The sequence below is a fragment of the Psychroflexus gondwanensis ACAM 44 genome, assembly GCF_000355905.1.
GTDB lineage: Bacteria > Bacteroidota > Bacteroidia > Flavobacteriales > Flavobacteriaceae > Psychroflexus > Psychroflexus gondwanensis.
Genome location: NZ_APLF01000007.1, coordinates 57,364 through 115,034, shown reverse-complemented (window position 1 = coordinate 115,034; position 57,671 = coordinate 57,364). Strand labels below are relative to the sequence as shown.

The window sequence follows — 57,671 nt, the reverse complement described above, 5'->3', positions numbered from 1 at the left end:
GATTGATATTTATTCTCATAAAAATCACACATTTCAGGGTAACTTTCTATTAACCCCTGTTTTCTTAAATATGGTGGATTACCAATTACCACATCAAAGCCACCTTTAGCAAACACTTGCGAAAATTCTCTTTCCCAGTTAAAAGCCTTATCTCCTGCTACTTCGGGATCATCTATTAAGGAGTTACCGCATTTAATGTTATTGCTTAAGTCGTTAAGCTTACGATTGGGTTGTGCTGTGCGTAACCATAAGGACAATTTGGCAATTTCAACCGATTCATTATTAATGTCTACCCCAAACAAATTATTTTCTAAAATACTGTTCTCCACATTGGGAAAGACTAAACCACCGCCCATCAGTTTAGTTTCCAATTCATCTAAGTACTGGTGTTCAGCTATCAGATAATTCAAAGCTTCATTAAGAAATGCCCCAGACCCACAAGCAGGGTCTACAACGGTAAGTTGTAATAACCACTCTCGGTAAGTGTTTAGTTTCTTTAATAAGTCTTTTTTAGTTTTAGTCTGTCTATTGATATTATAATCTTCTTCTACAAGATTAACTTCGGTTTTCTTTTCTTCACAAAGCTTTCCAATGGTATTTTCAACAATGTATTTCGTGATGTATTTTGGAGTGTAAAACACACCGTCTTTTTTCCGTTTAGATAGTTTTACCTCAGTTGGATTTTCTTCCAACTGGGTTTGAATTTCTTCAATCTCATTCAAGGAATTTTCAAAAATATGTCCTAGAATATTGACGTCAACTTCACTAGCAAAATCATATTCAGAAAGTTTAAGCGTGTACTTGTATAAAAGTTCATCATCAATCTTTACATGATCTAGAACTTCATCTGGTTTAAATAATCCCCCGTTGTAAGGATAAACGTCATATTTTTTGCCTTTGTGTCCAGTATTAAGATACCCGAAATATTTCTTGAATCTTTTATAAAGTGGAGCATAAGCATCCATTTCCTGAAGCTGTTTCCATTGCTTTAATATCATTCTCACCGAATTGGGTGGTAGTAAGTGCCTGTCTTCAGCAAAGAATAAAAACAAGAATCGATCAAGTAGTTTTTGAGATTTTTTGAATAGGAGTAGGGGTTCAAAATTTGGATTAAGCTCTACTAAATTATTAAAAAGCTCTCTCTTGAAGAGACTATAGTCTTTATAAAGCTGTTTAGTTGTAATTTCCTCCTGGTTATGAGAGTCATTCTTAATCTTTTTAGGAAGGTCACGGTTTATATTGTCATAAGCCAAACACAGATAAAGCAAGCTAAATTCAGTTTCACTAAGCTCAAACAAATTAAAGGCTTGATGCTCTATAGCATTGTCTATATAGAATCTAAGTTTTTCAAAATTGGAGGTAATAACATACGTACAACCTGATTGATTGTTTTTATAACCAAAAGCTTGCGTTTCAACTTTACTTAGATCGGTGGTATTTGTGCCTTTAAGTTCAATGACACCCACTACTTTGTCCTTTACAACAATTCCGCCGTCTGCCTTTTTGCTGTCTTTAACGTTTTTAAGCTCTGTAGTTAAGTTATAGTCGTTGGCAGGGTTAAGTGTATAACCCAGAATTTTGACGAACAAATCCCTTAGGAAGCCCTCTTGATATTGCTCCTCTTTAGCATTTCTTATATTCTCTTGAATGTTGGGGTCATGGAAGTGTACCTTATAAGCTTCCCACTTCTCTTTAAGAACCTTTTGATCTTGAGCATTAATATATTTTTCAATAACAGTGCTTTGGAATAACGCCATTGGATATTTAGTATTTCATTATAGATTTAACCCCTAAATTACTAAACTTATTGAGTAGTAGAGTGAAAATTATCAACACAGTTCATCGTATTACATATCTGTAATACATCAAAATAAAACTATCATGTAATTTATACAGTATGTTACAAGGGTTTTAAGCTCAAATACTCATGTATTTTACTATCCGTATTACATTTCAACGGTGATTACAGTATGTAATACAGCATTTGTAATACATTTTGGAGTGTTTTAATCATCTTGTATTACAATTATTTAAGTCTTGTAATACATTTTGGAGTGTTTTAATCATCTTGTATTACAATTATTTAAGTCTTGTATTACATTATTCGATCGATTGTATTACAAAAGTGAAGCTTGCCTTTTTTGGATACCATTTGAAAAATCTCTTTGCAACAGAATGAAACTGGAAACTTGAAACTAAATGTTTTTTAGATATATATTGCTGATATACAGAATATTATAGCCTATTTACAAATAGTTTCAAGTTTCCAGTTTCTTATGCTTTGTTCCAAAGTTTAGAAACCTGCCCTTTCGAAAGACCTAGGACATGCCCAACAGACTTTTGAGGAGCTTCATTCTTCTTGGCAAGATTGATAATATCATTTTTATCAACTCCAGTAGTGTCATGATTCGAAATTAGCATCTTGAAATTAAGAAGATAAAATTCAACCATGTCAACCGCTAATAGAACTGTTTCCTTATCTATTTTTGATTTGAACGTTCTCTCTTCAGTGTGTTTCATTAAAAAACAAATTATAATGAGTTTGTGTAAGTAGATTATCAATTTAGAATAGTACTCTGTTAAAGGTGATTCTGCATTAATCTTTTCATCTTCAAATTTTTGAGTGTAATCAAATAATAAGTCTTCAGCATCTTGAGTATAGTAGATCCTATGCTCCCTCACTTCTTCTTCGGGGTCTTCACTTTGCTTTTTATATTCCAGTAGGTTTCGGATTGTAGCATTATAACGCTCAAAAACACAATCATCAATCTTTTTTCTAGAGACGGTAGAGTTGCTTGTTATTTTATTTGTAAATAATAATCGGTCAATTAATCCAGAGCCAACTAATCCTTTACTAAAAAGGTCAGGGATGAACTGATGTTGGATACCACCAAGCATAGTTAAATAGGTTTTAGTAATTCTAAAAGTATCAGTCGTTTTTCTGCTTACATCTAAAATGCCGTTTGTAAAAGCTTCCAAAAGGAGTACTTCCCAATCGTGACCATCTCTACTGTTTGGATTATTCATTTTTTGTACTATGGCTCTTATTTCATCGTAAAATAAGCCTACACCGCCCAGATTATGATAATGGGTAAGTTGGGCCTTTTCAATGGTAGCATTTTGAATTAGTATCTGCTTTCTAGGTACTTTATTGTTTTCAGTATTATCTCCTCTTGAGTCATTAAATACTTCATAAGACTCGTTGTCAAAATCAATAATAGGCTTATTTGCTATTTTCAAAGCTTCAGTTTTCGCATCACCTCTACTGCCAACAATAATAAAATAGCAATTAGGATAATTTATATAATTAAGCTCCTTGGTGTAAAATGTTTTACCCACTGCTGAACTTATTGCGTATAGTATTGAGGTAAGCAAATACTCTTTTGGAACACGCTTATGTTCATAGCTTTCTTCAATTAAGTCTCTAAAAACATCAGGTACTTTGTCTATTAACTTTTCCAATTTTTCTTTAAGACTTTCAGAAGGGTTTTGAGACCCTTCTGAAATATTGTCTTTATTATTTTTATATGACATAATAGATCGTTTTAAAATGGAATTAATTGATCATTCTCAGAATTGAATCGAATCATATGAATGTTCTTACATAACTCTTCGTAATCAAATCCATCCTCATCAGGAAAATTAAATTTATAGATAGATTTATCATTCAGAATAAGCTCAAGCTCTCTTTTAACCTTTACTAGTTCACTTAGAAAATCCTGAAAAAAAAGCTCACTTTGCATAATTCTATCAATGGTCTTAAGTTGCTGTTTGTAAAACACATCATGTTCATCCGTTCTAGGCTCTCTCTTTTTATCAAGTAACCAAAATATTAGTTCTAAAAATTCTAAACTGTTTGTCAATTCATGATCTGAGATAGTATTGTAAAACCTTCCCTCTCCAAGGTCGATGGTCTCTGGTTCAATAGTTTTTTCTTCAATCAATGGTCGTATGATTTGTGAATTTGTAAGACCAGTTTCTTCGCTGATCTTTTCAAGCTTTTGTTTTAGTTCCGTTGATATTCTTATTGATATGGTTTCCGTTTTCATAATTTTATTTTTTGGTTTTAAACTTTCATTAAAGCTCAAATGATTTGTACTGTTTTTTTTGTCTTTCATGATTTTAGCTTAAATAAAAATTCATGATTGAACATTTTTCGACTTTAGAATCGGTGTTTTTAAAAACCTTAAGGATTACCCCATCACCATCGGGGTTTTCTAAAAGTGCTTTATTAAGTTGATCTGCAAGATTCTGAGTTGATGGCCTTGGTTCTCTCATTAGCTTCTTATTTAAGCTAATGAGTGTATTTGACATTTCACTTACGCAGATCCTTGTCTTACTATCAAGTTTATAAAAATGTTGAAGCTTTAGTAGACTTCTTTCTAAGTGCTCTACATCGGATAAGATATAGTTCTCCTTATCGTGAATTAAATTCTCCATGATCAAGATTTTAATTCAATAAGAGATTTTAGTAGTTCACTTTTTTTGTAGTACCGCCTGGAACCAATTCCGTAGAACTTGATTTTACCTTCTCTTGTCCATCTCCAAAGTGTAGAAGAGTCTATTTGGAGAAACTTACAAGTTTCATCTCTTGTCAGAAGGCCTTCGTCTTTAGTTTCTTTAGGTTTTAAACCTTCAAGTTTGTTGTCAATTTTTTGTAATAAAAGTTGACAAGTTCTGGAAGCTATTAGCTCCACAAAGTCTGCATTTTTTTCACCCATTTTTTTTGCTTTTAATTAAGCTTCAATAAAGCAATAGAAATAGGGGAGTAAGTAGGGGAGTTTATAGCAAATTATAGGGGAGTAAGTAGGGGAGTGAGCGTTTTAAGCTCTAAATTTTAAAATATCTAGGAAAAATCATTACTTTCAGAAAGTATGTTATTAAAATCATTTTTGTCCGTATCTCTTATTTTTCCATCTACTTTTTTACTAGAATCTAGATTGTAATTACTTTTTAATAAACTTTTATATTCATCGTAATTAACATCAAATAGGACAGCTTGCTTTTGTTTTTTAAAATTGTGTTTTATAAAATGATAAACTTTATTTAGGTAAGTTTTAGTGCCATTTTTATTATTATCCGAATCTCTTACTAATATGTGTAAAGCAATTTTTGCTGTTCTGTCTAGCTTAGAATGATTTTTTAAGTCTAAAGGAATTTCATTCAAAATATCAGTTTTATGAAAAATATCACTATTAATACTATTGAGTAGCTCAATACTTTTTTCAAGATATGGGTAATAGTTTGTTCTCTTAAAGTCGTTATTATAGGTAACCTTTAAATTTTTTAGAAATTCATCGATGACTAAGAGAAAGAAATTTCTAGTGTTGTCCCATTTTTTCTTATCGGTTTCATCTAATTTGGAAGATAATTCTATACATAATGTTTCAATTTGCTTCAATTTATAAAAGATGTCGTCAGAATAATTTTTAAAATCAATTTTAAAGTTTTCAAATCGATTCTGATTTAATTTGGGTAATAATAAATTTACTCTAATGTAGTTGTTGTAGATATTTCCAATATGTTCAATTTCACTCTCTAAAACATTACTAATCATAGAACTTTTTATGTTATGATTTTTAAGATGGCTAACTAATTTTCGTTTCCAATTTTTTGATGTTTTTAAATCCCATTCAATGACATTATATATTCTGTTGTTTACATCTGAATTTAAATCAGCTTGCATAATCTTATCAAGATCAAAAGTTCTTTTTTTATTTATAGTTTTTATATTTTCTATAAGCTCAGTTAGAACAACTTTATATTTTGAGTGGTTTTGAAGTGATGAACAATTTCCGAGGTAATCAATTAGATCAAATTTAAACTCAACACTGCTATCATAATCCAAGTAGCGTATTACATTGTGAGCTTCAGTTTTAATGGGTTTAATTTCTTCTAAAAAATTATCCCAAAGATCTTTTTCAATTGGTGTTTTATCGTTGATGATTTTACAAAATGAAAACTTTCCAGTTGTTTTATACTCTTTGTAAATTATTTTGGAATCCATAGAAGATTATTTTTAAACAAATTAGATTTGATAGTATTTGGTATAAACGTTTGGCAATGATATTATTAAGGCTAAATTCTCAATTAAATAAAGCTTTATATGTCAAACTTAAAAAATCATGACTACAATGCTATGTATAAATGTAATTAAGTCATTCAATCGTACAAAAATCGTACATTTCTAAAAATAAAAAACCCTTAATCATTGATTTACAATGGGTTAAGGGTTTTAAAAGTGGTCCCACTTGGACTCGAACCAAGGGCCACCTGATTATGAGTCAGGTGCTCTAACCAGCTGAGCTATGGGACCAAGGCTGATTATTATTCAGGAGGGCAAAAATAAGTATAAGTTTACTACCAGCCAAAATAATTCTTGAATTAAATCAAGCTCGATCTTCACAAAGTTCTATGAGCACGCCATGGTTGCCTTTGGGGTGTAAAAACACAATAGATTTATCGTCTGCACCAGGTTTGGGCGACTCACTTAAGAGCTGAAAACCTTCTTGCTGTAACCTAGACATTTCAGCAGCGAGGTCATCTACAAAAAAGGCGATGTGGTGAATGCCTTCCCGTTGCTTGCTGAGGTATTTGCCAATTGGGCTATCGTCTCGCGTGGCTCCCAGTAGCTCGATTTTGCTTTCTCCACATTCAAAAAAAACAGTTTTCACGCCTTCCCGTTCTACGGTTTCCGTTTTGTAAGGAGAGGCTTTAAATAAAGTTTCATAGGTTTTGGTGGCCGCCTCTAGGTCGTTGACAGCGATACCAATATGTTCTATTTTTTTGATCATAGGAGGTGAATTTTTAAATTTAAATGTGCTAAAGTTTACATCATTCACAAAACTAGCATTTATATAATTATTCTACCTTTGCAACATGGAATCAAATAGACAAAAGAAAATCGCAGGAATACTTCAAAAAGATTTGGCTGAAGTGATTCAACTTGAGCTCAAAGCGGCTGGCACTCAAAACTTAATTATTTCGGTGACCAAGGTGAAGGTGACTCCAGATTTACTGCAAGCCAAAGCGCATCTAAGCATTTTTCCTTCTGAAAAGTCTGAGCAAATTGTGGAAGAAATCCGAACGATGAAATCCAAAATAAAGCATCAAGTCGCCACGAGAACCAAAAACCAGTTGCGACGTATGCCAGAACTAGAATTCTTTAACGACGATTCTATAGAATATATCAACGATTTAGAACAAGCTTTTAAGGGGAAAAACGACCCAATCAAAAATCCTGACTTATTGAACAAGCGTAAGAAAAATTGAATGTTTCCTTTTACATCGCTAAGCGCTATTTCTTTTCCAAGAGTTCCAACTCGGCTATAAACGTCATCACTTGGATTGCCTCTATAGGCGTTATCGCTGGTGCTTTGGCTTTGTTTATCGTTTTATCTGCCTTTTCTGGACTTAAGGAGTTCAGCTTATCTTTTACCAATAAATTTGACCCAGACCTCAAGGTGTTTTCCAAAGTAGGGAAGACCTTTACATTAGAGTCTAGTCAACGCTCTGCTTTATCGAATAATCCAGATATCGTTCTCTATTCTGAAGTGATTGAAGAACGCGTTCTGCTGAGTTTCAAATCTAAAAACACGCCAGGCTTTATCAAGGGTGTAGATACCACCTTTAAAACCATCAATGCTATAAAATCGAGTATCTTTTTGGGACAGTGGATAGAAAAAGACGCTTACCAAGTGGTGTTAGGAAACGATCTCTCTAGGAAACTTTCTGTAGGGGTTAGAGACTATTCAGGTCTTTTAAAGTTTTACGTCCCCAAACCAGGCAAGGGACAAATTCTGGATGTAAAAGACGCTTTTAGAACGGCTAACGCTACGGTGACAGGAATTTACTCTATCAACGAAGAGTTGGATAAAAAATATGCTTTTACAGATCTAAATTTTGCCAGACAGTTGCTACAGTTGAAGCCAAATGAAGTGACTTCTCTCGAACTGCAAATTGCCAAGTCAGCCGATATGGCTTCAGTCAAAAAAGAAGTGGAGGACATTTTCGATAATCAGGTGCTGGTAAAAGATAGAATTCAGCTGAATGATAGTCTTTATAAAATGTTGAATACAGAAAATCTGGCGGTTTATCTTATTTTTACCTTAGTGATTATTATTGCCCTTTTTAATGTGATAGGATCTATCATCATGGCCGTGTTAGAAAAGCGGCAAAATTCTAAAACTCTTCTGAATTTGGGCTTAACCGAGATCGAGATACAGCGAATCTTCTTCTTTCAGGGTAGCTTAATGAGTATCGCTGGGGGCATCATTGGTCTTGTTCTTGCGATTATAGTGGTGGTAACCCAACTTCAGTTCCAATGGATTATGATTACTCCAAATTTAGCTTATCCCGTTAGATTGGAGTTGGTAAATATCGTCATTGTGTTTGTAACCATATCCAGTTTAGGTTTACTAGCGTCCTATATTTCTTCTCAAACGGTGAAACGCTCTCTTCAATAAGTTTTGTCCATATTATCTTTAAGTTGCTTTTATAGAGCCCTTTAAGAGTAAATTTCGAACTAATTCTACAAGAAATTGAGAATAAGCAATGTATTTTTGTTTAAAATCTATTCTTATGAAAAAATTTACTTTTGTAATTTTCATACTACCATTTATTTTAGTATCTCCATTCATTTTTGCACAAAATGGACCAGGAGGAGTTGGAAGTCCAAGCAATTTAAATCTTTGGCTTAAAACTGATAATCTAAACTTAAGTGAAGGAGATCTGGTTGAATTTTGGTATGATTCATCAGATAATAACAATACAGCATCTCAACTTACACAGCAGAATCGACCTATCTTTCGAGCTACTTCTAGTTTAAATAACCTTCCTGTTATAGACTTTTCTGGTGGAGACGATTCATCTACATCAGATTTTATGACAATTCCAGGTGATGCATCAAATTTTGGAGGAATTAATCAGATGAGTTTATTTAGTGTAGCTAGGCCAAGTAATCTTGGTTCACCAGCTGCGCAAGCTATCATTTCAAAACGAGATAATCAATCTTCTACTGTTTATTCATTTACAATGTTTTTCTTTGAAGGAAATAAGACATACACAGATGTAAATAATAGAGGTAATGGAAGATTAGATGGTGGACCTAATAGTGAAGTATCGAATAATAGTAATTTTATTATAAGTGCTTCATTTAATGGTTTACAGGCAGCAGGCAATAGACAAAAACTATATAAAGATTCAGAATTGGTTGCAACAAGTTCTACAATCTCTTCAACTCAAATCAATTCAAGCACAAGTCAAGTTACCATAGGTAAATTAAATGTATCAGATGAACGACACTTTGCAGGACAGATACCTGAAATAATTTTTTACAATACGGCTGTAAATCAAACTCAAAGAAAAATTATAGATAACTATCTTTCTTCAAAGTTCGATATAAGTATTGCAAATAATATCTACACGCTTGATAATCCAGCAAATGGAAATTTCGACTTTAATGTTATAGGTATTGGTAGAGAATCTTCATCAGATTCACATAGAAACTCCAAGGGTTCTGGAATTATAAGAGTCAATAATCCTAGTAATTTGAACAATGGTGAGTACTTATTTATTGGAAGTGATATATTAAATGATTCAAGTTTAGATTTTACTTCTATAGATTGTCTTAGCGTTGCTCCAGATGACATACTTACTGAGGCGACATGGAGGATTGGTAAATACAATGGTGATGTTGGTGATGTTGATATATCTTTTGATACTTCTTCAATCGGTTTAGATCCTAATGTTGCAGAACTTCTTGTCAGTAGCTCTCCTAACTTTGTTAATCCCACGATTATTTCTTCATCATCTGTTTCTGGAAACGATGTTGTTTTTTCTGGAGTAAATTTTGCAAACGGAGACTATATTAAATTAAGATTCAAAACGATTGTGCCTATTCTTTGGGATGGAACTTCTTTCTCAAATGGCTCTGGTTTAGCAAATGCTCCAAACACCTCAGACTTTGGTAGAAAGCTTATTATTGATGGTGCAAATGCTGAATTAAATGAAGATGCTAATTGCTTCTGTGCAACTATTACAAATAATTCTGATTTATCATTGAATAACAACATTCTAGATATCAAAAAGCAATTTGTAAACAACGGTGTCTTTGATGGTTCGGAAGGGACATTGGAATTTTCTGGAGATTTGAATAAATTTATATCTGGAAAAAGTTTTGAAGTTGCAAACTTTATTACTCATGCAAATACTAGTATCAATCTAGATACCACTCTCGATATTAATAATCTCTTGGATGTTAGAGGTGGAACACTTATTACAGGAGACGATATTAATCTCATTTGCAATTTTGGAACACCAGGAAAAACGGCTCAGGTGGGTCCTGTTGGAGGAACAATTGTGGGAGATGTTACTGTAGAACAGTGCTATCCCGCTCGACGAGCTTTTAGGCTTATATCTCCATCGGTAACAACTTCAACGTCTATACGAGAAAATTGGCAAGAAAACCCGGCTGGATATCAGGATGATCCAAGACCTGGATATGGAACGCATATCACAGGAGTATCACCAGGTTCTGCTAATGCTAGTGTAGGCCAAGATGGCAATAATGGCTTTGATTATAGCCCATCGGGGAACGCATCTATGTTTACCTTTAATAATGCAACACCAAGCTGGGATAGGTTAACAAATACGAATGGTGGTTTAACCGCTGGAGAAGCTTATCGCTTATTTTTGAGGGGCGATAGAAGTATCAACATTACACTTAATGGGTCACCTCCAACAAATACACGTTTATCAGCGACAGGAGTTTTGGCTGCAGGAACACAAACTGAAATAAACTTATCGAATACGGCAGATGCCTTTAACTTTATAGGTAACCCTTATCAAGCCCAAGTGGATATGAATGCTCTTGTTACGGGTTCATCCAATATAAGTGGACTAGAATACTATGTTTGGGATCCCACTCTTGGCGGCATACCCGCCCCGGGTTCGCCTGGAGGTAGAGGCGCTTATGTTGCGGTTGACTTAGGTACTGGAAATAATACATCAAGCTCATCAGCCAATGAATTCCTACAACCAATGCAGGCATTCTTTGTAAGGACAGGTACAGATGCTACAGCATCAGTGACTTTCCAAGAAGCTATGAAAGCGGTTAATCAGACCCAGACGGTTGTTAAATCTAATAGTGTTCAAGAGTATATCAATATTCAATTGTTCAACGCAGAGGCCTTTTCACAAGGCAGCACACCATCGGATGGATTGAGAATTAACTTTGATAAATCCTTTAGTATCTCAACGGAAGACGATTCACCAAAACTTGGTAATCTAGATGAAAACTTAGCTAGAGTAGAAGGCAATGCTTTCTCAGCGATTGAGCGTAGACCACTTCCAGAGGCTACACAAGAATTGCCTTTGTTTATCAATCAATATAGACGGGAGAGTTATGTGATGAAGTTTGATGTGACCGATAACTTAAACACGCAAATTTTTGTCAAAGACAACTATTTAGACGCACTTACTGAAATCACATCTTCAGACAACATCTATAGTTTTGCAATAGAGTCTTCTATTCCAGAATCAGTGGCATCAGATCGTTTTAGCTTGGTGTTTGAACCGGTGAGCTTATCGACACCAGAGCAAAGCTTAGTAAACCTAAGTTTGTACCCTAACCCAACCAAGGGCAACTTTAGCATAAGTGGAATAGACTCAGGTCAAGATACAGAAGTAAAAATTTATAACCTGATAGGACAACAAGTGTACACTGCAAAATCAAGTGGCCAATCTACACTAGAGATCGCAGATTTCAATGGAACCACAGGGGTATACCTTGTGAAGCTAAAAACTAATCAAGGCGAAAAAACCTTCAAACTTATAAAAGACTAAGATCATGAAAATAAACAAATCACAGTATATGACGTTAGCCTTAGTTCTTGCCTTCATTATTATCTCAACGGCTAGTTCTTATGCACAAATTCCAATTTTTGATGATGATGTTAATGATGAGCCAGTGGCCTCTATCAGTGGTCTTATCGCTTTAGGTCTAGCAGTAGGAGGTTACTTAGGGATAAGGCAGACGAGAAAACAAGACTAGAGAAAATCAGTCATAATAACATAAAAGAGAAAAACCATCTGAGCAATCAGATGGTTTTTCTCTTTTCTCATTTAATTAAAAAGTCAAACTTGAAACTATTATTTAATAGAATCAATTGATTTCGAACTTATTCTACAAGAAATTGAGAACAGGAAATTTATTTTCGCTTAAAACTAATCTTAAATGAATAAAATTACTTCCTTACTAACTACTTTATTGTTGTTAGTATCTTTAGTGGTCTTTTCCCAAACGGGACCCGGTGGTGTTGGAAACTCTTCAACCAACCAAATGTGGTTAAGTGGCGATTTTGGCACATTTTCAGATAACGGCACAACTCCAGCTAATTTAGATGGGAATAGAGTTAGACAATGGAACGACAGATCTGGTAATAACAGAAATGCAATAGCTACTAACGCTAGCAGACCTATATTTGAGGATGATGCTGCTAATGGAAAGCCAGGTTTAAGATTTACAGGAAATCTTTTTATCGATGGTCCAGCCCAAGGTATTTCAGGTAATAGTAGTTATACTTATTTGATTGCCTTCAGAGACACACTTTCACAATCAGGTGGTACTAATGATGGTTCTGGTCATTTTATATTGGATAGACCCACAGCTACCGATGAACTTGTTTCTTTAAAGCCTGTTAATAATTCTGGAACTGGAAATAAATACTTTTATCAAAAAAGAAATAACTCTGGAGGCGGATTAGGGGGTGTTCCAAGTACTACATTAATTAATACATCGACTAAACTTATTCAGTTAAGGAGAGATTATAACACCGATTATCAAATCTTTTATAACAATCAGAATCAGGGCACGCAAAACGATAACAACGGTCCCACAACTCCTCCCGTCCCAAGAATTGGAAGGCACGCTACGACAAACAATGGGGGGCTTAGGGGTTACATAAATGAATTCATAACCTATAATTTTGCTTTAAATCTGGCTCAAACTACAATTGTAAACAACTATTTATCAGCTAAGTATGGGCTTGCTCTAGATGCCAATGACCTATATGCAATGGATAATCCAGCAAATGGTAATTTTGATAATGAAGTTGCTGGTATTGGTCGAATTGATGGCTCGAATATTCATAACGATGCCCAAGGTTCTGGGATTATAAGAGTTTTAAACCCAACTGATCTTAATGATAATGAGTTTCTACTTTGGGGGCATGATGAAGGTGATCTCACTTTTACAAATTTTGCTGATTCTCCTACTTCAGGAGATTTCGTTAGTTTAGATAGAGTCTGGAGAGTAAGTGAAGTAAATACGTCAAATAATCCCGTAGATGTAGGTGGAATAGATCTTAGAATTGATGTGAGTACACTAGGAACACTTCCAGTATCAGCTTTAAGTTTAATTATAGATACTAATAATGATGGATTCTTCGCCGACGAAGTTCCTATTTCTGGAGCTACAGATGTAGGTGGAGGCGTTTATGAGTTTTCAAATGTGACCGCAATTACAAATCAATCGAGATTTACTTTAGCTACAAGTCGATATATACTAGAATCAGATGGTGATTGGGAAACTGCTCTTAACTGGAATTTTAATACAGTTCCTTCTGCTAGTAATAGTGTTGTTATTGCAGCAAATGGAGATTTGAATAACAACTTAGGCGTTGCTAATATAGCTATTGATGGATCTGCAAGTCTAACTGTTTCTGCAAGTAACCAATTAAGCATTACTGGCGATGTAAACAATGGAGGTACGATAACTGGCGATGGTGAAGTGGTCTTAACTGGAACTTCGGCACAGACTCTTTCTGGAGGTGGCTCTTTTGAGAATCTAAGATTAGATAATTCAACAAGTGTAGATTTTACAGACCCAGCAGATTTGTTTGGAGTAGTTTATGTTGATCAAGGCACCTTAAACACGAATGGCAATCTTTCTTTACGATGTAATTTTGGAACACCAGTAAAAACCGCTCAAGTAGGTCCTGTTGGAGGAGTAATTGTGGGCGATGTTACTGTAGAACAGTGCTATCCCGCTCGACGCGCTTTTAGATTTATATCTCCATCTGTAACTACAACAACCGATATTAGAGCAAATTGGCAAGAAGGGGCAAACAATACTGGATTAATATTTCCAACAGATAATCAAAATCTAAATCCTGGATATGGAACTCATATTACTGGCTCGATAGCTGGATCTAACGGTTTTGATGCCACTGGAAGTGGTAATCCATCTCTGTTCACTTTTGATAATGTAGGGAGAAACTGGAGTTCTATATCAAATACAGATATAAAAACTCTTAATGCAAATCAGCCTTATCGATTACTCATTAGAGGTGATAGAAATATTAATGTGACCATTAACGGAGCCTCTCCTACAGATACTAAATTAAGATCAACAGGAATTCTAACCACTGGGTCAGATTCACAAACTTCGCTATCTCCAGTAGCAGGTAGTATTAATTTTATAGCAAATCCTTATCACGCTCAAGTGGATATGAGGTTATTGACTGCAAATTCAACCAACATAAGAAATACCTTTTATTATGTCTGGGATCCAACATTGGGAGGAGCTGCAACGGCTGGACAGCCAGGAGGAAGAGGTGCTTATGTCACTGTAAATTTATCAGATGGAAGTACATCTTTTTCAGATAATACAATACTAGGCACACCTATAACATCTGCAAACGAATTTTTACAGCCTATGCAATCTGCATTTGTTCTTGTGGATGCAAATGCTGCTGCTTCAGTAAATTTTGAAGAAGATCAAAAAAATGTTGCCGAAACGCAAACTACAGTTAAGTCATTATCAGAATCAGAATACATCAACATTATGTTATATGATTTTGAGTCTTATAATCTTGGAGACACTCCAGCAGATGGTTTGCGTATTAACTTTGATACATCTTTTAAGATAACGACTGAAGATGATGCTCTTAAAATCGGAAACTTGGATGAAAACTTGGGAAGAGTTGTAGGTAACGAAGTCGCATCTATAGAGCAGCGCCCTTTACCGCTAGAATCTGAAGAATTATCCTTGTTTATAAATCAATATAGACGGGAGAGTTATGTGATGAAGTTTGATGTGACCGATAACTTAAACACGCAAATTTTTGTCAAAGACAACTATTTAGAAGCACTTACTGAAATCACATCTTCAGACAACACCTATAGTTTTGCAATAGAGTCTTCTATTCCAGAATCAGTGGCATCTGATCGCTTTAGCTTGGTATTTGAACCGGTGAGCTTATCGATAGGAGATGAAAACTTAGTAAACCTAAGTTTATACCCTAACCCAACCAAGGGAAACTTTAGCATAAGTGGAATAGACTCAGGTCAAGATACAGAAGTAAAAATTTACAATATAATAGGTCAACAAGTATACACTGCAAAATCAAATGGCCAATCTAGTATAGAGATCACGGATTTCAACGGAACCGCAGGGGTTTACCTTGTTAAGCTGAACACTAACCAAGGGGAAAAAACCTTCAAACTCATAAAAGACTAAGATCATGAAAATAAACAAATCACAGTATTTAGCTCTAGTATTGGTTTTAGCCTTTATCCTGATTTCAGCAACCAGTTATGCCCAGTTAGGAGATATTGGCTTTCCAGATGATGTAGATGACGAACCGGTTGCCTCCATAAGTGGTCTTATCGCTTTAGGTCTAGCAGTAGGAGGTTACTTAGGAATAAGGCAGACGAGAAAACAAGACTAGAGAAAATCAGTCATAATAACATAAAAGAGAAAAACCATCTGAGCAATCAGATGGTTTTTTGTTATACGTAGGTCAACAAATAATCTTGCTATTTCTGCTCTGGAGGAACTCCCTAGACAACTGTTAAATATTTATAACTCGCTTATTTCGAACTTATTCTACAAACAAAAGGGAGTTGAACCCATATTTTTACGCAAACTAATATCTTTTGTTTTTATACAATTTTTCTTTTTTTATCATTCTAGGGATTTCTCTGCTCATTCAACCTTTTTCAGAAATTGATGATGCTAATTTATCCAAAGACGATACTTATACGTTTATAACAGCTGGAGCTTGGAATAATCCTGAAAACTGGGATGACCAAGAGATGCCAGAAGAAGATTCTAAAGTCATTCTTAACGCAAATCCAATAGTTTATGGACATGAAGTTATTGGGAATTTAGAGGTATCCGAAGGGGTTGTTTTAGACATAACCGATTTTGCAGTCTTAAGCATTACGGGGCACATTCATAATGAAGGCTCCATTACAGGTAATGGAGAGCTCCTTCTCAATGGAAATAGTGCTCAATTTATAACGGGAGAAGGACGTTTTCAAAATCTTCGTATTGATAATCCTTCAACTGTTCACATCAAGGATTCGTTAGCTATCTATGGGATACTATTTGTTGACAGAGGAAATTTGTTAACCAAAAATAATCTAAGCCTCAAGTGTAGCTTTTTAGATCAATCAGTCGCTCAAGTTGCCCCAATTAAAGGGAAAATCACAGGGAAAGTAACGGTAGAGCAATGTTATCCTGCTAGAAGAGCAAATCGTTTAATTTCCCCCTCTGTAACGACTTCTACCTCCATACATCACAACTGGCAAGAAGATGCGAATAGCTATCGAGATCACTCTATTCCAGAGGGTCATGGAACTCATATCACAGGTCTTAACCCCGGCAGTGGTCCTGCGGATCTTGGTGAAGACGGTAGAGATGGTTTCGACTTTAATCCTTCGGGAAATGCCTCAATGTTTTTGTATAACAACCAGGTGGCAGATTTTAGTCCTATCGACAATACAGATGTAAATACATTGGTTTCTGGTGATGCTTATAGGCTACTCATTAGAGGGGATAGGTCTATAAATATTTATTCCAATTCGGCACAGCCCACTCAAACCAAGCTAAGATCTAAAGGTCAATTACACACCGGGGAGTATTCAACAACAGATCTCTCTTTAGAAACAAATGGGTTCAGTTTAATCGGAAATCCTTATCACGCTCAAGTTGATATGACTTCAGTTTTAGCAAATTCAGTAAACCTCAGGGAAAATGTGTATTACGTTTGGGACCCTACTTTAGGAGGGGTTCAAGATTTAGAACAGTCTGGAGGTAGAGGAGCTTTTGTAGTAGTGGATCTTTTGTCTGGCACGAATTCTTCCAATTCTGAAGCCAACCAATACTTACAACCTATGCAAGCTGTTTTTGTTCAAACTTCAGATGAGGATATAAACCCTTCCTTAAATTTTTCTGAAGAAGATAAAGTTGTTGAAATTAATTCCACGGAAATTTTGAAATCTGGTGATCATAAATTTATAAATATTCAACTCTATAATCAATTGTCATATGATTTAGAAAGCACACCTTCTGATGCCTTGCGAATTAATTTTGGAGAGTCCTACACCAATCAAATCGATGATGACTTCCCTAAACTGAAAAATATAGATGAAAATTTAACTAGACTTATCGATGGACAGTTAATTGCGCTGGAACGAAGATCATTTTCAGACCTTGAAGATGTACTTCCTTTATACTTAAATCAATACCGAAGACAGAATTATGTTTTCAAGTTTGAAATCACCGAAGACCTACCTCAACACGTTTATATCATAGATAGCTATTTGGAGACCGAAACATTGATTTCGAAATCTTCAGATACGTATACCTTTAGCGTGAATTCTTCTGTTCCTGGCTCTATAAATGAAAACAGATTTTCGTTAAAGCTAACACCCCAAAGCTTATCGATAACTAGTCATGAATTTTCTAAAGTGAAATTATACCCAAACCCAACGCAAGAGAGCTTTTCTATAAGTGGGTTGGGAAATGGCAGCGAAACTGAAGTTGAAATTTATACGATGCTAGGTCAGAAAATATATCAGAGCTCATTAGGTAAGACTTCAATCCAAGAGATTTCAGACTTTAATGCTGCTCCTGGAACCTATCTAGTGAAATTAAAATCAGATGCTGCTGAGCATACCTTAAAACTGGTTAAGCAATAGGGCGAAGACCTCTTAAAATACAAAAAGTCCATTCAATTTTGTAATGGACTTTTTGTTCTTATGATTAGTTATGGAGACGACTTACTCATTCAAAACCTTAACGTTGTTTTCTCTATTCACATCGGCCATTAAACCACTTGGGTCAATTTCAATTTTCTCAACTCCGTATTGAGGTGAGGGAATTTCCAAGGTATAGGTTGGAAAGGCCCAAGCCCAATCTTCCTGAATATTCGTAGCGCCTGGCTTCGTCCATCTCATAATTCTTAAAGGGATATAATAGGTCTCTGAGGTACCTCCTTTAAAGTCAACCTTTACTTCAATAGGCATGGGAGTAAGAGCAACTCGTTCCAGAGTTACTATGGTTGTTCCAGGTTCAACGCTTACGCCTTTTATAGCATAATCTATTGTATTGGTCGTTCTTGTCCAGTCATTAAGGTACCAGCTTAACTCAGCTCCACTTACTTTTTCAGCAATGCGGATAAAGTCATTTGGCGTTGGGTGCTTAAACTTCCACTCATCGAAATAGCGATTTAAAGTGTTATCCAAATTTTCTTGTCCAATTAAATAGCCTAGCTGAGCTAAAAAAACAGACCCCTTGGAGTAGGCCGTTACGCCGTAGGCACTATTGTATTCATAACGATCGGCATGGGTGGTCTGTGGTTGTTCAAAACCAGAATTGGCTAGACTTGTATAGCCTCTATAGGTTCCTGCAAATACATTCTCTCTATTTTGATCCATCACTTCGTTCATAGCTAAAGAAGAAATATAGGATGTAAAACCTTCGTCCATCCATTCATGTTGAGCTTCATCTGTGGCTAAAATATGCTGAAACCAAGAATGAGCCATCTCATGTGCTGTGACGCCTACTAAGCTGCCGAATTCTCTTTCTCCAGTAATAAGTGTACACATCGCATATTCCATACCTCCATCACCTCCTTGTATAACAGAGTATTGATCGTAAGGATATGGACCAATGTGTTCATTGAAGAAATCCAATAAATCTGAAGTTTTGGATTGTAAATTTTTCCAGTTTTCAATAATCTCCTTATTGTCCTTGTATAAAAAGTGAAGGGTAGTACCATCCTTTCCAGTGATTTTATCATGGATGTAGTCTTTGTCTGCAGCCCAGGCAAAGTCATGTACATTTGGCGCATTAAAATGCCAAGTCAGCTTTTTCCCTCTTCGTCTTACTTTTTCTCCTTCATCTTCATATCCATAACCAACTTCGTTGGGGTTTTGGATATAGCCAGTACCTCCCAAAATGAAATCTTTATCGATAGAGATCTTAACGTCAAAGTTTCCCCAAACACCATGAAATTCTCTTCCGATATAAGGGTCTGCATGCCAGCCTTCAAAATCATATTCTGCCATTTTAGGATACCATTGCGTCATAGAAAGTTCAACACCTTCGGCATTATTTCTCCCAGATCTACGAATTTGAACAGGAACTTGGCCCTCAAAATCCATTTTGAAAGTACTTGACTTTCCAGGTAAAATAGGCTCATTGAGCTCAACTTCAAGGACAGTTCCCACTAATTTAAAGTTTAGTTCTTTCCCGTCTTGTTGAAGGGTTTTTGCTCTCATAAATCCAATTTCCTCATCGCTAAGTTTAGAAATACGATCTCCAACTCTAGAGTCTGGATCTTCAATCGTTCTAGACCTCACATCCATTTCACTGCCTGGTTGAAAAGCATTGAAATACATGTGGTAAAAAACCCGATCTAAAGTGTCTGGAGAATTATTGGTGTATTCCAGAACTTGTGAACCATCGTACTGGTAGTCTTTGGCGTCAAAGTCGATTTCCATTTCATAATCCACATGTTGTTGCCAATACCCTGTTGAGTTTTGGGCAAGTAGAATTGAAAATGAAAAGATAGATGCAATCGTTAAAAATGTTTTTGTCATCATTATTTAGTTTTAGAAGCTAATATTAGAGCATTATACATATTTACCATTTTTCCAGATACTGAAAGCTCATCAAAAGGCAGAGTGTTTTCTGGATCTCCCCCGAGAATCACGTCTTGATCTGTACTTAGCCCAGAATCCATAAGGATTTGTTTAACTTGGGCAGCAGAGAGTTTAGGATAGATAGAGCGGACCATTGCTGCTACACCAGCTACGTTTGGAGAAGCCATAGAGGTTCCTTGTAGGAATTCATAAGTGTTCAACGGAGTGGTTGCATATATAGAGGATCCTGGTGCAAAAACGTCCACACTGTTATCTCCATAATTGGAAAATCCTGACACTAAATTTCCTCCATATTCTGCAGTGATAGAACCTACGTTGATAAAGTTATCTACAAAATTTGTAGGGTTTTCTGGAGTTTCATCATTAGGATATACTCGTGTTTCATCTAGATCAATACCTTCGTTTCCTGCTGCATTTACGATTAAAACATCATTTTCTGCTGCATACGCGATAGCTTCCATCACCCATTCTGGATGCGTTGAAAAGTATTTTCCAAAGGACGTGTTGATGACTTTAGCACCGTTGTCCACTGCATAGCGAATACCCAATGCGATGTCTTTATCGTATTCATCTCCATCTGGAACCGCTCTTATAGGCATAATTAAGACATTCCCTGCAACGCCTTTTACACCTTTGTTATTCATTCTGTTAGCTGCTATAATTCCGGCGACATGAGTGCCGTGCTTCGCATCTTTCTTATCTTTATTGGGACCACTCACTTGGTTATTTCCATAAAAGCGGGTTGAGAAATCGTCTGGATCGTCGCCTAGTTTTTCGGCTCTAGCATTCAATTCCAAATTGAAATGGTATTTGGTTCTATTGCCAAAATACTCCATAGCTTGGGCAAGTTGGTCTTCTACGCTACTAAGATCCTCACCGATGTTATTCATAACATTGAGGAGTAGCATTTTTTGGTTGAGACTAGTATCGTCTTCAGGTTCGAAGGCCGTTAGATTCTCTATGCTAAGCTCATCAACACCAAGCTCGATTTTTAAACTTTGTTCAGCTTCTTGAAGCTGGTTGTTCATAGTGACATATCGATTTAAACTCGCATTTGTGCTGTTTAGCTCTTTGTCATATTCAGCTTTTGCAGACTTGTATAATTTGAAGTTTTCTAAGTTTTCTTCAGCAATATCGCTTTCAGATTTACCTTCAAACTTATCTTGAAAGTCTCTTACTATTCTAGTGTATTCAAGATTTTCTTCAACAACGTCGCCTAGGAAATTCCAGCCGTGGATGTCATCGACAAAACCATTTTTGTCATCGTCTATTCCGTTCTCAGGAATTTCATCAATATTGGTCCAGATCACACCTTCAAAATCTTCGTGCTCAATATCAATACCACTGTCCAGAACAGCAACAATGACGCTTTCTCCTTTGTAGTCTTTAATGATTTCCTGGTAAGCTCTATCTACACTCATTCCTGGAATGGTGTCTTTCAAAAGATCTTTGCTTCCCCAAACTTCAAGCTCATCTTCTGTAAGTTCTGTTGTTTTAGCCTTTACGTTTTGTAAGTTGGGGATAGGTTCTGAAGTGATTTTTGGCCCACTGGCACAACCTATTAGAAATCCTGATAATAAAAGGCTCCAAGCGCCTATCTTAAATGTCTTTGTCGTCATGTTTTAAAAATTAAATTAATTAGTAAAGAGTTCATTGAAACTGAAAGTAGAGTCGAGTCGTATTCCTTTTTCAGTGTCTTTTAAATTGATGATTTCGTTGTGAGCATCGTGCTCAAGAAAGAGGTGATAATTGTTTTGAGTGGCCTCTTCTAGAAATAATTTCTTTTCCTGAAGTGTCTTCAAGGGTCTAGTGTCAAAACCCATGACATAGGGTAGAGGAATATGTCCAGCTGTAGGAAGTAAATCTGCCGCAAAGACCAATTTTTTCCCTTGATAATCTATAATTGGAATCATCTGCTTATCGGTATGACCATCTACGAAGAGGACTTCAAATCCCAATTCATCGTAAAAATGTCTGTTTTGAGTGCGTTCTAAAAACTGTAAGTGACCGCTTTCTTGCATCGGTAAAAGATTTTCCTTTAGAAAGGAAGCGTTTTCACGGTCGTTAGGATGTATGGCCCAGTCCCAGTGTTCTTGGTTGGTCCAGAATTTTGCGTTTTTAAAAGCAGGTTCGTAACCTGTTTTATCTTTATTCCATTGAATACTACCTCCACAGTGATCAAAATGCAGGTGAGTCATAAACACATCGGTGATATCATCTCTATGGAATCCATATTTTTTCAGTGACTTATCCAAAGTGTGTTCCCCCCATCTATAGTAGTAACTAAAGAATTTATCACTTTGCTTGTTCCCCAAACCTGTGTCGATTAGAATAAGTTGCTTACCATTTTCAATCAACAAACTGGTTGCAGCAATGTCTATCATGTTATTAGAATCTGCTGGATTTGTTCGTTGCCAAAGCGATTTTGGCACAACGCCAAACATGGCACCTCCATCTAGTTTAAAATTTCCAGTTTCTATAGGATATAAGGTCATAAGCTCTATTTTAGCAGCAAAGTACTAAAAGAGTCTTAACTTTGGAATCTGAGTCTTCTAGATTATGCTATTTTTAACGACTCAAATCTAATATTTTATGATTGAACTAGCGAGTATAATTATATTAGGAATTTTAGCGCAATGGTTTGCTTGGCGTTTCAAAATCCCGGCAATTTTACCATTAATTCTAATAGGCCTACTGGTAGGTCCTATTGCTTCTTTGTATACTGAGGATGGATCCAAGCTTATAGAACCTATATGGAATGGTGAGACTGGCTTGTTTCCTGGAGAAAGTTTGTTCTATTTTGTTTCACTTGCTATAGGGATTATTCTTTTTGAAGGTGGCCTTACTTTAAGACGAGGTGAGATTTTGAACGTTGGTCCAGTTATTGTTAAATTAATTACTGTCGCTGTGGTGATTACCTTTGTTGGAGCAGGAATGGCAGCTCACTGGATACTGGGATTAAGCTGGCAAATTTCTCTTTTATTTTCAGGACTCATCATTGTTACCGGACCTACCGTAATTACCCCAATTTTGAGGAATATCCCTCTTAAAAAAGACGTTTCAACCATATTGAAATGGGAGGGAATTCTCATAGATCCTATTGGAGCTTTGGTAGCAGTATTGGTTTTTGAATTTATATCTGCAGGAGGAGGGGAGGCCTTTACAACTACGGTGCTGGTAGAGTTCGGTGAAATTGTTCTTTTTGGATTTACCTTCGGATTCACCTTCGCCAAAGCTTTGGCTTTTGCAATAAAGTCCAAGATTATACCTCATTACTTATTAAATGTGGTCACTTTAGCGACCGTTTTAGGGGTTTTTGTAATGGCAGATCACTTTGCACACGAAAGTGGTTTATTGGCTGTGGTCGTTATGGGAATTATCATGGGGAATACCAATTTGCCCAATCTTAAAGAACTTCTTTATTTTAAGGAATCCCTTAGTATTCTTTTAATTTCAATTCTTTTTATTCTCCTGGCTGCCAATATCAATTTCGAAAACTTGATGTTGGTTTTCAATTGGAACACCTTAATTCTTTTTGCGGTTGTTGTTTTTGTGGTTAGGCCTTTGGGTGTCTTTTTGAGCAGTTATAAATCCACTTTGGAAACCCGCGAAAAGTTATTCATTAGTTGGGTTGGCCCTCGAGGTATAGTGGCAGCAGGTGTGGCTTCTCTTTTTGGATTGAAGCTAGTAGACCAAGGCATTCCTAATGCAGAATTAATAACGCCCTTGGTGTTTATGATAGTTTTGGGCACTGTACTTCTTAATGCGACTACAGCTAGAAGCTTTGCAAAACTAGTGGGTGTATTTCTAAAGGATTCTCAAGGAATCTTGATTGTTGGGTCTTCATCTTTTTCAAGAATAATTGCTAAATATTTAAAAGATAACGACAGGCACGTTGTAATTGTTGATAATAATAAAAGCAACATAGATAAAGCTAAAGTGATGGGTCTAGATGCCATCAATGCCAATATCTATTCCGACGATTTAATTGATAATATCGAGTTGAGTGATGTGGGGTACTTAATGGCCTTAACAGGTAATACGGCCGTTAATAAAAAGGCTATTGAAAACTTTGCGAAACAATTTGGAGAACAAGGAACCTTTCGCGTGATATCTTCAGAAGAAATGGAAGATCCAGAAAATAATCCAGAAGATGGTTTGTTTTCACAAACCGACGACTATATTAAATTGGTTAATCTAACGAGAAAATATCCAGAGATCCATGAAATAGATTTAAACTCCAATGATCATTTTCAAGGCTTAATTGAATTGAGCAAAGTGGAGTCTGAAATAATCCCTTTGTTTATCAAAAAACCAGATGGGAAACTCGATATATTACCAAACGACTCAAAATCTATTGAAGTAGAACCAGAATCAAAATTGGTGTATCTAGGAAAATCTTTTGAAAAAGAGCCTTCTAAAAAGATAGTGGAAGAGCAATCTATCAAAGAAGAAAAGAAAAAAAAGTCTACTGAAGAAGACAAGCCAGCAGACAATAATTAAGGTTTAATAAGCTTAAAGATGCAAGAACAGGAACTTCTTTATTTACTGATGTTGCATAAAATGCCAGGGATTGGTCATATCAATGCGAAAAAACTTCTTCAGCATTTTGGCAGTGCAACAGCCTTATTTCAAGCCAGTACAAACGACTTAAAAGAACTGGATGGGATTGGAAGTAAGCGAATAAAAACATTAAGAGATTCTGCTATAACGAAAGAAGCAGAAGATGAGCTCAACTTCATTCAAAGCAATAATATAAAGCTTAGTTATTTTAAGGACGAAGACTATCCTTCGCGGTTAAAACAATGCATAGATAGTCCTATACTTTTATTTTCTAGAGGGAACATCAATCTTAAGAACAAACCTGTTTTGAGTATAGTAGGCACCCGTCAAGTCACAACTCATGGGATTGCCTTTTGTGAGCAATTGATAGAAGATTTGGCCCCACTCAATCCAGTAATCGTCTCCGGGTTGGCCTATGGAACCGACATTGTAGCGCATAGAGCAGCTATCAAGTTCAATCTTCAAACCATAGCATGTGTGGCTCATGGGTTGAATCAAATTTATCCCAAAGTCCATCAGAAATACGTGTCTTCGATAGAAAATAATGGTGGTTTTTTCACAGACTTTTGCAGCGACGATATCTTCGATCGTAATAATTTCTTGAGTAGAAACCGGATTATTGCAGGACTTAGCGAAGCGACTATCGTTATTGAAAGTGCTGAAAAGGGAGGCTCTCTTGTGACGGCAGATATAGCTCATTCCTACGACCGAGAAGTTTTTGCAGTCCCAGGCCGTCCTCAAGACAAATTCAGTAAGGGCTGTAACATGCTCATCAAACAGCAAAAAGCGCAGATGATTATCTCTGCTGCCGACTTGGTTTATAATCTCAACTGGGATATAGACACCAAAAAAAAGAATACCCAAACCCAGTTATTTATATCCCTTACTGATGATGAAAAATTAGTAGTACAAAAACTCACAGAAATTGGTAAAGCAGAAATTGATGCGTTATCTTTGGTTTGCGGTTTACCAACCCATAAACTCTCTTCAATTCTTCTTAATTTGGAATTGGGAGGTCTTGTAAGGCCATTGCCTGGTAAGCAATTTGAAATCATTTAAAAAATTTAATAATATGAAATTTATTTTAAAATCCATTTTAGTAGGTATGGTGTTTATCTCTTTTTCTTGTCAGCAAAAGGAGGAGTCTACAGAAGCTAAAGCATTTGATGCTCAAATGAAGCAAACTATTCAAATTCATGATGATGTGATGCCTCAAATGAGTAAGATCAACAGTTTGATTACTGAGCTTGAAAGTGAAAAAGAAGAACTAGAAAGCGCAGAAGAAGTGAATACTCAGTTGGTAGGAAAGCATGCTGCTGCCATTGTAGATTTACAAAATGCCCACGATTTGATGATGTCTTGGATGAAAAACTTTAGCTCTTCTTTTTCAAGAACGGAGATTAACACTGGTTTACAGGCTAAAGACAAAGATAGCATAAAGGCGAAGGTGGAATTATTGGAGATGCAATACAATTTAGCTGAAGAAATGAAAGCTGCTATTAATTCTTCTATAGAAAATGCTCAAATGGTTTTAGCTGAATAGAGCTTATAATTCTCCAAAACCAAAAAACCAGCATAAGCTGGTTTTTTGGTTTAAAAAAAAGCCCTGAAGTCCTTTAAAAATAAAGAAAAATTGAAGGTAAATATTGCAAATATTTTCGTTAAATAACATGTAGAAATAATTCATTAATTATATATTTGTAAGTAATTTAGAATTAATCCATTTAAATATGATTAAAGTTAGCGAAGAAGCAAAGGTAAAAATAACTAATCTTATGGGTGAAGAAGGCTATAATGTCAAAAACCACTTTGTAAGAGTTGGAGTAAAAAGCGGCGGATGTTCTGGGTTATCTTACGATCTGAATTTTGATCAAGCCCAGAACGACGAGGATAAACTTTTTGAAGATAATGAGGTGAAAATCGTTATCAACAAAAGCAGTTTTTTATACTTAATTGGAACCACTTTGGAATATTCTGGAGGGTTGAATGGAAAAGGATTTGTATTTAATAATCCTAACGCAGAAAGAACATGCGGCTGTGGTGAAAGTTTTTCACTTTAATTTAAAAGAAAACGATTATGGCATATACGGAACAAGAACTCGAAAAGGAACTTCAGACTAAAGAATACGAATATGGTTTTTATACAGAAATGGAGTCCGATACATTTCCTCCAGGCTTAAATGAAGATGTAGTTATCGGTATTTCCAAAAAGAAAGGAGAGCCAGATTGGATGACACAATGGAGATTGGATGCTTACAGGCATTGGTTAACCATGAAGGAACCAAATTGGGCCAATATTGGTTTTGAAAGACCAGATTACCAAGCTATATCCTACTATTCTGCACCTGGCACTAAACCAAAATATGATAGCTTAGATGAGGTAGATCCTGAAATGTTGGAAACTTTCAAAAAATTAGGAATATCTATCGACGAACAAAAGAAATTGTCTGGTGTTGCTATGGATGTTGTGGTGGATTCTGTATCTGTAACCACTACTTTTAAAAAGACATTAGCTGAAAAAGGAATTATTTTCTGTTCTATTTCTGAAGCGATTGAAGAACATCCAGAGCTTATAAAAAAATATATAGGTTCAGTAATTCCTACTTCAGACAATTATTTTGCTGCCCTTAATTCTGCAGTATTTAGCGATGGCTCTTTTTGTTACATTCCAAAAGGGGTGAGATGTCCAATGGAATTATCAACCTATTTTAGAATTAACCAAGCAAATACTGGTCAGTTTGAAAGAACACTGGTGATTGCAGAAGATTCTAGTTACGTTAGTTATCTAGAGGGCTGTACAGCTCCTATGCGAGATGAAAATCAATTGCACGCTGCCGTTGTAGAGTTGGTAGCTTTAGATAATGCAGAAATCAAATATTCAACAGTTCAAAACTGGTACCCAGGAAATAAAGAGGGTATAGGTGGAGTCTACAATTTCGTCACCAAAAGAGGAATTTGTGAGAAAAACGCTAAAATAAGTTGGACTCAAGTCGAGACTGGTTCAGCTATCACTTGGAAGTATCCAAGTTGTATTTTGAAAGGAGACAACTCCACTGGAGAATTTTATTCCATTGCAGTAACCAACAATTTCCAGCAAGCAGATACTGGTACCAAAATGATTCATATTGGTAAAAATACCAAGAGCACAATTATTTCAAAAGGTATTTCCGCAGGGAAATCTCAAAATAGTTATAGAGGCTTAGTTCAAATTAACAAAGGAGCAGATAACGCGAGAAATTTCTCTCAATGTGACTCATTATTGATGGGAAACAGATGTGGAGCTCATACGTTTCCATACATAGAAGCTAAAAATAAAACGGCACAAGTAGAGCACGAGGCAACCACCACTAAAATTGGTGAAGACCAAATCTTCTACTGTAATCAAAGAGGAATTGATACTGAAAAAGCAATTGCTCTTATTGTAAATGGTTACAGTAAAGATGTACTCAATAAGCTGCCGATGGAATTTGCAGTGGAAGCTCAAAAATTACTTGAAATATCACTAGAAGGTTCAGTTGGATAAATATAAATTAATGAAGATATCTATTTTATCCATTTTAGTTTGTTTATTGACTTTAGGGTCATGTAAAAAGGAGTCTAAAGATTCAAAAGTAGATGAAGAAATCTCGAAGGCGGAAATGGAAGGTTCGTTAAAAACGATGACGGGCGAATTTATTTATGCTGATTCTGCTGCCGTTTTTCAAACTAAAAACGCAATTTACGGTGTGGTCATTAATGAAATGGCCGAAGAACTTATTGCAAACGTCCGTGATATGAACCCAGATCCATACGCGTCCTTCGATGTGACTTTAAAAGTTAAAATAGAAAACAATACCCAAGAGGATGCTTGGCCTAAAGTGGTTAAAATCCAAAATATTATAAAAGTAGAACAGTCTCAAGATGACCAAAGTCTTAGACTAAGTAAATAATAAGTAGTTATGTTAAAGATAAAAAACTTACACGCAAGTGTAGACGGTGAAAAGATTTTAAAAGGTATTAATCTAGAGATTAATGCTGGAGAAGTTCATGCCATAATGGGTCCTAATGGATCTGGTAAAAGTACACTTGCCTCAGTTATTGCAGGGAATGAAGATTTTGAAGTTACAGAAGGAGATATTCTCTTTGAAAAAGCAAATATATCTGAACTTTCTCCAGAAGAAAGAGCACACAAAGGGATTTTCTTATCTTTTCAATATCCAATTGAAATCCCAGGAGTTTCTGTGACCAATTTTATCAAAACCTCTATCAATCAGGTCAGAAAGGCTAGAGGGCAAAAAGATATGCCTGCTAATGAAATGCTGAAAAAAATTAGAGAAAAATCTGCTCTGTTGGATATGGACAGAAAATTTTTATCTAGATCTCTAAATGAAGGTTTCTCAGGAGGTGAGAAAAAAAGAAATGAAATCTTCCAAATGGCTATGCTAGAACCAAAATTGGCTATTCTTGATGAAACAGATTCTGGTTTGGACATAGACGCTCTTAGAATAGTGTCCGATGGTGTCAATCGTTTAAGAAACAAAGGCAATGCAACATTAGTGATTACTCACTATCAAAGATTATTGGACTACGTTATACCAGATGTTGTACACGTGTTGATGGATGGTAAAATAGTAAAAACAGGCGGTAAAGAACTGGCTAAAGAGTTGGAAGAAAGAGGTTATGATTGGCTCAAGGAAGAACGAGCAGAAATGACCTCGTAAGCAAGCCTTTACAAGAACCTTAAAGATTTAAAACATGGAACTTAAAGAAAAATTAATGTCTTCTTATCTTGCTTTTGAAGAGCAAGTGGATATGGAAAACGATATCCATAATGTAAGAAACAAAGCTATAAAGTTTTTTGAAACTACCGGATTTCCTACCAAAAAGATGGAAGCTTGGAAATATACTTCACTCAACTCTATCTTGAAAGAAGACTACAGCATATTTCCTAAAAAGGAAGATGCTATAGATTATAAGGATATAAAGAAGTATTTAATACATGATATAGATACGTATACTATCGTATTTATTGATGGAATTTATTCTTCTCACCTGTCGAGAACTACTCACGATAAGTTGGATGCTTGTTTGATGTCTTCGGCTTTGAACAAGCCTAAGTACAAGTCCGTTATGGATAAGTATTTTAATAAAATTGTTCCTGAGGAGAGCATGTCTTCTTTAAACACAGCTTTTGCTAAAGAAGGTGCTTATATTAGAATTCCTAAAAACGTAAGTGCAGAAAAGCCTATTCAAATTCTGAACTTTTCTACAGGAAATGAGTCAGCTTTAATGGTTCAACCTAGAAACTTAATTATTGCTGAAGAGGGTGCTCATGTTCAAATTATTGAGAGACATCAAAGTTTGACGGATAATCCTGTGCTTACCAATTCGGTGACAGAAGTTTATGTAGGAAAAAATGCTGAAGTGGATTATTATAAAATTCAAAATGATAAGACCACGTCTTCTCTCATAGACAATACGTTTATTAAACAAGAACGTGATAGTACCTGTTCTTTACATACGTTTTCCTTAGGTGGAAAAATCACTAGAAATAATTTGAGGTTTTATCAGCATGGAGAGAACTGTAATTCCATACTTAAAGGAGTTACTATTTTAGAAGGAAAACAGCATGTAGATCACAATACTCTGGTCCATCATATCGAGCCTAATTGTGAAAGTCATCAAGATTATAAGGGAATTTTTTCTGAAAAATCGGTTGGTGTCTTCAATGGGAGTATTCTCGTAGATAGATTGGCTCAAAAGACAAATGCTTTCCAAAGCAATAATAATATTTTGTTAGATGATGGGGCTACTTGTAACTCTAAACCACAATTGGAAATTTTTGCAGATGATGTAAAATGTAGTCACGGTTGTACGATTGGCCAATTAAACAATGAAGCCTTATACTACCTAAGAACTCGAGGAATCCCTAAAAAAGAAGCTCGAGCTTTACTGATGTTCGCCTTTGCAAACAAGGTTATGAGCAGCGTTAAAATTCCAGAAATCAAAAAAAGGATTACCAAACAAATTGCATTAAAACTTGAAGTCGAATTAGGATTCAACTTATAAGAATTCAATTGGGTTAACTTACTAAGAAGTAAAATTTTAAGAAACGAAACATGAACATGGTGAATACTTCTGAACAACTTTTAGATATAGATAGCATACGCAAAGACTTTCCTATTCTTCATAGAGAAATTAATGGAAAACCTTTGGTATATTTTGATAATGCTGCCACTTCTCAAACTCCAAGACAGGTTATAGACTGTATTGTAGACTATTACGAAAATAAGAATGCTAATATCCACAGAGGAGTGCATTCACTTTCGCAAATTGCTACAGATGCTTACGAGTCTGCTAGAGAAAAAGTGAGGGCTCATTTCAATGCGAAACATGGCCACGAAATTATCATGACTTCTGGGACTACGCATAGTATTAATTTGGTTGCCAATGGATATGCTTCCATTTTGAAGCCTGAAGATGAGATTTTGGTATCGGCAATGGAGCATCACTCCAATATTGTTCCATGGCAAATGCTTTGTCAGAAAACAGGTTCCAAATTGAAGGTGATCCCGATGTCAGAAAAGGGAGAATTGGTAATGGAGGCTTATAAAGACTTGTTGAACGAGCATACCAAACTTGTTTTTGTAAATCATGTTTCCAATGCTTTAGGGACCATAAATCCTATCAAAGAAATCATTGATTTAGCTCACCAAGTTAATGCTAAGGTTTTAATAGATGGCGCACAATCAGCACCACATTTAAAAGCTGATGTTCAAGCTTTGGACGTTGATTACTACACGGTTTCTGCCCATAAAATTTGTGGTCCAACAGGTGTAGGTATGTTATATGGAAAAGAAGAGCTTTTGAACATGTTACCTCCTTATCAAGGTGGTGGCGAAATGATTGATGAAGTGACTTTTGAAGAGACGACTTATGCCGGTTTACCACATAAGTTCGAAGCTGGAACTCCAAATATTTCTGGAGGTATAGCCTTTGGTGCCGCTCTAGATTATATGAATGCTATTGGCTTCGATACCATTGCAGCTTATGAAATGCAGTTGCTTATTTATGCAACCGAGGAGATAGAAAAAATAGACGGCGTAAGAATTTACGGGACAACTCCAGAGCATAAAACGGCGGTTCTTTCATTTAACATTGAAGGTTTGCATCCTTATGATATTGGAACCTTACTCGATAAAATGGGAATTGCAGTGAGAACTGGGCACCATTGCGCTCAGCCTATTATGGATTTTTATAAAATTCCAGGAACGGTTCGTGCTTCTTTTTCATTTTACAACTCGAAAGCAGAAATTGACTCTTTTATTACTGCTTTGAAAAAAGCAAAATCTATGCTATTATGAAACAATCCTCAATTTTAAAAACAGGCTTTGCGTTGCTTTCAATTGTTTTAATTTTCGCTTCTTGTAAAGCTCAACAACAAGGGAAAATGACTTCAGAAAAGCTTGTCGCTCAAGACTATGTGATAACACAATTAGGGGAGAAAGAAATTGCCGACTCTAAACTAACGTTGAAGGTCAATCCAGAAAACTCTACAATTTCAGGATACTCGGGGTGTAATAATTATAACTTCAGCTATAAATTGAAGGATGGAGTTTTGGATTTAGGCTTTGCTTCAGCAACAAAAATGTATTGCGATGATAAAATGGATCTTGAGAATTTATTTTTTCAAAAAGCAGCTTCAGTCACTCAATTTAATAATTCATCTGAAGTTATATACTTAAAATCTAAAGAAGGAAACGTCTTAATTAAGGCAGAAAAAAAGAAAGAAAAAAGTGAGTAATATTCAAGAAAGACAAAAAGAAATTGTAGAAGAATTTAGCATCTTTGAAGACTGGATGGATCGGTATGAATATATGATCGACCTTGGTAAATCTCTTCCACTTATTGAAGACCAATATAAAACCGACGAAAACATTATAAAAGGGTGTCAGAGTAGAGTATGGGTCTATGGAGCGATGGATAATGATAAACTCGACTTTACAGCAGATAGTGATGCCATAATTACCAAAGGAATTATTGCGATACTTATCCGTGTATTTTCTGGACAAAAACCAGAAGACATCATTGGAGCAAACACAGATTTCATAGATGAAATTGGACTTAAGGAACACTTATCACCAAATAGAGCTAACGGATTGGTGAGTATGATAAAACAAATGAAAATGTACGCTATTGCATATAATAGCCAACAAAATAAAGCTTAATATTATGGCTGAAGAACTAAACACAGATCAACTTGGAGAAGATGTAGTAAGAGTTTTAAAAACTATTTACGATCCAGAAATCCCTGTAGATATCTACGAACTTGGACTCATTTATGATGTTTTTGTCAATGAGGATAGTGATGTCAAAATTTTAATGACCTTAACCTCTCCCAACTGTCCAGTAGCAGAATCTCTTCCTCAAGAGGTGAAGGAAAAGGCGGCTTCTTTAGATTGGGTCAACGAATGTGAAGTGGAATTAACCTTTGATCCTGCTTGGTCCCAAGAATTGATGAGTGAAGAAGCAAAACTTGAATTAGGAATGTTGTAAGCTATGGCTGAGATTGTAAATAAGGTGGCACTAAGTTCTCTGATAACTTTTAACCTAGAGGATTATTATCCAAAAGGGAGAAGAGTACAAATCGATATCAAAGAGTGGTTGTTCCAGGGTATTATTCTTAAAGAAAAAGACTTTAGGCTAGAGCTTAAAGCACATAATTGGAATCAATATGAAGATGCCTACGTAGCCCTTTATTGTTCAACCGATTCTATAATTCCAAGTTGGGCCTATCTTTTAATAACCACATATCTGGAGGGGATAGCCCAAAAAGTCGTTTATGGATCTTTAGAGGTGTTAAACTCGTTGCTTTACCAAGAGGCGCTTTCTCAAATAGACCTTACTGATTATAAAGATAAACCCATTATTATAAAAGGCTGTTCTGATAAACCAGTGCCAGAAAATGCGTACTTATTTGCTTTACAAATGCTACAACCCGTTGCTAAGTCAATTATGTATGGTGAAGCATGTTCAGCTGTTCCTCTTTATAAAAAACCTAGAAAGGTTTAGGTAGTATCTCAATTTTATAATTTCATTTGCTCCATAAAATTATTAAAAAATGAAGTTTAAATACATCTTAAGCTTTCTCTCCATTCCCTTTTTAAGTTCAATATTACAAGCACAATCTCAAAGTGTTCCCGCTTCTTCACAAAACGATACCATTTGGAAAACCGAAGGAAATTTTCAATTTCTGATCAATCAAGCAGCCTTTAATGATGACTGGCAAGGTGGTGGAACTACCAACTACTCAGCTAACATTGTGGTTAACTACGATATTTATTACAACAAAGGAAAATATGCCTGGGATACTAAGCTCTTAGGGGACTATGGTATAAACAAGATTAAGGATCAAGAATTCTACAGGAAAACAAATGATCGTTTAGAGCTCAATTCGACCATTGGCCGCCAAATAGGACAGTCCAAATGGTATACATCTGCCTTTGTGAATTTCAGATCTCAGTTCGACAAGGGCTATGAGTTTGGAGAAGATGTAGACGGAAACGATACGAGGAGACTTCAAACAGAATTCATGTCTCCAGCCTTTACTCAATTAGGGTTTGGTATTTTATGGAAAGAAAGTGACGATATTCGTGTCAATATTTCACCAGTAACAGGCCGTATCATTACTGCCAACAAGAAATTTACTACTACTCCAGGTTATGTAGACGGTGATTTTTTCGGTATTGATGAAGGTGAAAGTATACGGACCGAATTTGGTGCCTCTGTGAATGCTTTTGTAAAATTCAAAGTCATGGAAGGCATTACTGTAGGAAACGTATTAAGCTTATATTCTAATTATCTTGAAGATCCGCTAAATGTAGATATAGATTATACCTTAAATCTTATTATGAGTGTAAATAAATATATTTCGGCGAATTTTACCTTCCAGGCCATATATGATGACAATTCCGTAAGGGGTTTTCAAATAAGAGAAGTCTTAGGTGTTGGTTTAAATTATACTTTTTGAATTTAATCCATTAAGCTTAAACTCTAAACTATGCTGTTCTTAGGAGATTAGTTAGTTTTTGTAGACTTGCCCTCGATGAGGTTTTAATCGATCTCTTACAGATTTCATGTCGACTTCTTCAACTACCATAAAAGCGATAAAATGAAAGTCATCTAGCTTTTCGGTTCCTGTTACCTTTAGATTTAAAGCATTTACATTTAAGAAGTCATTCAAATGAATGGTGTGATGCTCCGCTGTCTTCTCTGCATTTGGACCTCTAAAGTCCCAAATTAATTTTATTTGTTTACTCATAAGTTTGATTAATAATTTTGGCTAAAGAACACATTTTTTTCAAAGCCGTTTTATTTAGGGAGTCCTTTTAATAGACTCCTCACTTCCTCTACACTAGTTACATAAAATTTAGCCTTAGTTTTTTTAACACCTACCTTTATGGTTTGTGAGTTTTCTGGAAGCTCCTCAAACATAAATTCATCGGTCCAGTCATCTCCAATGGCAAAGACATGTTGAGCAGGATTTTGATTCAAAATATAAGTGCAAGCTCTGCCTTTATTCACTTTACTACTTTTTATTTCAATAACTTTATTACCTTCCAGCAAGGTAAGGTCTGTGTTAGAGATAAAACTGGTTAGCACCGTTTTTATTTCTACAACTCGCTTTTGAGCCAATTCGATATCAGTATCTCGATAATGCCAAGCTAGCGAAAATTTCTTTTTTTCAACAAGTGTTCCTGGTGTTCTATCCACAAAAGTTTCCAAAACAGGGAGAACGTTTTCCATCCAATCGGTTTTTAAATGCTCTAGAGTTTTCCATGTTTGCCCTTTTTCGCGAATGGAAACGCCATGGTCGGATACTAGAGTATAAGGAGTGTCTTTAAACCATTCATTCAACGTTTTTTTATCTCTCCCGCTGATAATGACTAGCTCGAGATTTTCAATTTTTTCAAGTCCATTTAATAATTGGAAAAGCTCAGAATCTGGTTTAGCATCTTGAGGGTTTTTAGTAAAGTTGACCAAAGTCCCGTCGTAATCTAAAAACATCACCTTTTTTTCAGAGGATTTCAATTTCTCTCTGAAATTTTCTATATCAGTTGACTTCAATTTTGAGGCCTGGATAAGACTATATACTTTATGTACTTGTTTTAGGGAGTTCATAAATTCACTTGCCCATTTCTCTACGCTATACCTAGACACTCGGTCTTGAAGAGCCTTCATTCTTTGTTTTTGCTCCGCCTTTGGCATTTCTAAAGCTTGCTTTAGAGTGTCCGCAATTTCTTCATAATTGAAAGGATTGATAAGCAAAGCTTCATTGAGTTCTTTTGAGGCCCCTGTCATTTCACTAAGGACTAGCACACCGTCCTCTTTGGTTCGAGTGGCAATATATTCTTTAGCAACGAGGTTCATTCCGTCTCTTACGGGAGTAATTAAGGCAACCTCCGATGAGGTGTACAGGTCTATTAAATTTTCAAAAGGTAGGGTTCTATAAAAATACCAAATGGGGGTCCAGCTCACCGTGGAAAATTCACCATTAATTCTACCTACAAGTTCGTCGGTTTCTTGCTTCAATTTTTGATACTGAGGTACCTGAGATCTTGAAGGTACTGCTAGCATAACGAGTCTTATTTTCTCTTGGAATTGTGGATATTTCTTTAAAAAATAGTCAAAGGCTTTTAACCTGTTAGGGATCCCTTTGGTATAGTCCATTCTATCGATGGAAAGCACCATTTTCATACCAACTTCTTTCTGAAGATGTTGATCTAGTCTTTTTTGAATTTCGGATTTGTTATTTTCATCTTGTTTATCATGCTTAAGAGCAGCATTTTTAAATTTTTTGTAATCGATGCCCATCGGAAAAGAGTCTACCTTTATGATTCTGTTGTTATAGGTAACTTTGTTGAAATTAACCTCCAAACTAAGAATGCGTTTTATAGAACTTAAAAAGTGTCTCTCGTAATCATAGGTATGGAAACCAATTAAATCGGCACCAAGCATACCTTCTAAAAGTTCTTTACGCTTAGGAAAGATTCTGAATATTTCATAAGAAGGAAAAGGAATATGATTGAAGAATCCGATAGAAATGTTTGGTTTTTTAGCTTTAACAAGTGCAGGGACCAGTAAGAGTTGGTAGTCTTGTATCCAGATTTGGTCACCATCTTCTGCGTGTTTTAAAACCACTTCCGCAAATTTTTCATTCACGCGTTTATAGGCATTCCAAGATTCGGGATCGTACTCTGTATATTCTATAAAATAATGAAACAGTGGCCATAATGTTCGATTACTAAAGCCATAGTAATACAAGTCTAGGTCACTTTGAGTGAGACTCACAGTGACACATTGCTCTTTATGAACGGCTTTTTCAACCTTAGCCTCAAGCTCGGGAGTAAGTTCCTCTTGGGTAAGTCCTGACCAGCCAATCCAAATTCCATTGCTCTCTTTATGGACAGATTTAAGTCCTGTAGCAAGTCCGCCAACACTTGGCCTTACTTGGAGGTGATCATCTTCTATGCTTATTTGTAGAGGCAGTCTATTGGATACAATTATTGTTTTATTCATAAGGAATCTTTGTTAAACTCGTATTATTTCCTTTTATTTAATCAAAAATATGATTTTAATCTCCCAAAAACTCAGGATTGATGAATAATCTAAACTATGGAATCATAGGGAATTGTAGGACAGCAGCTTTGGTTTCCGAAACAGGTTCAATTGATTGGTGTTGTTTGCCAGAATTTGATTCTGCTTCTGTTTTTGCTAAATTATTAGATGAAAAGAAGGGGGGGCAATTCGCTTTTCATGTGGACGATTCTTACGAAATAACTCAGGTTTATGTCAAAGACACTTGTATTCTCAAAACTACTTTTTCGTCTCAAGATGCTAGCTTTGAAGTCTATGATTTCTTATCACGTTATCTCAAAAAAGATAAGGTTTATCACACCCCTCCAGAACTCATAAGGTATTTGAAAGTCACTAAGGGAACACCTAAACTAAAAGTTGATTTTAATCCAAAATTGGAGTATGCTCTTGGAAACACGGAGATATTCATCAAAGAAAATTTTATCGTAGGTCTTACGGAAGCCGATGAGTTTGATACCTTGTTTCTTTACACGTCCTTAGATAAGGAAGCTGTTGCAAATTCAAAAGAAATCTCCATGACTGAAGATGCTTTTTTCCTATTGTCTTATAACGAAAAGATAGAGCTCCCAGACATGGAGTCTGTTTCTCTAGACTTAGAAACAACCAAAGACTATTGGCTCAACTGGAGTTCAAAAACGCCCAAGTTTGGCACTTATGATGATATGATTTTAAGAAGTGCGATGACTCTTAAGCTTTTGAGTTATGATAAAACTGGGGCAATCCTAGCGGCAGCGACGACCTCATTACCCGAAACGATAGGGGAGGTGAGGAATTGGGACTATAGATTCTGTTGGATTAGAGATGCTTCCATGGTGGTGAAAGTAGTCTCTCAATTAGGTCATAAAAGAATGATAAAACGCTATCTACAATTCATAATAGATTTGATTCCAGATAAGAATGAAAAACTTCAAATCATGTATGGAATCAATAAAGAAAAGCAATTGACTGAAAAGCACTTAACACATCTTTCTGGATATAAGGATTCTAAACCTGTGAGAATTGGAAATGCGGCTTATGCACAAAAGCAAAATGATATCTACGGAATATTGGTGGATGTCATTTATCAAGAATTAGTCAAGTTTAAATCAGATATAGACAATAAAGAAGAATTATGGACTATTACGAAAGGGATTGCGTGGGTAGTCGGAAAACACTGGCAAGAGCCCGATAAAGGAATCTGGGAATTCAGGACTGAAGATCGACATTTTACCTTTTCAAAAGTCTTATGCTGGGTGGCTATAGACAGAGCTATAAAAATCTCAAAACTCTTTCATAAATCCTCCAAGCTTGAACGCTGGAAAACTTTGGAAAAAGCTATACGTAATGATATTATGGAGAATGCCTGGAACGAAGATATGCAGGCGTTTACTCAATCCTATAATTCTAAAGATCTAGATGCCTCTGTACTTTTGATGGAAACCTATGGTTTCATCGATGCTAAGGATCCTAAGTTTGTAAGTACTGTAAAGGCTATAGGAAAGCATTTAACAAATGATGGACTTCTGTATCGCTATAAAAATAAGGACGACTTTGGCTTGCCTAGCTCATCGTTTACGATTTGTACATTTTGGTATATCAATAGTTTGTTTAAAATTGGCGAAGTGGAAGACGCTAAGCAACAATTTGAGAGGTTAATCGGTTATTCTAATCACCTAGGATTGATGAGTGAGGATATCGATTTTAAAACAAAAAGGCTGCTGGGGAACTTTCCACAGGCTTATTCTCATTTGGCATTGATAGAAACGGCTATAAATTTATCTAAAGCAGAGACGTCTTAAAACTCAGAAAATCGCCGGTCGAGTAAAAAGTTATCGTCGGTTAAGGTATTTAGAAAAGAAATCAGTTGGTTTTTTTCAGTTTCTGTGAGCGAGATTCCCAAGTTATTTTCTTGTTGTAAGCTAGGATCTAAATTTTGTGTAGGTTCCACTCCAGAGTCATAATGATCTAAAACTTCTTTTAAAGATTGAAAGCGTCCATCGTGCATGTAGGGAAGGCTCACTGCGATATTTCTTAAGGTAGGGACTTTAAATTTGTACTTATCTTCCTCAAGTCCTGTTACGCGTTCACGTCCAATATCATTATACCTAGGATCAATAGATAATCCATTGTTTCTATAGGATTGATCTGTAAAAAGGATACCCTTATGGCAACTTGCACATTTAGCTTCAAATAAGGATTGACCAGCAGACTCTTCCTCGCTAAAGACAGAATTTCCTTCTAAAACTTTATCATATTTTGTATCTGCAGATACCATCATCACCATAAATTGAGACAAAGCTCTGAACATATTTTGAGTATTCACCTCGCCATTGTTAAATGCTTCGGCAAATAATTCACTGTAGACTTGGTCGCTTTTGAGTTTGTTAATGACATTAGACACCGTTTCATTCATTTCTGTATCTGTTGTAATAGGGATGATGGAAAAAGAATCGAGATGTTGGGCTGCACCGTCCCACGAGAATTCTTCGAAGTAAGCCAAATTCATTAAAGGTTGGGCATTTCTGGTTCCTAAAGCACCATCCACACCATGACTCACTTCGTGGGTATGGTGTGTAAAAGAAAACTCTTGTACATGACAAAATCCACAAGAAATAACTCCTGTTGAGGATAATCTCCCATCGTAAAATAATTTTTTACCTAACTCAAAGCCTTTTTCTGTAGGTGGATTTTCTTCCAAATTGTAAACAGGTTGTGGAAAGAAATCTGGCTGAGGGAAGTCTAATTTTTTATTTTCTGAAATTTCAACATAAGTATTCTCCTCACCGCTGCAGGCAAAACATACTATCAATACCAGGATGAGAAATACTTTATTCATGTTTGTGGTTTATTCTGTTGAACTAAAAGGAACTGAAGAAAATAACTGACTCACGTTTTCTGCAATCTTTGGAGCGTTTACAGGATCTACTTGAATATCAGGTTTATCCTCTATCCTAATATCGTAGACCGCATTAAAGAGCTTAGATAAGTCAGCTTCGATAGAGATTAATTTATTTTCAGTGAGATCAAAACCAAAATTCGAAGATAACTCTACAGTTTTGTAATTATCTAGATTGGTCCCATGGCTGACAATGTGAAAAAGAAAATTCTCATCAGGTTGATCTCCAGTTGAAGAATATTCACCTTCTATTTTAAAAAAGATATACCCTGCCGACCAGCTCCAATGCATTAGGCTTTCTTCTGCTGTAGGCACAAAGTTATCTACATCATTGAGTGGGTAGTTGGATTGATCTACGCCTATCCCAAACTTTATTTTCTTGTAGTTGACAACGGGGATGTTTTCTAGGCTTATAATTTTACTGGAAGGCACCTCTTCATCGACTAGAAAATAACTGTCTTCTACAGGATAAGTGAAGATTTCACCATTGTCTTTAATAAATGAGATATTACTGATGATATATTTTAGCTCATTAATGGAGTAAGACTCACCCAATGTAGTTTGATAAACTCCGGTATTCAATTCTATGTTTTGAGAGTTTATCTTATTAGCAAAGCTGATCTCTATACTCGTAGTTTCAATAGTATCATCGTCTTTACAAGAAACTGCCAACATTGAAATAAGAACAAAGCAAATTATCTTTTTCATATTACTTTAATTTTATAATAAAGGCATCGTTATCTCCTTTATTTGTTGGGAAATCGCTGTCGTTGCTTGCCGTGGTACCAACTACGAAAATCTCCCTACTGGAATTTATTGCAGCATCATTCCCAAAGTCAAGACCACTTCCCCCGAAGGTTTTTTGCCATTTTAAGTCTCCATTACCGTCTATGATAAATCCCCAAATGTCATTAGAGCCATAGTTGATCTCCAATTGATCTGTCTCACTTCTTGAGCTACTGGTTATAAAATAGTCATTATTTCCTATAGCTATAATAGACTTTCCAGAATCGAATTCTGGTCCACCATAGGTTTTTTCCCAAATCAAGTTCCCATCCGTATCGAACTTGATGATCCATATATCTGCATTACCTCTCGGGTTTGAAACATCTTTATCACTACTCCTAGTATCACCAACTAGCATAAAGTGATTATCTTCTGTTTTTATAATATCAAAAGCAATTTCGATACTGCTTCCTCCAAAGTTTTTTTCCCAAACTAAATTGCCATCAGCAGAAGTTTTGACCACCCAAATGTCATAACTTCCATTCGGGTCAGTAATATCAAAGTCATCACTTTCAGAATGTCCTGTTTGGATATAGCCGCCATCTTGTGTTTGTATAACAGCGTAGCTTCTGTCATTATTGGTGCCCCCAAAATAACGTCTCCATTCCATATTACCTTCAGCATCCAATTTTATACCCCAATATTCTCCCACGCCATGCTTTGCTCTTTTAGGCTTTGATGAAGGTTTCAAATTCTCGAAATCATCATTTCCCTCTCCACCAGATGAAGTGACATCCAGAAATCCGGTAGCAAAATAGCCGCCATCTTGAGTCTGTATAATATCATATCCTCTATCGTTTCCAGAAAAACCGATGCTTTTTTCCCATTGAATACCCCCTAAAGCATCTAATTTTACGACCCAATAATCTTGAAATCCAAAATTTCCCGAAATATCGCCATCATTACTCCTAGAAAATCCAGTGACGGCAAAGCCTCCGTCATCGGTTTGGATTATACTTTGTCCTCTATCGTCATTACTTCCCCCAAATACCTTTTGCCATTGGATGTTTAAATCTCTATCTAATTTTACAAGCCAATAATCACTATCTGTTGAAGGCTTACCCGTAATGTCACCATCATTACTTTGTGTAAAACCAAATGCTGCAATACCACCATCGGGGGTTGCTACTACAGATAAGAAATCATCTTGTTGAGATCCCCCAATAGTCTTGATAAGGTCTATCTCACCCATAAATTCCTGGTCAATTCCTTCTGGAATTACTGATTCATCATCTTTGGAACATGAAAGAATTAATCCTAGACTTATTATGAAAACTATTTTATTAAACATTATTCGATGATCAATTTACGAGTGAAAGAATTATTTATTTTAAGCAAATACAGGCCAGAGTCGAAAGCCTCTAGATTGACCTGAATTTGCTTTTCATCTTGATAAGCTTTGGAAAAGATTTTTTGACCTAAAAGATTGAAAATTTCAATTTTTTGAATGTCTTCTTGGGTGTTTAGAACAGTGACATAAGACGACGCAGGATTAGGGAAAATTTTAAATTCCTGGTTTTGAAAATTAGAGGTTTCTAGAGTACCTGATTGTCTAATTAAAAAGAACCCCCTGTTAATGTCACTAACCACGATATTACCGCTTTCAAAATAGGGATAATTGCTCCACACGCCATCAAAATCAAAACTATTACTTTCAGGATAGGTATCGAAGAAGCCTACTTCATTTATCTCTTTATCACCTACACCAGAAATGTCTATGATTCTTATGCCTGCGGTATAATTCGATAAATAAAATGTATCTCCTTTAATATACCCATTATGGTCTATGGCTCCAGTTGGGCCAAAATATTCGTGATGAGGCATAGGGTTATCTAAATCTTCTAAATCAAATATTATCGTTTTTGTATCAAAACCATAGTCTCTTTCATCTAATTCATCTCCTAAGAAAAAATATTTTTGATCTTCTGTTAACCAACCCTGATGAGTATATCCGACATTGGTATATGAAATATCTGAAATTAAAACGGGGTTGGACTTATCTGTAACATCTACAAAGACAACTTCATCTGCATTACTTCCTAAATAAATTTCTCTACCAGCATAATCAGGATCAGGCCCATTATAAGTGACAACCTGAGCATCGTGAGTGTAAAAACTACCAGAATAGCCTCCCGCTAATTCAGGATTTAAAGGATTGGAGATGTCGACGATATGAGGTCCGCCATTATAAGTTGTGGTCCCAACAGCATAAGCATAAGGTTGTTCTGGATTGATCACAATATTATGAGCCCTACCAAAACCATCGTAATGTGCATCGTTGGTGAAAGTTGTGGGTGCATTGCTAACATTGCGAAGTCGAGTGAGGTCGAAGACTTGCATGCCATGTCCTGGGGCCTCCGAAACGATAAAAGCATAATTTCCATAAACTTTTATATCTCTCCATTGACTAGCATCCGTATGTGTTGGTAATTTACCTAGGTATATAGGGTTTGTAGGAGATGAAATATCAATAAAGGCAGTACCATTAGTCAACCCCATGATCGCATATTCTTTACCATCTTGAGGATCTGTCCAGCCCCAAGAGTCATTTCCATCAGATGCTGAAAGGGTGTTTAAGTCAATTTGGGACATTAAATCGTAGTCATTGCAAGGATAAGGCCCAGCAAAACCATTTTCACAGGGAGTTTGAGAATACGAATTGAAGCTCAAAAAAATTAAGGCGAGAAAAGAGTAGATGTTTTTCAAGATGTTTTTTTCAAATGTAAGTAATTATTCTCTAGTCAAGATTTGATTTTTAGACCCATAGAGACCAACTTAAATATGCTGTCCTTCTCAATTCCTTTGAGTAACTTTGCAATCAAACTGAAAATGTTATGTTTCAAAATACAAAAGAGAGCAAAACCAAATTATCAGAACTCGGTGAGTTTGGTTTAATAGACCACTTGACCCAATTTTTTAAAATTAAGCAAACCTCAACTATTACTGGTATCGGTGATGATGCAGCAGTTTTAAAACATGATAAACATACAGTGGTGACTACAGATCTTTTGGTAGAAGGCGTTCATTTCGATCTAGCCTACATGCCTCTAAAACACTTAGGCTATAAGGCTGTAGTGGTAAACTTATCTGATGTGTATGCGATGAATGCAAAAGCAGAGCAGATTACAGTCTCAATTGCGTGTTCCAATCGCTTTACAGTGGAGGCCTTGGAAGAGTTGTATAGTGGAATTGCCACAGCTGCAGAATTGTACAATGTAGATGTTGTTGGTGGAGACACCACTTCGGCAATAAAGGGGTTAACGATAAGTATTACCGCGATTGGTCAAGCCGAAAAAGAGGATATTACTTATAGGAGTGGTGCTAAACCTAATGATTTACTTGTAGTCTCAGGTGATCTAGGAGGTGCTTTTCTAGGGCTGAAGGTGTTGCAAAGAGAAAATGAGGTGTTTAAAGTGAACCCAAACGATCAGCCAGATCTCGAGAAATACAATTATATTGTAGAGCGGCAATTAAAGCCTGAAGCAAGAAAAGATATTGTAGAACTCTTAGCTGCTTTGGAAGTAAAACCGACTTCTATGATTGACATTAGTGATGGATTATCCTCAGAGTTGATGCATTTATGCAAACATTCTAAAGTTGGCGCAAATCTGTTTGAAGATAAACTTCCTCTTGATCCAATGTGTATTTCAACTTGCGAAGAGTTTGAGTTGGACTCTACCACAGTGATTCTCAATGGAGGGGAAGATTATGAGCTTTTATTTACGGTAGACCAAACTGATTTTGAAAAAATAAAAGCGAACCCACATTTAACGATTATCGGTCATATGGCTGAGCAAAGTGAAGGCATACATCTCATTTCTAGGATGAATACTAAAATCCCAATTAAGGCTAGAGGTTGGAACGGGATGAATGACGAGGACGAAGATTAAAAACTAAATTTTGGAACTTATGGAAATTAAAATATTTACTACAACGTCTAAAGTAGAATTAATGGGAATTAAGAACCTGTTAATGTCCGAGGATATAGACTATTTTGAAAAAGATAAAATGGATAGTTCCTACGCGGGTGCTTTTGGTCAGTATGAACTTTTTGTTTCTGAAAATAATGAAGACAAGGCTAGAGCAATTATTGAAAAATTTCAAGAAAGCTAGCAGGTTTTAATTCTAGACCTTAGGTTAATATTATTTGAAAATTTAGTGAGATAAGTGATTATTTTCTAATTTTAAGAAAAATTAAAAATTATGAAAAGACACGCAAAAGCAGTTTGGGAAGGTAGTATTAAAGAAGGTAAAGGGAACCTCTCTTCACAGAGCGGTATTTTAGATAACACACCCTATTCTTTTAAGTCTAGATTTGAAGACGGAAAAGGGACAAATCCTGAAGAGTTAATTGCAGCAGCTCACGCAGGATGTTTTTCAATGCAATTGTCTGGTTTTTTAACCGAGGAGGGTTATACTCCTGAAAGTCTTGAAACTAAAGGGGAAATAACTCTTAAAGATGGGTCTATCACAAATTCTCATCTCACACTTGTAGCCAAAATACCAGAAATTGGTCAGGAGAAATTCGATAGTTTAGTTGAGAAAGCTGAAAAGAATTGCCCGATCTCTAAGCTTCTATCTACTGAAATTTCAGTAGAGGCTACTTTAGTTCAGTAACAATAAGGATTATCTTTAAAAAATGCTGTTGAAAAGGTCAACAGCATTTTTATTTAGGTTTTGCTCTATGTAAATTCGCTAGAGCTTTTTTTATTTGACATAGAGTCTTCATCAATAAACGATATATTTGTAATAAATAATTTTGCACATGCTAGAAGCAGTACTTTTAGGATTTTTATTTTCTTTATTTTTAGTATTTGCAGGCTCTTACTTTAGAGGCAGACTAGCGGTATTGTCTTCGTTAATCCCGTTGAGTCTTTTTATTTATTTCTCTACATTTATCAGTGAAATAGCTGATGGTAAAGTTATTTACGAAAACCACGAATGGATCCCCAGTTTTGGAGTTAATCTTAGCTTTACCTTAGATGGGTTGGCACTTTTATTTGCTTTAATGATTACGGGTGTGGGGACCTTGGTCTTTGTATATACCTCTGCTTATCTAAAAGATCACAAATATTTAGACAGGTTTTACGGATATCTGAGCCTATTTATGGCAGCAATGCTTGGCTTAGTTCTGTCGGATAACCTGATGACTATGTTTATTTTTTGGGAACTAACGAGCATCTCCTCCTTTTATTTAATCGGTTTTAACAACGATAAAGAAGATTCTAGAAAATCTGCATTAATTGCACTTGGCGTAACTGGTATAGGAGGATTAATGCTATTAGGTGGTGCCGTTCTACTTGGAGATGTTGCTGGCACCTATCGTATTTCCGAAATGCTATCTTCAAGAGAAGCCATTGCCGATAGCTCGCATTATGTTTTAATTCTATTCTTTATATTTAGTGCTGCTTTCACCAAATCTGCACAGTTTCCATTTCATTTCTGGTTACCTGGAGCGATGAAGGCTCCAACACCGGTCTCTACCTATTTGCATTCTGCAACGATGGTAAAGGCAGGAGTTTATTTATTATTTAGAATGTCACCCGTTTTAAATGGTGCAGAAATTTGGCATACCGTATTGATTGTAGTAGGGGGAGTTACGATGATTTACTCTGCCATCCACATTATTTTTAGAACAGATCTCAAAGGAATCTTAGCCTATTCAACTATTTCAGCATTAGGAATTTTGGTTTTTTTGATTGGAATCGGAACCCAAGCAGCTCTTATCGCTGCTGCAGTTTTTATTGTGGTTCACGCTCTCTATAAAGCTTCTTTATTTTTGATCACCGGTATTATAGACCATGAAACGGGGACCAGAGATGTGACTCAACTTGCAGGTCTTAGAAAAGTCTTGCTGCCAGTCGCTATAGCTGGCTTTATCGCTGCGCTCATTAGCGGTGGTGTTCCGCCTACTTTGGGTTTTGTAGGTAAAGATTTAATTTATGAATCTACTTTGCATTTTAAAGATAATGCGATCTTACTCACCATTATAGCTCTATCCACAAACGTATTATTGTTTTACGCTGGTTTTGTAGCGGGAGTAAAGCCTTTTATCGGGAAACTACCAAAAAAGTTTGAAAAAGTTCATCTGCCAAGTCCGCTAATGTGGGTTCCACCTCTTATCATGACTTGTGCTGGATTGGTATTTGGTCTTTTTCCTGGTCTTATTGAAACAGCTATAGCAAAGCCTATTGCAATGACACAAGCACTTCAGTTCGAGGATTTTCATCTTAAACTATGGCATGGCTTTAATACCATTTTAGCGCTTAGTGCCACTACGCTTATCTTGGGTACCGTTTTATATTTTGTTTTGAAACCAAAGCACTCTTTGGAGAATACTATCGCAAAACTTGATGTAATTGCACCCAAAACATTACTATTAAACCTATCTGAGGGGTTTGCTGTGTTTTCTAAATACTGGACCAATATTTTTCAAACAGGTTATTTGAGACATTATCTTTTTATAATCGTAAGCTTTCTCATTTTGCTTTTGGGATACTTAATCTTTTCAGACTTTTCTCTAAAGATAGACACCTCTTCGCTAGCAGATTTAACCATTTACGAGATCTCCATTTTGATAATGTTACTTTTAGGGGTCTTATATACTGTATTTACCAAATCTAGATTGGCTGCTGTAGCCTCTTTAGGAGTAGTAGGGCTGTCATTCAGTTTGCTGTTTTTGTTTTATAGTGCACCAGACTTAGCAATGACTCAATTTTCTGTAGATACCCTAACTGTTATTTTATTTGTTCTGGTACTTTACAGATTACCGAAATACTTGAATTTATCCGATAGCCGACTCAGGATCAAACACGGTATATTATCCGTAAGCTTTGGTGTCTTAATTACGCTTCTTATTCTAAAAGTCTTAGGCGAAACCAAAAACACCGAAGTCACAGAATTCTATGCTGAAAATGCTTATAAGTTGGCAAAAGGCAAAAACATAGTCAACGTTATTTTGGTAGATTTCCGAGGGATAGATACGATGATAGAAATTTCAGTATTGATAGTAGCGGCCTTAGGAGTTTTTGGATTACTGAAATTGAGGCTAAAGACAAAAGATAAAAAATAATATGAGGACATTAATTTTAAAATCAGCATCTAGTTACTTGATTCCGGTATTACTAATATTCTCTGTGTTTATTTTACTTAGAGGGCATTATTTACCAGGGGGAGGATTTGTTGGTGGTCTTGTTGCCGCAATTGCTTTTGTTTTGGATGCTTTTTCCAATGGATTAGAAAAAACGAAAACCATATTAAAAATACATCCAGGATTTCTGATGCCTTTGGGCCTTTTAGTGGCTTTTTTAAGCGGAATTTCTCCAATGGTTTTTTCCGATTTGCCCTTTATGACAGGAATTTGGGCGGAAAATCCAATACCAGTCATAGGCGCAATTGGGTCTGCGTTATTTTTTGACCTTGGTGTATATCTAGTCGTGATAGGAGCGGCCTTAACGATCATTTTTACAATTTCAGAATCTGCTTAAATGGAAATACTCTTAGCAATTATTACTGGTGTTTTATATGCGTCTGGCATTTATATGATTATGCGTCGAAGCATGGTGAAACTTATTCTGGGTATTATCCTTCTTGGAAATGGAGTGAACTTATTGATATTTGTCTTAGGTCGTATCACCAAAGGGGAGCCTCCAATCATAGATTCTGCAGAAAAAGTTTTGGAAGGAGTTTATGCAGATCCAATTCCACAAGCCTTAATACTTACAGCCATAGTCATTAGTTTTGGGTTACAAGCCTTTGCTATTATACTTATGAAACGAACTTTTAAAGTCCTTAAAACAGACGATTTAGACCAACTTAATACTACAGACGAAGATTCATGACAAACGATATCATTATACTACCATTAGTGGTTCACCTGTTTTTCAGCATCGTATTGATGTTTTTCTGGAATAAAGTGGATTTTCAAAAAATCTTTAGCGTAGTTGCCAATTTTATAGCTCTACTTGTTGCCATTTGGGTTTTTATTTTTGTGTATAATAACGGTACACAAGTGGTGCAATCGGGAAATTGGGAAGCGCCTTTTGGAATTGTATTTGTGGGAGATATGTTGGCTGCGACTTTAGTTTTACTCACCGCTATTGCAGGTTTTGCAGTATCTATATTTTCTACGATATCCGTTATAAGAGCAAGATTGAGATTTGGGTATTTCAGCGTGTTTCATTTCTTGCTCTTAGGGCTAAATGGAGCTTTTCTAACTGGTGATATATTTAACTTATACGTGTGGTTTGAGATTATTATTATCAGTTCTTTTGTCCTGATAAGCATTGGGGGAGAAAAAAATCAATTGGAAGGCGCCGTCAAATATTTTGCACTTAACTTTTTTGCGTCCATGATCTTTTTAACGGCTCTGGGAGTTCTGTATGGCTTGGTAGGAACCTTGAATATGGCAGATATTTCATTGAAGATTGCTGAAGTCCAAAATAGAAACTTAGTGGAAATAAGCGCTGTTTTATTTCTGGTTGGCTTTGGAATCAAATCGGCTATATTTCCTTTGTACTTTTGGCTTCCTGCATCTTACCACACCCCGCCATCGGCAGTTTCTGCCATATTTGCAGGACTGCTTACCAAAGTTGGAGTTTACGCTTTAATACGTGTTTTTACACTGATTTATGGAGGAGAAGGATTTTTAAGTATTTTGCTTTTAACCCTTGCTATCATGACTATCTTTAGTGGCGGTGTTGGGGCTATTATCCAAAATAATATGAAGAAAGTATTCATGTACTTTATCATTTGCCATATTGGATTTATGATTGGAGGTTTAGCCTTATTTACTGAAGTCGCCATGGCAGGTGTTATTTTTTATCTTATTCACGATATTATCATTAAAACGAATTTATTCCTGATAAGCGGTTTGATTTATAGAATTAAAGGCACAACCAACATGAAGAAACTCGGTGGTTTGTACGCCAATTATCCCAAGTTGAGTTTACTCTTGGCAATTCCATTATTTTCTCTTATCGGAATACCACCGTTATCGGGGTATTGGCCTAAAATTTCACTAATTTTAGCAAGTTTCAATGCAGAAGAATATTGGTTCTTTGGAGCTTTAATCTTCGGAAGCTTAATCACCCTTATAGTTATTGCCAAACTTTGGTCGGAGGTTTTTTGGAAAGATCAACCCAAAATAAATTTTCCCGAAAAGTTTATTTATTTTGACCAACTCAGGATAGGACAAAAATTCACCTTTATATTCCCAATTGCTTTTCTAACTTTTGTAACTTTATATATTGGATTTGGGGCGGAACACATTCAGCAGCTGTCTCAGAGAATAGCTTCAGAATTAATAAATAACGAATTATATATAGACGCTGTTTTAAAAAGATAAGTCAAAATGAAAAGTAAATTTTTATCTAACATTTTGTTGACTCTTATTTGGGTATTTTTGACTGGTGGCTACGAGTTCAATAATTTCCTTTTTGGATTTATTTTGAGTTTTATTATCCTTTGGATCTTAAGCGGTGCGGAGGACAAAAGCAGTAAAAAATATTTTAAGATCATTCCTAGGATCATTTCATTCATCTTCTTTTTTCTCTGGGAACTTACCAAAGCAAATATTCAAGTTGCCTACGAAGTCAGTACCCCAAAGTTTAATATGAAGCCTGGAATTATTGCCGTCCCTTTGGACGCCAAAACAGATTTGGAAATTACTCTTTTAGCAAATTTGATAACACTTACACCTGGAACGCTTGCTTTAGATGTCTCTACAGATCGGAGTGTTCTCTACATTCATGCCATGTATGTAGAAGATAAACAAGAATTTATTGCAGATATTAAGACAGGATTTGAGAAACGCTTATTAGAAATATTACGATGAACGTACACGATTTTTTATATTATATTATTTTACCTATCCTTTCCATTTCCTCACTTTTGGTTTTTGTAAGGTTTTTTAAAGGGCCTAGCATTGTAGATCGTGTTGTTGCTTTAGATTTATTAATTACTATTGGAATTGGTATTATAGCGATATATAGTGTCATAACTGATGAACCAACATTTCTTGATATTTCTCTGGTTCTGGCTCTTATTGCTTTTTTAGGAACAGTAGCCTTTGCATATTACTTAGAAAAACGAAATAAAAATGATTGATATCCTTATTTACATCACTTCTGGTCTTGGGGCACTTTTTGTACTCCTAGCGGCTGTTGGCACTTTAAGAATGCCAGATCAATATCTTAGAATTTCTGTCAACACCAAGGCGGCAACTCTTGGTGTTGGTTTATTACTGGTCGCTGCTGCGCTATTCTTTTTAGAAATTTCAGTGTCCACGCGTGTGGTTACTGTAATCATATTTATTTTAATCACTGCTCCGGTGGGAGCACACCTTATAGGCCGAACCTCCTATTTTCTAGGAAATGAACTATGGGGTAAGTTTGTTATCGATGATTTGAAAGGTAAATACAATAAATCTACCCACGAATTAAAAGGAGAGGATAAAGAAACAGAAAGTGAAAATGAGAAAGATTCAACCCCTAAAACTTAAATTTCCTGAGACTTTACAAGAGAAACTCGATAAACGTAAAGATGAGGGATCATTCCGAGTGCTTAAGATTTCAGATTCAAGCTTAGTTGATTTTTCCTCAAACGATTACTTAGGTTTTTCAAAAAGTCAAGCTATTTCTGAATTTGCTCAGCGAAAACTTAAAGAGTATTCCAGTCAACTTCATGGGGCTACTGGCTCAAGACTGCTGTCCGGAAACTATCCTTTAATTACAGATTTCGAGAACTACTTAGCCAAGCAATATGATGCTGAAAGCGCCTTGATCTTTAACTCAGGCTATGATGCTAATTTAGGTCTTATCTCATCAGTTGCACAACGTCACGATTTAATTCTTTATGACGAATTAAGTCATGCCTCTATAAGAGACGGTATTTCGTTGAGTCCTGCTCATTCCTATAAATTCCAACACAATAATCTGAAGGATTTGGAAGCTAAACTTTCCAAATTTCAAAATCAATTTGAAACCATTTATGTCATAACGGAGCATGTTTTTTCCATGGATGGTGATGAAGTTGACGTAGAGGCGGCCTTAGAGGTCTGTGAAACTTATGGGGCTTGCTTTATTTTGGACGAAGCCCATGCCATAGGAACTTTGTCTAAAACAGGTTACAGAGATTTAGGGAATAAGATCTTTGCTCGAATTATTACTTTTGGTAAATCGTTTGGATCCCACGGTGCAGTGATTCTAGGCTCACAGGATTTACAAGATTACTTGATCAATTTTGCAAAAAGCTTTATTTATACCACAGCTCTTGGTCAAGATACTATAGCTAGAAACTGGGCAGCTCATGACTATTTGAGAACTCAATCGCAAGATTTTGAAAGCTTAAGGTCTATCATTTGTTATTTTTTAGAAACCCTAAAGACCCATGAACTGGCGAGCTATTTTATAGAAAGCAACTCTGCAATTCAATCCTGTGTGATTGGAGGAAACCAAAAGGTAAAGACAATTTCAAACCAACTTCAGGCAGAAGGCTTTGATGTAAGACCCATCTTATCGCCAACAGTTCCAAAAGGAAGTGAAAGGTTGAGGTTTTGCTTGCATAGCTATAATACAGAAGCTGAAATTTCAAAAAGTTTAAGTAAATTATCAGAACTTTTAAACTAGAGATATGAAATTCTTTTTTGCAAGTATTGCCTTTCTACTTTGTTATCAACTGAATGCACAAGAAATCAAAGGAAAAATCGTAGATGATAAAGATAATAGTCTATCTGGGGCTACTATTTATTTTGATGGAAGTACAATTGGTACACTAAGCAGGAAAGATGGAACTTTCAATATCGAGTTCAAAGAACAATCCAACCTTACACTAGTCATAAGATTTTTAGGTTTTGAAACATTTTACCTACCCAATCCAGATCCAAAAACGAATTATGAGATAAGCTTAATCCCAAAGGAAAATCAATTGGATGAAGTCGTTTTTGATACATCTCCCTTTACTCGAGAGCAAATGCTAAAGGCTTTCAAACACGATTTTCTTGGAAGAACCAAAGCCGGAAGAAGAGCCCGTATTTTAAATGAAGATGATATTCGTTTTTATTACGATAAAGATGAGAAAAGCCTTTATGCATCAGCTAGGCAACCCCTTCAAGTGATAAATAAGGAATTGGGTTACAAAGTAGAATTTGATCTGGTAGATTTTATTTCAGATTTTACTAGAGTAACTCTGGATAAGGATTATCAAAAAACCAATTATTTTGGTGGAACATCTTTTTTTGAAAATATAGCAGAAGAAGATCGAAGAATAAAAAGGAAACGCTTAAAAGCTTATAAAGGTTCTTCCATGCATTTTTTTAAAAGCCTATGCTCAGGTCATTTGGAAGAAAGCAAATTTAAACTTTTTCATAAGAGTTTTCAAGTGCCAGCTTCAAGTGTATTTGATATTAAAAAAGTAAACCGAAAGGTGAGAGCTTCTCGAGTTCTTGGAGTGGAATCTTATGAGGATAGTTATGAAATCACTATTCTAGGAAATGATTTTGAAAACCTAAATATTGACAGTACTTTGATCAGAAATAAATTCCAAAAAAAAGTAGCTTTACTCCATAAAGATGATCGTTCCGATATCACTTTTAAGACCAAAGTCTTTTATGTGGATGATTACGGAAATCATACTCAAATCAATAATATTTTATTTTCTGGAGACATGAGTAAAGGTAGACTCGGAAACATGCTCCCCATAAATTATCAACCACATGACTAAGACATACTTTATTACTGGCATTGGCACTGAAGTCGGCAAAACCATAGTTTCAGCAGTAGTGACCGAAGCTCTTCGGGCAGATTATTTCAAACCCATACAAGCTGGAGATTTGGAGTATTCTGATACTGATAAAGTCAAGGCTTTGATTTCGAACTCTAAATCGAAATTTTTCAATAACGCCTATGCTTTGAAAACACCCATGAGCCCTCATGCTGCTGCAGAAATTGATGAGGTCACCATCGATCTGAAATCTATAAGTAGGCCGAAAACCCAAAATCATTTGGTAATTGAGGGGGCGGGAGGCTTAATGGTACCCTTAAATAACAAGGATTGTATCATCGATTTAATTGAAAAAACAGATAAAATCATTTTGGTTTCCAGACATTACTTAGGAAGTATCAATCATACACTACTCTCCGTGGAAGCTTTAAAAAACCGCGGGTTTACGAATATTGGTATTCTTTTTAATGGAAATGAACATCCAACAACTGAACGTATTATTTTAGATAAAACTCAACTCCTTTCCTTGGGAAGTATTCCAGAAGAAAGTCAAATTTCAAAAGAGGTGATTCTAAAGCATGCGGAACGTTTAAAGCTAAATTTAGAGAAGTTTTAAGCCATGTGGATTAGATTCAGAAGAGAGAATACTTAGCTTTAAACTCCTTAACTTTGCAATAAATAAAAGACCATGAAACTTTTCGGGAAGTCTATTTCATTACCATTTACCAAGCCTTCTATTTCTAAGCGGGACCAAAAGTATATTTGGCACCCTCTTACTCAGCATAAATTAAACCCAGAGCTACTAGCTATAAAATCGGCAAAGGGAGCGATCCTAAAAGATGAGTCTGGAAAAACCTATATAGACGCTATCGCTTCTTGGTACACCAGTATGTATGGGCATTGCCATCCTGAAATTGTGAAAAAGGTAAAGGCTCAAATGGATACTTTGGATCAGGTGGTTTTTAGCGGGTTTACCCATGAACCTGCGGTAGAATTGTCTGAGAAATTGATGGAGATTTTACCTAAAAATCAAAGCAAACTCTTTTTCAATGATAATGGCTCTACGGCAACCGAGATTGGTATAAAAATGGCTTTGCAGTACCATCATAACCAAGGAAACGATCGTAAAGTCATGTTAGCTTTGGAAGATGGATTTCATGGAGATACCTTTGGAGCCATGTCGGTTTCCAGTTTATCTGTATATAATGGCGCTTTTGAAGACCATTTTATAAAAGTGATTAGACTTCCTAAGCCAGATGGTCAAAATAATGATGAGGTTATTACGCAATTGAAGTCGATTTTAAAAGAAAATGCCATTGCAGGCTTTATCTACGAGCCTTTGGTTCAAGGAGCTGCCGCCATGCAGACTTATGATCTTAAAGGGCTAGAAGATATTTTGAAATTGTGTAAAGCTCAAGATGTGATTTGCGTTGCCGATGAGGTCATGACAGGTTTTGGAAAAACAGGTAAACATTTTGCCTCAGATTACTTAACCCAACAACCCGACGTTATGTGTTTAAGTAAAGCCCTTTCTGCAGGAATGGTGGGTATGGGAATTACAAGTTGTACAAAAAAAGTTTACAAAGCCTTTTATGCCGATAACGTCGCCAAAGGTTTGTTTCATGGTCATACCTACACGGGAAATCCGTTAGCCTGTGCTGCGGCTATTGCAGGGATTGAACTCCTTCAATCTCGAGAGATCCAAGACTCTATCAAAACCATTATGAGTCTCAATCAACTGTTTGCCGATAAAATGCGTAAGCATCCTATGGTTGGAGAGGTAAGACAGATTGGTGTAATCTTAGCTTTAGATCTAAATCTGGAAATGGAGCGCTATGGCAATGCTCGTGATGAGATGTTTCAATATTTTATGAGTAAGGGGATCTTTTTAAGACCGCTGGGAAAAACCATTTATATTCTACCTCCTTATGTAATTACAGAAGCGCAGTTGGCTAAGATATACGCTGTGATTGAAGATTACCTCAGTATTTTAGAAGAAAGAGCTCTTAAAGCTTAATCAGTTTAACGATTTCTTTTTGGTTGTTTTCGCCTATAATAGTCACTAAATAGACCCCTGTAGAGAGTGAACTAGCATCATAACTAAAAGGAGACGTGGTACTTTTAAATTGACCAGCATCTACTTTTTGTCCTAATAGCGAATAAATACTGAAGCTATAACTTTCGCTCGAGCTAGATAAGCCTTGAATATTAAACTTATCATTTACAGGATTGGGATAAACCTTAAAGTTTTGAGGGATTGTGTCCTCGTTAGATAACGAGTTCGACTCTATAATGAAACCATATCTAAGGTCTGGTTCTCCTTCAGCAACCTGGTAATCTACTGTGAATTCACCTTCATTTATCGGATATTCAAGATCCAAATAAAAGTCCTTTAAAACCATATCTGTTTCAGACACATTTGAGGGGTTTACTTTAAATTGGTAAGCGCCTTTTCTTTTGTTTTTCAAACTCAGCATTATAGTATCTATTTCTTCTGGGAATCCTCGTTCTTCAATACTCAAATATCTACCCTGTGAATAGATAGATAAACTCTCATCGTAATTCTGAAATTTTTTAGCGTCCTTTAGATCAACTTCTGAATTTGATCCTGCTTTTAGCTTAAGACTGGTAGCATCAATGGTTTTATTATTGGACTGCAACAACACATCGATTCTCGATTCTTGGTTGAAACTTGAAGGCTGAAGTTGAGAAATATCCTTGTAATTTTCAGTGTAGTTGATAGAAATCGAGGTTGCCCCAGTATTTTTTGCTTCAACGAAAACAGCTTGCCAAGGCTGTATAAATTGATTAGCATCAGAACCTTGAGCATTAGTCCCCGCAGGTAATTCGACAGTTGCATAACCTCCACGAGTATTTAGTGTAGGGTCGTAAACGTAAATAAAACTTTCATTGAGATTGGGATTATTATTCATGATAGAATTAGCATCAATACTACTATGGTAGGGATTACTCAGCAAAATAAAACTATTATCTGTTATCAAATTGACCTGTTTTGTAAAGCCTAAAATAGCAGGATTTCCTGTTAATCTTAAGGTTGTTTCTGGACCAATTGCTGTGTTGGAATTTAAGGTAGTAGATCTATCTCCTCTTATCAATAAAGTAAAACTCTCGCCTTTATCGAATTTTTCGGTATCTGTATTAGCAAAAGCAGACCATGACTGTGGGCCTTCATCCCAACTATAAAGAGAGGAGTTTCCGGAAAGTGTTGCATCGAACCCATTATTTCCAGACTTTGAACCCGTAATGTGTGTTCCGAAACCTGCTATGCTATCTATATTATCTGTAGGATAATTGGTTCCAGTATTGTGTTGACCTTCTTGTAGGTTATCTAAAATTGGACCTGAGGTAGAAACAGGGGAAGAGAAGTACCTAAAGGCTCTGTTGGATTGAGGAATAAAACGTTCAATTACCAAGTCTCCAGTTATGCTTCCGCCTGTATTTATTCCCATCTGGGCGGTTAGCGTGTCGTTGCTTTTTAAAGTCAAACGGCCGTTTGGAGAAAAAGCCCCTCCATGAATTTCAAAGGTTCTAAAGACATCTTGGTTTCCATTTGTTACTTCAACTTGTCCAGAACCTTTATCAATACTGAAATGTTCGATGAGACCTTCTCCTGAAATCGATTGTGCTTGATCTCCTATTAACTTAAGTTGTCCACTTCCCAAAAAACGTCCTTCATGGCGAAGATCGCCACCAATCGATAAATTGACAGAATTCTCTAAAACCACTAAAGTAGATTCACCCACATAAACTTGGCTCATTAAACTTTGTGAGAAGACAATTAAAATAATAATCAAAAGTGCTTTTTTCATTAAGCAAAATTACTAAATTTGCAACAATAAATTATAATATAATTATGAAAAAAAGCCAAAAGTTATTTTTGATTGCTCTTTTTGTATTTCAAATCCATTATGCTCAAGTAGGTATTGGAACAGTAGATCCGCAGACTTCGTCTATTTTGGAAGTAGAATCCACCGAGCAAGGTGTCCTCCTTCCAAGGATGAGTACCTCACAAAGAACTTCTATAGTTGACCCAGCTAATGGGTTAACTGTTTTTGATACAGATTTACAATCTTATTATTTCTATAATTTGGATGATTCGAGTTGGGAAAGTTTA

The 57,671-nt window shown here is 35.9% G+C and carries 54 protein-coding genes and 1 tRNA gene (2 of these 55 only partly in view); 37 read left to right on the top strand and 18 right to left on the bottom strand.

Annotation, left to right across the window (positions count from 1 at the left end):
* The 8 genes from PGOND44_RS08235 to mce form a co-directional block, all read right to left on the bottom strand.
* Positions 1-1,757 carry the 5' portion of an Eco57I restriction-modification methylase domain-containing protein gene (locus tag PGOND44_RS08235; RefSeq protein ID WP_003439737.1) on the bottom strand. It extends 1,432 nt beyond the left edge of the window, so only the first 1,757 of its 3,189 coding nucleotides appear in the window; its start codon is at positions 1,755-1,757; its stop codon lies off the left edge, out of view.
* 517 nt (positions 1,758-2,274) lie between these two features.
* Positions 2,275-3,534, bottom strand: a complete 1,260-nt coding sequence (locus PGOND44_RS08230) for a DUF3987 domain-containing protein (RefSeq protein WP_003439735.1) — start codon at positions 3,532-3,534, stop codon at positions 2,275-2,277.
* Between the two features lie 11 nt (positions 3,535-3,545).
* Entirely contained in the window at positions 3,546-4,118 is a 573-nt protein-coding gene (locus PGOND44_RS08225; RefSeq protein WP_003439734.1) for a ribbon-helix-helix domain-containing protein, read from the bottom strand.
* A 4-nt stretch (positions 4,119-4,122) separates the two neighbouring features.
* Positions 4,123-4,440 (bottom strand): hypothetical protein, encoded by a 318-nt coding sequence (locus PGOND44_RS08220; RefSeq protein ID WP_003439732.1) that lies wholly within the window; start codon positions 4,438-4,440, stop codon positions 4,123-4,125.
* Between the two features lie 2 nt (positions 4,441-4,442).
* The gene (locus tag PGOND44_RS08215; protein WP_003439730.1) at positions 4,443-4,721 is read right to left on the bottom strand and encodes a helix-turn-helix domain-containing protein; all 279 of its coding nucleotides are present in this window, start codon (positions 4,719-4,721) and stop codon (positions 4,443-4,445) included.
* Positions 4,722-4,846: 125 nt separating this feature from the next.
* Positions 4,847-6,007 carry a hypothetical protein gene (locus PGOND44_RS08210; protein WP_003439729.1) on the bottom strand — a complete coding sequence of 387 codons (1,161 nt, stop codon included), beginning with the start codon at positions 6,005-6,007 and terminating at the stop codon, positions 4,847-4,849.
* A gap of 235 nt (positions 6,008-6,242) precedes the next feature.
* Positions 6,243-6,316, bottom strand: a tRNA-Ile gene (locus PGOND44_RS08205).
* 73 nt (positions 6,317-6,389) lie between these two features.
* Positions 6,390-6,794 carry a methylmalonyl-CoA epimerase gene (gene mce / locus PGOND44_RS08200; RefSeq protein ID WP_003439727.1) on the bottom strand — a complete coding sequence of 135 codons (405 nt, stop codon included), beginning with the start codon at positions 6,792-6,794 and terminating at the stop codon, positions 6,390-6,392.
* 85 nt (positions 6,795-6,879) lie between these two features.
* Between mce and rbfA the strand changes: the two genes are divergently transcribed.
* The 7 genes from rbfA to PGOND44_RS08165 all read left to right on the top strand — a co-directional run bounded on the left by rbfA (position 6,880) and on the right by PGOND44_RS08165 (position 17,988).
* A complete protein-coding gene (gene rbfA / locus PGOND44_RS08195; RefSeq protein WP_003439725.1) occupies positions 6,880-7,272 on the top strand; it encodes a 30S ribosome-binding factor RbfA in 393 nt (130 codons plus the stop codon).
* Positions 7,269-8,465: an ABC transporter permease gene (locus PGOND44_RS08190; protein ID WP_003439724.1), complete on the top strand. Its 1,197-nt coding sequence runs from the start codon at positions 7,269-7,271 to the stop codon at positions 8,463-8,465. Before rbfA ends, PGOND44_RS08190 begins: the two co-directional genes overlap by 4 nt.
* Before the next feature lie 115 nt (positions 8,466-8,580).
* Positions 8,581-11,844 (top strand): T9SS type A sorting domain-containing protein, encoded by a 3,264-nt coding sequence (locus tag PGOND44_RS14985; protein WP_003439722.1) that lies wholly within the window; start codon positions 8,581-8,583, stop codon positions 11,842-11,844.
* Between the two features lie 4 nt (positions 11,845-11,848).
* A complete protein-coding gene (locus tag PGOND44_RS08180; protein WP_003439720.1) occupies positions 11,849-12,052 on the top strand; it encodes a hypothetical protein in 204 nt (67 codons plus the stop codon).
* Positions 12,053-12,235: 183 nt separating this feature from the next.
* Entirely contained in the window at positions 12,236-15,520 is a 3,285-nt protein-coding gene (locus tag PGOND44_RS14980) for a T9SS type A sorting domain-containing protein (RefSeq protein ID WP_003439718.1), read from the top strand.
* A gap of 4 nt (positions 15,521-15,524) precedes the next feature.
* Positions 15,525-15,731 (top strand): hypothetical protein, encoded by a 207-nt coding sequence (locus tag PGOND44_RS08170; protein ID WP_003439715.1) that lies wholly within the window; start codon positions 15,525-15,527, stop codon positions 15,729-15,731.
* Positions 15,732-15,939: 208 nt separating this feature from the next.
* Complete coding sequence (locus PGOND44_RS08165; RefSeq protein ID WP_003439712.1) at positions 15,940-17,988, top strand: T9SS type A sorting domain-containing protein; 2,049 nt, start codon at positions 15,940-15,942, stop codon at positions 17,986-17,988.
* 81 nt (positions 17,989-18,069) lie between these two features.
* Here PGOND44_RS08165 and PGOND44_RS08160 read toward each other — a convergent pair whose 3' ends face one another.
* Genes PGOND44_RS08160 through PGOND44_RS08150 form a run of 3 tightly spaced genes read right to left on the bottom strand, consistent with a single transcriptional unit; the run spans position 18,070 to position 22,451 of the window.
* Positions 18,070-19,893, bottom strand: a complete 1,824-nt coding sequence (locus PGOND44_RS08160; protein WP_040555927.1) for a M1 family metallopeptidase — start codon at positions 19,891-19,893, stop codon at positions 18,070-18,072.
* Between the two features lie 2 nt (positions 19,894-19,895).
* Complete coding sequence (locus PGOND44_RS08155; RefSeq protein ID WP_003439707.1) at positions 19,896-21,575, bottom strand: S8 family peptidase; 1,680 nt, start codon at positions 21,573-21,575, stop codon at positions 19,896-19,898.
* A 15-nt stretch (positions 21,576-21,590) separates the two neighbouring features.
* Positions 21,591-22,451 (bottom strand): MBL fold metallo-hydrolase, encoded by an 861-nt coding sequence (locus PGOND44_RS08150; protein ID WP_003439705.1) that lies wholly within the window; start codon positions 22,449-22,451, stop codon positions 21,591-21,593.
* Positions 22,452-22,548: 97 nt separating this feature from the next.
* Here PGOND44_RS08150 and PGOND44_RS08145 point away from each other — a divergent pair, with 97 nt between their 5' ends.
* The 14 genes from PGOND44_RS08145 to PGOND44_RS08080 all read left to right on the top strand — a co-directional run bounded on the left by PGOND44_RS08145 (position 22,549) and on the right by PGOND44_RS08080 (position 34,528).
* Entirely contained in the window at positions 22,549-24,459 is a 1,911-nt protein-coding gene (locus PGOND44_RS08145) for a cation:proton antiporter (RefSeq protein WP_003439703.1), read from the top strand.
* 18 nt (positions 24,460-24,477) lie between these two features.
* Positions 24,478-25,578 (top strand): DNA-processing protein DprA, encoded by a 1,101-nt coding sequence (gene dprA, locus PGOND44_RS08140; protein ID WP_003439700.1) that lies wholly within the window; start codon positions 24,478-24,480, stop codon positions 25,576-25,578.
* Positions 25,579-25,591: 13 nt separating this feature from the next.
* Positions 25,592-26,062: a hypothetical protein gene (locus PGOND44_RS08135; RefSeq protein ID WP_003439698.1), complete on the top strand. Its 471-nt coding sequence runs from the start codon at positions 25,592-25,594 to the stop codon at positions 26,060-26,062.
* A 187-nt stretch (positions 26,063-26,249) separates the two neighbouring features.
* Positions 26,250-26,579 (top strand): HesB/IscA family protein, encoded by a 330-nt coding sequence (locus PGOND44_RS08130; protein ID WP_003439693.1) that lies wholly within the window; start codon positions 26,250-26,252, stop codon positions 26,577-26,579.
* A 17-nt stretch (positions 26,580-26,596) separates the two neighbouring features.
* Entirely contained in the window at positions 26,597-28,042 is a 1,446-nt protein-coding gene (sufB, locus tag PGOND44_RS08125; protein WP_003439690.1) for a Fe-S cluster assembly protein SufB, read from the top strand.
* Positions 28,043-28,052: 10 nt separating this feature from the next.
* On the top strand, positions 28,053-28,448 hold the full coding sequence (locus PGOND44_RS08120) for a hypothetical protein (RefSeq protein WP_003439688.1): 396 nt from the start codon (positions 28,053-28,055) through the stop codon (positions 28,446-28,448).
* Positions 28,449-28,457: 9 nt separating this feature from the next.
* On the top strand, positions 28,458-29,219 hold the full coding sequence (gene sufC / locus PGOND44_RS08115; protein ID WP_003439685.1) for a Fe-S cluster assembly ATPase SufC: 762 nt from the start codon (positions 28,458-28,460) through the stop codon (positions 29,217-29,219).
* Between the two features lie 34 nt (positions 29,220-29,253).
* Entirely contained in the window at positions 29,254-30,567 is a 1,314-nt protein-coding gene (sufD, locus tag PGOND44_RS08110) for a Fe-S cluster assembly protein SufD (RefSeq protein WP_003439683.1), read from the top strand.
* 50 nt (positions 30,568-30,617) lie between these two features.
* Positions 30,618-31,862, top strand: a complete 1,245-nt coding sequence (locus tag PGOND44_RS08105) for an aminotransferase class V-fold PLP-dependent enzyme (RefSeq protein WP_003439681.1) — start codon at positions 30,618-30,620, stop codon at positions 31,860-31,862.
* Positions 31,859-32,302: an META domain-containing protein gene (locus PGOND44_RS08100; RefSeq protein ID WP_003439678.1), complete on the top strand. Its 444-nt coding sequence runs from the start codon at positions 31,859-31,861 to the stop codon at positions 32,300-32,302. Before PGOND44_RS08105 ends, PGOND44_RS08100 begins: the two co-directional genes overlap by 4 nt.
* Positions 32,295-32,726, top strand: coding sequence for a SufE family protein (locus PGOND44_RS08095; RefSeq protein ID WP_003439675.1), 432 nt, complete (start codon positions 32,295-32,297; stop codon positions 32,724-32,726). Before PGOND44_RS08100 ends, PGOND44_RS08095 begins: the two co-directional genes overlap by 8 nt.
* A gap of 4 nt (positions 32,727-32,730) precedes the next feature.
* On the top strand, positions 32,731-33,054 hold the full coding sequence (locus PGOND44_RS08090; protein WP_003439672.1) for a DUF59 domain-containing protein: 324 nt from the start codon (positions 32,731-32,733) through the stop codon (positions 33,052-33,054).
* Between the two features lie 3 nt (positions 33,055-33,057).
* Positions 33,058-33,570 carry a DUF2480 family protein gene (locus PGOND44_RS08085; protein ID WP_003439671.1) on the top strand — a complete coding sequence of 171 codons (513 nt, stop codon included), beginning with the start codon at positions 33,058-33,060 and terminating at the stop codon, positions 33,568-33,570.
* Between the two features lie 49 nt (positions 33,571-33,619).
* Positions 33,620-34,528 (top strand): DUF3078 domain-containing protein, encoded by a 909-nt coding sequence (locus PGOND44_RS08080; protein ID WP_003439670.1) that lies wholly within the window; start codon positions 33,620-33,622, stop codon positions 34,526-34,528.
* A 51-nt stretch (positions 34,529-34,579) separates the two neighbouring features.
* Here the strand turns inward: PGOND44_RS08080 and PGOND44_RS08075 are convergent, their stop codons facing one another.
* Positions 34,580-34,819 (bottom strand): hypothetical protein, encoded by a 240-nt coding sequence (locus PGOND44_RS08075; protein ID WP_003439668.1) that lies wholly within the window; start codon positions 34,817-34,819, stop codon positions 34,580-34,582.
* 50 nt (positions 34,820-34,869) lie between these two features.
* On the bottom strand, positions 34,870-37,077 hold the full coding sequence (locus PGOND44_RS08070; RefSeq protein ID WP_003439667.1) for a bifunctional alpha,alpha-trehalose-phosphate synthase (UDP-forming)/trehalose-phosphatase: 2,208 nt from the start codon (positions 37,075-37,077) through the stop codon (positions 34,870-34,872).
* Positions 37,078-37,157: 80 nt separating this feature from the next.
* On the opposite strand from PGOND44_RS08070, the gene PGOND44_RS08065 reads away from it, so the two are divergent.
* Entirely contained in the window at positions 37,158-38,933 is a 1,776-nt protein-coding gene (locus tag PGOND44_RS08065; RefSeq protein WP_003439665.1) for a glycoside hydrolase family 15 protein, read from the top strand.
* Here PGOND44_RS08065 and PGOND44_RS08060 read toward each other — a convergent pair.
* From PGOND44_RS08060 to PGOND44_RS08045, 4 genes are read right to left on the bottom strand one after another with little or no spacing between them, the layout of a single operon-like run.
* On the bottom strand, positions 38,930-39,970 hold the full coding sequence (locus tag PGOND44_RS08060; RefSeq protein ID WP_003439662.1) for a cytochrome-c peroxidase: 1,041 nt from the start codon (positions 39,968-39,970) through the stop codon (positions 38,930-38,932). The two genes, PGOND44_RS08065 and PGOND44_RS08060, sit on opposite strands and share 4 nt — an antisense overlap.
* Positions 39,971-39,979: 9 nt before the next feature.
* Positions 39,980-40,738, bottom strand: coding sequence for an MbnP family protein (locus PGOND44_RS08055; protein WP_003439660.1), 759 nt, complete (start codon positions 40,736-40,738; stop codon positions 39,980-39,982).
* Position 40,739: 1 nt separating this feature from the next.
* Positions 40,740-42,107, bottom strand: coding sequence for a hypothetical protein (locus tag PGOND44_RS08050; protein ID WP_003439658.1), 1,368 nt, complete (start codon positions 42,105-42,107; stop codon positions 40,740-40,742).
* Positions 42,107-43,522, bottom strand: coding sequence for a choice-of-anchor B family protein (locus PGOND44_RS08045; RefSeq protein ID WP_003439656.1), 1,416 nt, complete (start codon positions 43,520-43,522; stop codon positions 42,107-42,109). Before PGOND44_RS08045 ends, PGOND44_RS08050 begins: the two co-directional genes overlap by 1 nt.
* Before the next feature lie 128 nt (positions 43,523-43,650).
* Between PGOND44_RS08045 and thiL the strand changes: the two genes are divergently transcribed.
* From thiL to bioA, 14 genes are all read left to right on the top strand, one after another.
* A complete protein-coding gene (gene thiL / locus PGOND44_RS08040; RefSeq protein WP_003439654.1) occupies positions 43,651-44,706 on the top strand; it encodes a thiamine-phosphate kinase in 1,056 nt (351 codons plus the stop codon).
* 19 nt (positions 44,707-44,725) lie between these two features.
* On the top strand, positions 44,726-44,929 hold the full coding sequence (locus PGOND44_RS08035; RefSeq protein WP_003439652.1) for a putative signal transducing protein: 204 nt from the start codon (positions 44,726-44,728) through the stop codon (positions 44,927-44,929).
* Positions 44,930-45,019: 90 nt separating this feature from the next.
* The gene (locus PGOND44_RS08030) at positions 45,020-45,433 is read left to right on the top strand and encodes an OsmC family protein (RefSeq protein WP_003439650.1); all 414 of its coding nucleotides are present in this window, start codon (positions 45,020-45,022) and stop codon (positions 45,431-45,433) included.
* 148 nt (positions 45,434-45,581) lie between these two features.
* Positions 45,582-47,888, top strand: a complete 2,307-nt coding sequence (locus tag PGOND44_RS08025; RefSeq protein WP_003439648.1) for a putative monovalent cation/H+ antiporter subunit A — start codon at positions 45,582-45,584, stop codon at positions 47,886-47,888.
* 1 nt (position 47,889) lies between these two features.
* Positions 47,890-48,303 carry a Na+/H+ antiporter subunit B gene (locus tag PGOND44_RS08020; RefSeq protein ID WP_003439646.1) on the top strand — a complete coding sequence of 138 codons (414 nt, stop codon included), beginning with the start codon at positions 47,890-47,892 and terminating at the stop codon, positions 48,301-48,303.
* On the top strand, positions 48,304-48,657 hold the full coding sequence (locus PGOND44_RS08015) for a Na+/H+ antiporter subunit C (protein ID WP_003439644.1): 354 nt from the start codon (positions 48,304-48,306) through the stop codon (positions 48,655-48,657).
* Positions 48,654-50,162, top strand: a complete 1,509-nt coding sequence (locus PGOND44_RS08010; protein WP_003439641.1) for a proton-conducting transporter transmembrane domain-containing protein — start codon at positions 48,654-48,656, stop codon at positions 50,160-50,162. The genes PGOND44_RS08015 and PGOND44_RS08010 overlap by 4 nt, the downstream gene beginning before the upstream one ends.
* A 6-nt stretch (positions 50,163-50,168) precedes the next feature.
* Positions 50,169-50,651, top strand: coding sequence for a Na+/H+ antiporter subunit E (locus PGOND44_RS08005; protein ID WP_003439640.1), 483 nt, complete (start codon positions 50,169-50,171; stop codon positions 50,649-50,651).
* A complete protein-coding gene (locus PGOND44_RS08000; RefSeq protein WP_003439638.1) occupies positions 50,648-50,923 on the top strand; it encodes a cation:proton antiporter in 276 nt (91 codons plus the stop codon). The genes PGOND44_RS08005 and PGOND44_RS08000 overlap by 4 nt, the downstream gene beginning before the upstream one ends.
* Positions 50,916-51,317: a monovalent cation/H(+) antiporter subunit G gene (mnhG, locus tag PGOND44_RS07995; protein ID WP_003439636.1), complete on the top strand. Its 402-nt coding sequence runs from the start codon at positions 50,916-50,918 to the stop codon at positions 51,315-51,317. The genes PGOND44_RS08000 and mnhG overlap by 8 nt, the downstream gene beginning before the upstream one ends.
* Complete coding sequence (locus PGOND44_RS07990; RefSeq protein ID WP_003439634.1) at positions 51,289-52,443, top strand: aminotransferase class I/II-fold pyridoxal phosphate-dependent enzyme; 1,155 nt, start codon at positions 51,289-51,291, stop codon at positions 52,441-52,443. The genes mnhG and PGOND44_RS07990 overlap by 29 nt, the downstream gene beginning before the upstream one ends.
* 4 nt (positions 52,444-52,447) lie before the next feature.
* Positions 52,448-53,536: a carboxypeptidase-like regulatory domain-containing protein gene (locus PGOND44_RS07985; RefSeq protein WP_003439632.1), complete on the top strand. Its 1,089-nt coding sequence runs from the start codon at positions 52,448-52,450 to the stop codon at positions 53,534-53,536.
* Complete coding sequence (bioD, locus tag PGOND44_RS07980) at positions 53,529-54,152, top strand: dethiobiotin synthase (protein ID WP_003439630.1); 624 nt, start codon at positions 53,529-53,531, stop codon at positions 54,150-54,152. The genes PGOND44_RS07985 and bioD overlap by 8 nt, the downstream gene beginning before the upstream one ends.
* A gap of 72 nt (positions 54,153-54,224) precedes the next feature.
* The gene (gene bioA / locus PGOND44_RS07975; protein WP_003439628.1) at positions 54,225-55,553 is read left to right on the top strand and encodes an adenosylmethionine--8-amino-7-oxononanoate transaminase; all 1,329 of its coding nucleotides are present in this window, start codon (positions 54,225-54,227) and stop codon (positions 55,551-55,553) included.
* On the opposite strand, the gene PGOND44_RS07970 is transcribed toward bioA, so the two are convergent.
* Positions 55,543-57,366 (bottom strand): T9SS type A sorting domain-containing protein, encoded by a 1,824-nt coding sequence (locus PGOND44_RS07970; RefSeq protein ID WP_003439626.1) that lies wholly within the window; start codon positions 57,364-57,366, stop codon positions 55,543-55,545. The genes bioA and PGOND44_RS07970 overlap by 11 nt on opposite strands.
* A 44-nt stretch (positions 57,367-57,410) precedes the next feature.
* Between PGOND44_RS07970 and PGOND44_RS07965 the strand changes: the two genes are divergently transcribed.
* On the top strand, positions 57,411-57,671 hold the 5' end (the start) of the coding sequence (locus PGOND44_RS07965; protein WP_003439624.1) for a hypothetical protein. It continues 1,176 nt past the right edge of the window; 261 of the gene's 1,437 nt are visible here — the first part of the coding sequence; the start codon lies at positions 57,411-57,413; its stop codon lies off the right edge, out of view.

Bases quoted from the DNA above. Each gene is read 5' to 3' on its own strand.
- PGOND44_RS08035 (WP_003439652.1), top strand. From the start codon at position 44,726: ATGGAAATTAAAATATTTACTACAACGTCTAAAGTAGAATTAATGGGA.
- mnhG (WP_003439636.1), top strand. From the start codon at position 50,916: ATGATTGATATCCTTATTTACATCACTTCTGGTCTTGGGGCACTTTTT.
- PGOND44_RS08050 (WP_003439658.1), bottom strand. From the start codon at position 42,107: ATGTTTAATAAAATAGTTTTCATAATAAGTCTAGGATTAATTCTTTCA.
- PGOND44_RS08070 (WP_003439667.1), bottom strand. From the start codon at position 37,077: ATGAATAAAACAATAATTGTATCCAATAGACTGCCTCTACAAATAAGC.
- PGOND44_RS08015 (WP_003439644.1), top strand. From the start codon at position 48,304: ATGGAAATACTCTTAGCAATTATTACTGGTGTTTTATATGCGTCTGGC.
- PGOND44_RS08145 (WP_003439703.1), top strand. From the start codon at position 22,549: ATGATTGAACTAGCGAGTATAATTATATTAGGAATTTTAGCGCAATGG.
- PGOND44_RS07970 (WP_003439626.1), bottom strand. From the start codon at position 57,366: ATGAAAAAAGCACTTTTGATTATTATTTTAATTGTCTTCTCACAAAGT.
- bioD (WP_003439630.1), top strand. From the start codon at position 53,529: ATGACTAAGACATACTTTATTACTGGCATTGGCACTGAAGTCGGCAAA.
- PGOND44_RS08100 (WP_003439678.1), top strand. From the start codon at position 31,859: ATGAAACAATCCTCAATTTTAAAAACAGGCTTTGCGTTGCTTTCAATT.
- PGOND44_RS08010 (WP_003439641.1), top strand. From the start codon at position 48,654: ATGACAAACGATATCATTATACTACCATTAGTGGTTCACCTGTTTTTC.
- PGOND44_RS08150 (WP_003439705.1), bottom strand. From the start codon at position 22,451: ATGACCTTATATCCTATAGAAACTGGAAATTTTAAACTAGATGGAGGT.
- mce (WP_003439727.1), bottom strand. From the start codon at position 6,794: ATGATCAAAAAAATAGAACATATTGGTATCGCTGTCAACGACCTAGAG.
- dprA (WP_003439700.1), top strand. From the start codon at position 24,478: ATGCAAGAACAGGAACTTCTTTATTTACTGATGTTGCATAAAATGCCA.
- PGOND44_RS08135 (WP_003439698.1), top strand. From the start codon at position 25,592: ATGAAATTTATTTTAAAATCCATTTTAGTAGGTATGGTGTTTATCTCT.
- PGOND44_RS08025 (WP_003439648.1), top strand. From the start codon at position 45,582: ATGCTAGAAGCAGTACTTTTAGGATTTTTATTTTCTTTATTTTTAGTA.
- PGOND44_RS08090 (WP_003439672.1), top strand. From the start codon at position 32,731: ATGGCTGAAGAACTAAACACAGATCAACTTGGAGAAGATGTAGTAAGA.
- sufB (WP_003439690.1), top strand. From the start codon at position 26,597: ATGGCATATACGGAACAAGAACTCGAAAAGGAACTTCAGACTAAAGAA.
- PGOND44_RS07985 (WP_003439632.1), top strand. From the start codon at position 52,448: ATGAAATTCTTTTTTGCAAGTATTGCCTTTCTACTTTGTTATCAACTG.
- thiL (WP_003439654.1), top strand. From the start codon at position 43,651: ATGTTTCAAAATACAAAAGAGAGCAAAACCAAATTATCAGAACTCGGT.
- PGOND44_RS08075 (WP_003439668.1), bottom strand. From the start codon at position 34,819: ATGAGTAAACAAATAAAATTAATTTGGGACTTTAGAGGTCCAAATGCA.
- PGOND44_RS08215 (WP_003439730.1), bottom strand. From the start codon at position 4,721: ATGGGTGAAAAAAATGCAGACTTTGTGGAGCTAATAGCTTCCAGAACT.
- PGOND44_RS08220 (WP_003439732.1), bottom strand. From the start codon at position 4,440: ATGGAGAATTTAATTCACGATAAGGAGAACTATATCTTATCCGATGTA.
- PGOND44_RS08120 (WP_003439688.1), top strand. From the start codon at position 28,053: ATGAAGATATCTATTTTATCCATTTTAGTTTGTTTATTGACTTTAGGG.
- bioA (WP_003439628.1), top strand. From the start codon at position 54,225: ATGAAACTTTTCGGGAAGTCTATTTCATTACCATTTACCAAGCCTTCT.
- sufC (WP_003439685.1), top strand. From the start codon at position 28,458: ATGTTAAAGATAAAAAACTTACACGCAAGTGTAGACGGTGAAAAGATT.
- PGOND44_RS08060 (WP_003439662.1), bottom strand. From the start codon at position 39,970: ATGAATAAAGTATTTCTCATCCTGGTATTGATAGTATGTTTTGCCTGC.
- PGOND44_RS08160 (WP_040555927.1), bottom strand. From the start codon at position 19,893: ATGACAAAAACATTTTTAACGATTGCATCTATCTTTTCATTTTCAATT.
- PGOND44_RS08180 (WP_003439720.1), top strand. From the start codon at position 11,849: ATGAAAATAAACAAATCACAGTATATGACGTTAGCCTTAGTTCTTGCC.
- PGOND44_RS08225 (WP_003439734.1), bottom strand. From the start codon at position 4,118: ATGAAAGACAAAAAAAACAGTACAAATCATTTGAGCTTTAATGAAAGT.
- PGOND44_RS08065 (WP_003439665.1), top strand. From the start codon at position 37,158: ATGAATAATCTAAACTATGGAATCATAGGGAATTGTAGGACAGCAGCT.
- sufD (WP_003439683.1), top strand. From the start codon at position 29,254: ATGGAACTTAAAGAAAAATTAATGTCTTCTTATCTTGCTTTTGAAGAG.
- PGOND44_RS08210 (WP_003439729.1), bottom strand. From the start codon at position 6,007: ATGGATTCCAAAATAATTTACAAAGAGTATAAAACAACTGGAAAGTTT.
- PGOND44_RS08055 (WP_003439660.1), bottom strand. From the start codon at position 40,738: ATGAAAAAGATAATTTGCTTTGTTCTTATTTCAATGTTGGCAGTTTCT.
- PGOND44_RS08105 (WP_003439681.1), top strand. From the start codon at position 30,618: ATGAACATGGTGAATACTTCTGAACAACTTTTAGATATAGATAGCATA.
- PGOND44_RS08230 (WP_003439735.1), bottom strand. From the start codon at position 3,534: ATGTCATATAAAAATAATAAAGACAATATTTCAGAAGGGTCTCAAAAC.
- rbfA (WP_003439725.1), top strand. From the start codon at position 6,880: ATGGAATCAAATAGACAAAAGAAAATCGCAGGAATACTTCAAAAAGAT.
- PGOND44_RS14980 (WP_003439718.1), top strand. From the start codon at position 12,236: ATGAATAAAATTACTTCCTTACTAACTACTTTATTGTTGTTAGTATCT.
- PGOND44_RS08170 (WP_003439715.1), top strand. From the start codon at position 15,525: ATGAAAATAAACAAATCACAGTATTTAGCTCTAGTATTGGTTTTAGCC.
- PGOND44_RS08030 (WP_003439650.1), top strand. From the start codon at position 45,020: ATGAAAAGACACGCAAAAGCAGTTTGGGAAGGTAGTATTAAAGAAGGT.
- PGOND44_RS07990 (WP_003439634.1), top strand. From the start codon at position 51,289: ATGAGAAAGATTCAACCCCTAAAACTTAAATTTCCTGAGACTTTACAA.
- PGOND44_RS14985 (WP_003439722.1), top strand. From the start codon at position 8,581: ATGAAAAAATTTACTTTTGTAATTTTCATACTACCATTTATTTTAGTA.
- PGOND44_RS08000 (WP_003439638.1), top strand. From the start codon at position 50,648: ATGAACGTACACGATTTTTTATATTATATTATTTTACCTATCCTTTCC.
- PGOND44_RS08020 (WP_003439646.1), top strand. From the start codon at position 47,890: ATGAGGACATTAATTTTAAAATCAGCATCTAGTTACTTGATTCCGGTA.
- PGOND44_RS08130 (WP_003439693.1), top strand. From the start codon at position 26,250: ATGATTAAAGTTAGCGAAGAAGCAAAGGTAAAAATAACTAATCTTATG.
- PGOND44_RS08085 (WP_003439671.1), top strand. From the start codon at position 33,058: ATGGCTGAGATTGTAAATAAGGTGGCACTAAGTTCTCTGATAACTTTT.
- PGOND44_RS08080 (WP_003439670.1), top strand. From the start codon at position 33,620: ATGAAGTTTAAATACATCTTAAGCTTTCTCTCCATTCCCTTTTTAAGT.
- PGOND44_RS08155 (WP_003439707.1), bottom strand. From the start codon at position 21,575: ATGACGACAAAGACATTTAAGATAGGCGCTTGGAGCCTTTTATTATCA.
- PGOND44_RS08005 (WP_003439640.1), top strand. From the start codon at position 50,169: ATGAAAAGTAAATTTTTATCTAACATTTTGTTGACTCTTATTTGGGTA.